We start from the raw sequence: 57,671 nt of genomic DNA on the forward strand, positions 1-57,671 counted from the left end.
GTGTTTACACAAAAAAGCTGTTGTACAATCAGTTATCTGATTGTGCAACAGCCCCTTCTGGTTACCTTTAATTGATTTTACTATTAATAAAATTTATTGCTGTAGGCTCGTCTTGTTCAATAGCAATTTCTACTGCTTGTTTTGCTACATCTAGTAATAATTCGGTTTTTTCTTTTACTTTTTGTGATTGTTCTATGTTATTAGCAATTTCCTGTTGTTTTATTTGGGTAATCTTTGGAATAGGTAAATTCAATATATCTTCATCTCGAATGACTGGATATTGAGTACCTACATTAAATTTTAAAAGCCATTCTTTATAAACCTTTGAACGTAATAAAACTTTCAAAGTTTTATTAGTAAAATTACCTTCTTCTTTTTTACGCAATACTGTAAAGGCACTTGAAACAATTAAATTCTCTACATCAAAATCTATTATTGTTACTGCACCCCGGTTAGGCCTGACCTTAGATATTAATATATCCCCCTTTTTAGCCTCAATCTTAGCATTTGCTGGTAATTTTTCCGTTGCAATTCTATTGTACGTAGCAAATCCATTACCAATATTAATATCACCGATTTCAATATAATTATAATACCCTTCTGTTTTTTTCGAGGTATTCTTTACTTGCTCAAATTCTTTACCAATATAGGTAAAACCATTTTTATAACTCTTAATGATCTCTTCAATACCTTCATATTTAGGTTGATAATATTCAGCATCTAATCTTCCAGAATCAAAAAATGATTTTTTGAAATTCTTTACATTAATGTTTCTATTACTCAGCTCATAATCTTTGAAGGAAATTTCTTTTAATAAATCACTTTCAGCTTTTTCGTATTCATCGCTTAACTTATTGAGTAAAATTTGGCATTCAAGAGTGATTTGTTCTATCTTCTCTTGAAAGTCCATACTAGGTATTGGTATCTTTATATCTTGAAATTCAATAAGTTTAATTTCAGGTCTAGAAACTTTAATACCTCTTCTTCTTAACTGAGAATAACCATATTTTGAATTAAGAAATGTTGACAAAAAATAAGGGTTTAATACATCATCTTTAACTACAATTTTCGCAACATGTGCACTAGTATTTGCCTCAATTATATTTTTAGGTATAACAGCACTTTTACCATAATAAGCTCCAGTTTTCGTAACAACAACATTACCAGTTCTTAAAACAGATCTTTTTAAACTATTATGCAATTCATTACTTATATATCTGATACCACCACCATTTAGGTCAATGTATCCCTCTTTAACTGATTCACTAAGTAAATAAAGCACACCAGAATCTTTATATTGAGTAGCACCATGATCACCATCTGTAATTAGGTAGGTACAATCTTTTAATTCTTTTATAGGATAAGTTGATTTATTTAATATATCTACAATTCTTACAAACTCTTGCTTATAGTACTCTGAACCTATAGTAAATTGATTTTCCAGCTTTGATCGATTAAGCTCACATGCTTCCAGCCCTTTCAACAAATTGTTATATTTGACTTCATCGAAAGGGCTATTTACTTTCCCAAGAAAGAAAATCCTTCCTTTTTGGCAAACTCAATAAATGCTTCTGCTATACCATCTTGTGTTAATCCATCATGATTAAACAAGTCATGTTTTACAATTAAATGACCATGACTGTCTAACAAATATTCATCTAAATCTTCTGGTACATCATTGTAAATATCTGTTGGATTAGCTCCTTGGTTGTATTGTTTCGCATTGGGGTAATCTTTTTTACGGACAAAAATCTTATCACCACTACTATCCTTACTAGGTTCTTTCATAGTTGCAAAGAAAATAGGATAGTCTTCTACTTTTGGACATAATTCATCATCCCATTTCTGTACAAACAACACACTCGTTTTTGTACCAGTATGCGGTTTAAACACATTTCCATCTAATCCAACTACAGCTAAAATGCGGCACTGCTCTGCAATATACTCTCTGATTCTTTTATCACTGCTATTATTAAATCTACCTTGTGGTAAAACAATTGCCATTCTTCCGCCCGGTTTCAAGAAATCCAAGTTACGTTCAATAAATAGGATATCCCGTACTACGCTATTTTGGTATTTGCCATTTGCTCTTTTACCTAACTCGTATTTTGAGATAATCCTACTTTCTTTTATATCACCGGCGAACGGCGGGTTGGCCATAAGTACATCAAATTTAAAATCTCGATTACTATTTCTTTTAGTTCTTAACCTTTTTAACTTTCTCCAGCCTTCAAAATATATATCTTGCCAATTTTCATCCTCTGTTCTTTCGTCCCAACGTTCATAATCTAATGTATTTAAATGAAGAACATTTGTTTGACCATCTCCTGCAATCAAATTTAATGTTCTTGCCACACGAACTGTTTTTTCATCAAAGTCGATTGCAAACACTTTATCTTTTACATAATCAACACAACGTGGAGGTTTAAGTTCTGATGTGAATAGATGACTCTTATTTAATCCTTCATCTTCCATTATTTGTTCCCAAACATGGAAAATTGTATGAACCGTAAATCCACTACTACCAGCTGCTGTATCAATCATAGTTTCATGTTCTTGCGGATTTAACATTTTCACACACATATCAATAACATATCTAGGTGTGAAATATTGACCCTTCTCTCCTTTACTACTTTTGGATATTAGGTATTCAAATGCTTCATCAACTACCTCAAGGTTTGAATTAAATAGTTTAACATCTTGTAAGGATGCAACACAGATGGATAAATGAGAAGGTGTTAGCATTATTTGTGCATCATTGGTGAACACACCTTCCCACTTATTTTTTGCTCTATCAAATAATCGTTGAACTTTTTCTTTTAATTCACTTTCTGTATCACCATAATTTCTAAATTCTAAATGACGATTACTGTTTCTACCACTCTCCATCTCATCATATAACTTCGTAAAGATTAATTTAAATACTTCTTCAAAAACATCCACACCTGCATTAGCCAAGACTTCATCTTCTAATTCTAAAATTAAATCTTTTAATGATTTACGTTCTGTTACAAGCTTATCTCTTTCCACTAAGTCATCGATGGTCCAGCGTTCTTCCAATATATCAGAAAGCTTTTGATCAGCCTTTGGCATTCCCGGTATATCCTCAAAATAATTCGGGTCTTTCCGGTGATAGTATGATATTGAATCACCGTTAGTCCAAATACCAATAGGTGCACCAGTAGCATTACAATATGATTTTAACTGTTCTTTCCCATCTTTTAATTTTGGTTTTTTTAATTCAACTATTATATAAGGAGAAGTAGTTTGGTGTTTATCAAAAATAACAATATCTGCTCGTTTCTTCTCCCTACCAAACGAAACAGCATATTCTACTTCCATTCTATCTAGGGAGTACCCCATATCTTCGGTTAGCACTATGATATATAATTGACGTATAACTTCTTCTGGTGTTAGCCTTATATCCCTTTTTCTAATATAGCAATTAAAATAAGGAACAACCTTACCGCGCATTTCTTTTGTAAAAAAATTGCTTTCAATAAAATCTATCTTCTCTTGACTAAATTGAGTCAATTTGTAATTTGAATCTTTTAAAATATCGGATAACTGCATTCTTTACCCTCTTCCCTCCATGAATTTTCTTATGTTAACATACAACAATTAATTTTACTAGTTAATCTGGTTTTTGTAAAAAACATTCTTTAATTTATAAAAAGCCCCTACACTATGCCTGTTATTTCATAAGAGCATAGAATAGAAGCTTCAAAGTCATTTAGGGTGATTATAGCCATCAGATAACCCAATTGTGCCATCTTTTTGGTCCATTTGTGTAAAAGTGACCCAATTCGCGGTGATATAGACTTCTTAACCTAGCTTCAGCTGCTTACCCTTGACCACCATGCCACTTCTAAGTTCACTAGAAGCTCCAGCGGAACTTAGAAGTGATTGTTGGTCTTACGCTTGATGCAAATGAATCCTTAAGGCTTTACTTTTGCCATTTTGCAGTCCAAAATCCATTACCACGGACACAAACAAGCTTAAGAGTAGTGGCGTTATTGCTAAACATGGCAGAGGTGGAGTTAATCTATGTCTTTCTTCATTTAGGCACCCTTTATTCTTTATATAATTCTCTATTTCACATAAAGACAATAGTATTTTTATGTGTATTTATATATATTATTAGACTAGCCGTAATTAATTTTTGGATTTAAGATACAGCTTACTTATATTTGTTTTTAGATGGGTAAAACTGTTATTAATCAGACTATAGAGCCAATTTTCCTCTCCTTCGTTTGCTGTCATGATCACAGCGATCGTCGGGGATATTTTTAGCTACTCTTTCATGTCTTCTATTGATTTGTTTTATTGCACCCTCATAAAGGTTTTACTTTTCTTGCTATCAAAATACGGACCTTTTCCTAGGAACACTCCATCTGGAATTCTTTTTTCTCATAAACAAGATATTTTATACCGGCAACTTGAAATTGTCTCTTCCTCTTCAACTTTTGCTATTTTTTCAAAATCACTTATCTGAAATAAGATCCACGTTATCTCAGAACCGATTTAATCCCTACTAAACACATCCCGCGTATAAACCTTCTCTTTTACTTCCTTCAGCTCCTCAGACAAGCGGTTAGCAACTATCACATCTGCCTCTGCCTTAAATGCCTCAAAGTCCTTAAACACACGTAAACCGTCAAACTCTTCAGCATCTAGTACAGGCTCGTAGATAACTACTTCTATACCTTGTTCCCTGATTCGATTAATAACATCTTGTATCGCTGACTGTCTGAAGTTGTCGGAACCAGTTTTCATTGTTAATCGATAGACGCCTACTACTTTTGGATTCCGTTTTGTAATCATATCTGCAATATGATTCTTACGAGTATCGTTCGAGTCAACAATCGCTCGAATGATATCATTCGGTACATCTTCAAAGTTAGCAAGCAACTGCTTTGTATCCTTTGGTAAGCAGTAACCGCCATATCCGAAAGATGGATTATTATAGTGGCCACCAATTCGCGGATCTAATCCGACACCTTCAATGATTTGCTCACTGTCCAAGCCTTTTACTTCGGCATAGGAATCTAATTCATTAAAGAATGATACTCGCATGGCGAGATATGTATTAGCGAATAATTTAATTGCTTCAGCCTCGGTGGAATCTGTGAATAATACAGGTATATCTTCCTTAATTGCACCTTCTACTAAAAGGTCTGCAAACTTTTTAGCACGCTCTGATCGCTCTCCAACAATAATTCGAGACGGATGTAAGTTATCATATAATGCTCTACCTTCTCTTAGGAACTCTGGAGAGAAAATAATATTATCACTATTAAACTTCTCACGTATTTCCTTTGTATATCCTACTGGTATCGTTGATTTAATAATCATAACTGCATCCGGATTTACTTCTATAACATTTTCAATAACCGATTCAACAGAACTTGTATCAAAGTAATTTTTCTCTGGATCATAGTTTGTAGGAGTAGAGATAATAACATATTCTGCATCTCTAAAAGCTTCAGTTGAATCTGTTGTAGCTTTTAAATTCAATTCCTTTGTTTCTAAAAATGTCTCGATTTCGGTATCCGCGATTGGAGACTTTTTATTATTGATCATGTCTACTTTTTCTTGGATGATATCTAATGCAGTTACTTCATTGTGCTGGGCTAAGAGGACTGCATTGGATAAGCCGACGTAGCCTGTTCCTGCGACTGTTATTTTCATGAAATATGCTCCTTACTACAATTAAATTGTTACCTTAAATCAATGTTTACAATCAACTATTTCTTGTTATAATACTCCACATACCAATCGGCGAACTTCTGCAAACCTTCCTCAATTGGTGTCTCTGGTTTAAAACCAATAGCTTCATGCAATAGTTTGGTTGATGCATAAGTTGCAGGAACATCACCTGGTTTGATTGGCTCATATACCTTATTGAATTCTACCTCTCTATCTAATGCATTACTTAAAGCCTTCTCAAGAGCTCCGATAAACACCATTAATTTCTCAGGATTATTATTTCCAATATTAAAGACTTTATGCTGAACGTCTTCATCCTGAGGTGGATTGTTAAGCAGTCGTACAATTCCCTCTACAATATCGTCAATGTACGTGAAATCACGGTATAGGTCATTTTCAAAGTCTCCATTATTGAAAATCTTAATTGGTTCTTCGTTAAAGTATTTATCTGTAAAACCGAAATATGCCATATCTGGACGTCCCATTGGACCGTAGACAGTGAAGAAACGCAATCCAGTCGCAGGAATCTTATACAAGTGACTATATGTATGAGCCATTAACTCATTTGATTTCTTGGTCGAAGCATATAAAGAAACAGGTGTATCTACAAAGTCTGTCTCTTCAAATGGTACCTTCTTATTTGCTCCATAAACTGAGCTTGAGGAAGCATATACTAGATGATCTACTGGATAATGGCGACATGCTTCTAAGACATTATAGAATCCTATAATATTACTTTGTATGTATACATCTGGATTTTCAATGGAATATCTTACTCCTGCTTGTGCGGCAAGGTTTACTACTATTTGTGGTTTGTACTTTTTAAATATATTGTCTACTGCTTCTTTATTAGCAATATCATCTTTTATGAAGATAAAATCCTTTTGACTTTCCAATTGTTCGAGACGCGATTGTTTTAAATTTACATCATAGTAATCATTAAGATTGTCTATGCCAATAACTCTGCAGCCTTCGTCAAGTAATCTCTTTGATAGGTAGCTTCCTATAAATCCTGATGCGCCAGTAATAAGGTATGTTTTATTTTTGCTTAATAAATGATTGGTCAATTAAAAAACTCCTTTTTATCTATACTGAATTTATAGCTCGTATATGTTTTTAAATTTTCTATTCATAGCCATCAAATAATTAGCATAATTTTATTACAATAGAAACACTTTTACCAATTACCACTTTTATTTCTTCCAAAATTATACTAACGATTTATTCTATATTATTTAAATACTTCGTTTTAGGCGAGAATTCTATTATAAACAACTATAATTTTAACTTCAGTACTTTGCTCCTAAAGATCTTTATTAATAATAAATAAATTATTGCTGCAAATAAGCCATGTATGATTAATCCTATTAATGAACTTTCAATAATAATTATATTTTTTAATAAACTTAATGTTATTATTGATAATCCAGTTATAGCTATGATTTTTCCGTTTTCATATGCAAATTCTTTTATATTGAAATATATCGGAAACTTCTTCTTGAACCTTATACTAATAAATAGCAAACTTGAAAAAGATGCTAAGGCTGTTCCAATTACTACACCAAATAAACCATAATATATAGAAAGTATTAGGCTGAAAACTATATTTAACATACTTATCAATATACTATTCACAAAAGGAGTGAATGTATCTTTATTAATATAAAAATAACGATAAAGCAATTCTCTTATGGCGTTTGTTGGCAATGATATTGCTAAAATTAGTCCTACCAAAAATATGATTAATGTGTTCTCACTTGTGAACTCTCCTCTTTCAAAGAGAATACTAATTGCTTCTCTTCCACTTGAGTAAAACAATAGAAGCATAAAACACATTAGTGCATTTACTAATAAAATATAATCAGCTAAGCTATTCTGTCTATCTTTGCTATTATTCTTTTTAACTAATTTCGGGTATACAAAGGAAGTTATATTCCCTAGTAGTAAAATATTCACCATACTAATTATAGTATTTGCATAGGTTAATGTAGAAATACTTCCTATTGGCAATCTTGCAGCAATTAATGTATCTATTAATAATGATATTTGATGGACTCCTGTACTTAACATTGTTGGAAAGAATAGCACCATCATTTCTTTAAAGCTTTGGTTTTTTAAATTATAACTAATTTTATATTCAAAACTTGATTTCTTAAGATAATAAATATGAAAGATAAAGTTCAGACCAGCAGTTACTAATATAATAAAAGCGTAGTAATAAATGTTGTTATTAACTAATAACAACATTACTACTAGTAATATATTTGAGAAGAGTACTATTAATCGTTGAACAGTAAACTTATCATTAAATTCAAGAACTCCTTTAGCTAGTCTTATTAACGACTCTATAAAACCAGTTATAGCAGTAAATACTAATATATTACTTGCAATTTCTATGAAGTAATTACTGCTGGAGCCGCCAGCCAAGATAATTATTTCTCCTCTAAAGGTTAACAAGATAACTAGCAACGTAAAACCAATCGTATAAATGACAGTTATAAATATGTTAATAGCCTTTTTATTAACTGTATCTCTTAGATATGGAATAATAACTGTTGAAACTCCTGCACCAATAAAACTATATATAAAAGTAGAAATCCTATTAGCAAGGTTAAATGCATCAAGTTCAGCGCTTATTCCAAAATAGGATGCAACAATAGCACTTTTAATCAAAACAAATACTTGCGTAATAATTGTCAATAAAATCATAGTATTTAATTGTTTAAATACATTTATATTATTATTCAAAAACTACACTCTCTCTGATTGTGTATTTAATAACACCTTATCTAACTCTTTGAAATGGTTTTCTGCAGCATTTACTTGCTTAGATATGTCCAAAATTTCATTATCCTTACAAGTGTATACATCCTTAGCTTGTAAATTATATAAATCATCAAAAGTAGAGTAAAAATCAGTATAACCAACGTCTTTCATAACATTTGTCATTTTCTCACTGTAAGCAATAGGGAATACTGGTTTACCGTATAGCCAACCTAGTATCATCGAATGGAATCTCGTAGCAACTACAAAATCTGAAGTAGCTATAATGCTCAAAGTCTCTTCGATATCTAGTTTATAAAAATGTTTTTTTATTTTCTTTCTGTATTTTTTTGGTGTTAATTTTGTGATAGAATTAATTGCCTCATCATCACCCTCATGCTCACAAAATGAAATCAATGTAACATTGTATCCGTTATTTATAAAGTACGTAGCAATATCTTTTATCTTTTCATAATAAATAGAGTCAGATTCCTTTAATTCTTCTCTAAATGAAGGTTTTATTACTGATATTACGATATTTTTATTCTGACTTTTAATAAGATCATTGTTAACATTGCTATCTAATTGAAATACAATATCATCAGCAATTCTAACATTTTTTAAATCCTTAAAAAGGTTAAATGAATACTGATCTCTAAAACAAATATCGGTATACTTCTCTATTACACTCTTATTTAATAAATAAAACTCTTCATCGTAATAAGGTCCAAAGTTTGCACCCAATACGAAAAAAGGTTGATTTTTTACTAACATCCTTTTTTTCCGTTCTGTATTCTCTCGCCATCCTTCTCTTTGCATAAAAATTGAACCACCTATTTGTACTCCAACATCACAGGTCTTTGCTACATAATTTCGAACAGTGTTCTTTCTTTTTAATAATTTTAAGAGAAAATTAAAACCTCTTATAATATATGAATCGGATGGTACTATATGTAAATTCCCTAAGCTACTAGTTAGTTCCTTATACTTTCTAGGTGCAAATAAAACAAACTTAGTATTTGGATATCTTTCACATAGTATTTTTATAAATAAATCATCACCTAAATTTATTCCGCTGTATGCATATAGCATTACTTTTTTCATTTTCTCATTCCTTTTATATAACAAATATAATAACTTTAAAACTACAATAGAAACTAATGTATATATTAACTAGAAGAATATATTTCCTTAATTTGATTTAGATAGCCTCTTAAGCTAAACTTATTTAATTTCTTCTTATTTAATTTTAATTTATGATTACCTTCTATTATATTTACTGCTTTCTCAGCCCACACTTCTTTTCCTTTTGACAATGGAAGAAATTCTGATAAACCAACATCAACTACTTTAGGAACAGAATCAGAAACTAAACAAGGTACTTCCATAGCTTGAGCTTCTAATAAAGCAATACCAAATCCTTCTCGTAAAGAAGGAAAAATAAATAAGTCAGCATCTTCCAATATACTAGGTATATCAGAGTCAGGTGGTAAAAAATCAACTTCAGAATTTAATCCAAGTGAATTTACCCTTTTTTGCAATAGCTGCTTATAATCATCCTTAAATCCTACTAGCTTTAACTTGATGTTTGGAATTTTTTTAATCATCAATGGCAACATCTCTATTAAAAACATTTGATTTTTATTTTCAGAAAACGAGCCAACATTAACTATATTGATTTTTTTTAGGTTATTTCCACAGTTATTTTTTTTAAATTTCTCAAGATCTATACTATTATAAATGACTTTAGATGTTTTTTTAGATAAATATTCATTACCAAAAATACTATTAAAAGATTCTTCAGTACAACCTATTTTTATATTTGAAGTTTTATTTGTTAAAAGTTGTAAAGTCTTATTATAAATATATTTTATATAGTTGTTTCTGATAAAATGATCTCTGTTTGTATGACTATGAGATATTCTAATTTTAACCCCTGCAAAATATGCGGCTAAAGTACAGATACCACTTTCCAATTCATTGTGGCAATGTATCGCATGATAGTCTCCACTTCTTTTTAGGATTTTATAAGTTCCTATTAAGATTCTAAATGGTTTAATAATCTGTAATATTTTTCTCATAATTTTATTTTTTTTATCTGATGTTGGAATCCTAAAAATTTCCCCATACTTAAGAAATTCGTCATCGTAATATCTAATATCATTAGTAAATAGTAATATATCAAATTCAAAATCTGAGGATAGGTTTCTAACGATTCCCATGATTATATTTTGCGTACCACCATTACCTAAACCACCCACGGATACTTGAAGTATTTTTTTCTTTTTCATTTATTACTCCTTTATTTCATTGTGAGTTGAAGCAATTAGCTCAATTATTGATTATTTATTACAATTCTAAGCGTTTTAAGGTTTTATACTAGATGATCGCTAATCCTTTATAAGTTAATTTGCTTAACATTTATCTTTCTACTGTTTTTAAACCTTCTAAAATTAGCTCCCGATGAGATTCACATTCAATGATATTTTCGATAACTAGTAATTTATCATTTTTATATTTTCTTTTTAATAATAGATTGTTTAATAACCTTCTATCTATCCCTGATAACCATCTATTCTCTCCAGATAATCGTCTCAAGTAATTAGGGAGATTTTCTTTCGCATAGCTTTTATAATTTTTTTGAACGAATCCTTCCTCTAGTATTTCAGAAGAGCGTTTTAAAAAACCAGATATTATTATCTCAGCTTCTTTTTTTTCTGCTAGTTGAATTCCTTGATCCGTTTTAAAAACTGGAATATAATTCACCTCAAATTTATCTGTAAAAGACGCTTTAATCAAAATGCTGTTATTCCAAAACTCATTATTATACTTATTAAATATAAAGTTTCCTTGACCATAAATTATTGTGGATCCTTCAAATTTCTCAAAAGCCCCTACACAATGGCTATGTTGACAAACAACTAAATCAGCCCCTTTTTGGGCTATTTTTCTACATACTTTTTGCAAATAAGGAGAAGGATAACGGTAATGCTCTTTCCCACCATGGTATAAAACAATAACATAGTCACAACGATCCTTTAATTTCCTTATATGATCCAAGCTTTCTAAAGGGTCAAAAGGATTTGCTCCTGGGTCCATTTCCGTAGCAATTGTAAATTCATTTTCGGCACATGCGTATATTCCAACTGAAATGCCATGATGAGTTAATATATAAGTTTCAGAAGCTTGATTAATATTTTCCCCGGCTCCTATTGATGGTATATCATGTTCCTTCAATAATCGTTGCGTTGAGTATAATCCTTCCAGTCCTTGGTCCAATATATGATTATTTGCTAGTGTGACTAAATCAGGATTTAAGGCACTAATACCTTTTATTGCTTGTGTTGGAGCTATAAGATTTGGCCCATTTTTATCAATTGGGTTCTTTTGATCGGTTAACGGAACTTCTAAATTAAATATACGAAAATCTGCAGTACGCCATATATTATATAAATTAGAACCTAGTAATTCTTTAACTTGACCAGATTTAAACAAATTAAAATTTGACTCAGTAGGTACTACATCTGCACCAATTATAATTTCCATGAAATTCAACCTTTCAATGCCCTTTATTTGTCTTTTCTTGCAGATTTAATAGACTGCCAATTTTTCTATTCCAGACGGAAGGTTCAAATTTTCCAAATCCACTCATTGGAAAAAAAGTAAGCTCGCCAAAGTATATTTTCCCTTTAACATAATAAAAGTCAACACGCACAAAGGGAAACTTTTCTGATAGCTTTTCTGATAGCCACAGCATTTCTTCATATCGGTCAGGTCTATTGATTTCTTCTGTAGAATTAGGAGATTTTTGCAAGCCAGTAAACTCCATGTGACGCCATTCAGTGTCAAAAAAGTCAATTGTAGTTCCACCATCAGAAGACCTATCTTTAATCACTTGACAGTACTTAGGTTTTCCATTAAAACAATATATTTTATAGTCTGTTAAAGATTGTGTTTTTTCATTTTCGCTTAAATACTTTTCACAAATGATACGGGGTTTAATATCCTTATAAACCCATTCACGATTTCTCCAATAATAGTTAATTTTAAGCCACTTTCTTAATTCTTTAAACTTTACGTTCCAATCTATCAAGTTTTTATCTTTACAAACAAAATTATAACCAGAACTGTGTGTTGCTTTTAAAACGAATGAGTTTGGCAATTTTTCAAGATTTATTTCATCAACTGATTCATACACACCATACAATTCATTTAAAAAATCACTGCCTATTTTTTCACTTATAATTTCACGTACTTCATATTTATCAGCACATTTTACCGCAAAAGGGTCATACCAATAGAGCTTTAACCATTGTAATTTATCAGCAAATTCTATTGGATTTTCTAACTCCGGTTCCCTACCGACATATTTTTTGAAACGTTTATTAATTAGTTCCTTGTCTGTAAAACAATGCTTATAATAGAAATTAAGTACATCTTGATAAAATGAAATTATTAATTCATTTTTTTTCATCTTTTCTTTTATTAATGCAATCATTTATAGACTACCTTTCTTATTGGGTATTGATACTTTTTTCTGAATACTAATAATTGAAAACGAAATACAAATTAAAAATTGAATATAAAATGCATTATAGCTCACTAACCCTGTATCTATAATTACTATAGTTAATACAGATACAAAAGCGAAAGCATACAAATTCCCTTTGACATTATAAGTTTTCTTTATAATGTATGTGTATCCTAAATAATAGACAATTGTTCCAAATAAGCCGATTCCAACTAATAATTCAATATAGTTATTATGTGAATATCCAAAAGTAGATGCAAAAAGTTGCTGGAAATTATTTATCCCATATCCCAATACAGGCTGTTCATAAAAATATAAGAGACCTTGCTCTATCATTGTCATTCTAAGAGCCGTGCTTCCGTCTACTACTCCAGTATCTGTGAAATTTGCTAAAAATCCTTCAAGACGGACTCCCAACACATCATAAAAAAATGGAATGTTCATTACCAAATAAAAAGTCAAAGTAGTAAGTAACAATACAATTGTTGCCTTACCGACTTTATGTTTCTTTGAGCTGAAGATTATAAAAAGTCCTATACTAAAGATAAGTATAAACAAAGCTTTTCTTGATCCGGATAACAATGTTAAGAAAGTAAATAGACTAATTAATAGAATGTATAGCAATTTAATCTTTTTTATTTTTGTTGTTTTTATTAATAAAACAAGAATAAAAGATGAAATAGCCATATTCATACCTATGTAATTAGCATTCCATCCTTCACCTAAAACGTCTACACCTATCCTTATGCCTTCTAATGTAGTAACGTCTACATTAATAATAATGTAAAGCGCCATTATAACCTTTGAATATATAAACAACTTTAATAACTCATAAATGTCTTCTTTTTCCTTTATTAACATTGACATGTACGTATACGGTATAAAAACTGCTAAAGATCCAGCTACTCCACTTCGAGCCAAATCAATATTATTTGCCCATAAAACAGAAAGTAATATACAAAAATTCACTACAAATCCCCAAATTATATATCCATTAACTCTTACTTTAGATAAAAGTATCATATAACATAAAATTACTGCAGTTAAAACAATGGAAGACCAGTAGATGGTTTGATTATAACGTAACGGCGGGAGTGTAGTAATTACAAAAAAACAAAAAAGGGCCCATTTATGAACCTTAAATTGTACTAATTTTTCATTTTGAATTAAATTTGATTTAATCATAATAAACTCCATATATCAAATTTTCGACAACAGATAAAGTAAATCTAAATTTCCAATTCACCTTATAAAAAAATATAAAGTTTACATATTTATATTTTTCATCTGGGTACTTAATTGTTAAGAATATTAGTGTAAAGACCTTCTAATTTTTTTATCTCTTCTTCTACAGAAAATCCATTTCGTTCAACTTGCTCAGCACCTTTTTTCCGGTCATCAAAGTTTTCTAGAAGTAATAATTTTTCCGCCCAATCTTTAGATGATTTGTTAAGAGAATATGTTTGACAATTATAATTAACAATTACCTCTCTTGTAATAGTATCAGAATATAGTGCTGGCAGACCAGATGTTTGAGCTTCTAATAGAGCATTAGGAAACCCTTCGTAAAAAGAAGGAAATAAAAATGCATCAGATGCAGAAAGTAAACTAGATATGTCATTTCGGTTGCCCAACATTAGTATTTTTTCATTAATTCCTAAATCTATTGCTTTATCTCGAATCTCTTGTTCTAAATGTCCTGTACCTACCAATAATAATTTAGATTTCGGTTTGAACTTTAATAAGTCTTTAAATACTTCCAATATAAAGAGATGGTTCTTTTGATATCTAAGTGCTCCAACATTTATAATAGAAAAATGATCCTCAATATTTAAATTCTGCCTCATATTAATTCTAGACTGATGATTATATTTAAAATCTTCTACATCTATTCCGTTATTGATTACTGTATAATTTGATTTATTACCGAACATCCATTTTCCTGCTTTATCCGAAACAGCAAACATTACGATTTTTCTCTTTGGCAGCCTTAAAATATTTATAGAATGTAGTAATTTGTTTTTATGTAATCTTGGAGTATTTGCATTCCTACTATGAACTATTACTCTGTTATTATATTTCAACGCCATCAAGACTGGAGATATGTTACTTAAAGAATTTAAGTGGCAATGAACTATATCGAACTTCTCTTTCTCAAACAATTTTTTCAACTCTTTATTGCTTTTTAATGGGTTTTTGCTTCTTTTTGTAATTTTATAAAATCTACTCCCCATGTGTAAAAACTCATCATGCCAACACGGTTTTTCATTTCCCATAACAAGGAAATCAAATTGAAATTTATCTTTATTAATATGGGTAGTGATTTTTTTTAGATATGTTTCAATTCCTCCTAAGGAAGAACTAAGACCGAAATGCAGTATCCTTACCATTGATTATTATCCCCTTAACATAATGTCCGTTTAATTTCATAAAAAAGTACAACTAATTTAAAGTCAAATAAAAATCTTTTATATTCTTAACTTGTTCTTTAATATCATACCCTGATGCTCTAACATCTTCATAGGTCCTAATACGATCAGCAAGATGATTATTTTTAGCCTGAAGAATTCTTTCTACCCACTTTTCTATTGGGCAGCTAAGTGATAAATCAGTTATTACATTTGTTATATGGACGTCATTTGGAACTCCATCTGATACAATTGTCGTTAGTCCTGATGCCTGCGCTTCTATTGCTGCCATGCCAAATGCTTCATATCGAGACGGGAATAAAAAAATATCCATAGAAGATAGCAATTCAGCTATATCCGATCTATTTCCAAGAAACATCACGGAGTTTTCCAACCCCATTAGTTTTACTTCTTTTTCAATTCTTTCCATATCTTCACCAGTTCCAATTAGCATCAGCAAGGAATTACTATCGTTTTTGTAAAGTTGCCTGAACAATCTTATAATAAAATCTTGATTTTTCGGATAATAAAACCTTCCTATATGACCTATAACAAATCTATCTTCAATATTATAATTTTTCCTATACTCATCACGGACTTTTAAATTGAATTTAAGTTTATCTACGTCAATCCCATTTTTTATAATTTTGGCTTTCCCATTTTTTACTACGCGGCTATTTTTACCATATAACCATTCTATAGCAGATTGAGAGCAACCAAAGTAATAATTTGACATAGATTTCATTGATTTTGCTAAATTATTTACTAGTATTCCTCTTAATCCAGGTTTTGACCTATTACTATGCGCATGAGCAATTCTATACTTAATTCCATTTTTTTTTGCATAGTACATATAAAATAAGCCAAATGTAGTCCAATGTCCGTGGACAATTTTGTATTCATTGTGAGCTTTAAAAAAATCATCTAATTGCTTGAAATATAATAATATATTTTTATCTTCCATAACTGAAAATCTATAAATTTTTCCACCTAAGGATTCTATCTCTTGGTCATAGTCTCCCTCTTTTGTATAATGTGTTAAAAAATCAAATTGAATTTTCTCTCTATCAATATTTCTATATATATTCATTAAAAATGTTTCAAGCCCTGCACGATGCATTCGACCAACGACTTGTAGAACTCTTATTGGCTCCATTTGTAGACCACCTCAACACCTATCAATTAAAAATAAATATTTATACAAATTGCTCTCTTGCATTCCATGAAATTATAATATAATTTAAATAGGCTTAATCTCAAAGCATTAATGTCATAATGATAAAGCTAACAAATAGACATTTTTAATTACTAGAATTTTTTCTCAAAAAGTTATTTGATAACCATTTTAGAAACCACATAGGTGAAATATACATTATCATTTGACCTATAACAACATACATGTAATCTAAGAATGAGCAATGACCTCTCCGCCAAATAGCATATTGAACATCAATATAACTTTTGCAATATGACCAGCTTTTTCTGCGTTTAAAATTATCTTCATTCGATCTAAATAATACTAATGATTCATCAATATTAGCTGCCTTACAGCCGTTATTAATCATTCTTGAGAATAAATCTAAATCTTGTTTACGCCTAAAAGCCCCATAACCACCACATCGTATTACTTCGTTTTTTTTAAACATGACAGCTGGATGGTTAAAAGGGCTTCTTCTTCTCATAAATTTAACTATTTCTTCATGTTTTATAGGTACTTTTCTTGAAGAAACTATATTATTAGGACTGTCATAAAACTCATCAATCATAGCACCAACTATACTTAAATCAGGGTTGGTTGTAAATTCCTCAATTTGTTTTTTACACCTATTAGGTAATGATATATCATCGGTATCCATTCTAGCTACTAGCTCATTTTTACAATGTTTTAATCCTTCGTCCAAAGCCCGACCTAAACCTACATTTTTCTTCAGGGGAACAATTGTAAATAAATCGGGAAACTCCAATAAATAATCTTCAATTATTTTTTCTAGTTCTTCCGTAAGTACCCCATCCTTAACGATAACAATTTGATCCGGGAACAGACTTTGAGATAGCATACTATCTATACTCATTCTGAAGTATTCCGGATTTTCTTTGTAATAAACAGACATAAGGACGGAATATTTTAATGCTTGTTGATGTTGTATATTAACTTGACTAATAGACATGATACTTACCTCTCTGTTATTATTATCGATTCCTTAAGATTTCTTATTTGATAGTCACATTTATATTTACTTAGAGACTTTTCATAAACTAAATTCCCAAACACTTTATCTATAATCCCAATTTTACCACTCATTAACTTCAATATCGGATTAAATACAGTAACAAGTTGAATAGATTGTCCATGGACTTCTGAAATCAAACGTACCATTTCACTCGTCTTTACAAATTCCTTATTCTGCGGGAAAAACAAGCCATCTTCCTTGTTATCTATTATTAATCGAAGAAATTCTGACAAATTATCAATATGTAACATACTGCGCTCATTCTCTATATCAGGAAATACAGATAGTTTTCGTGCCGCTTTTGCAAGCTTAGGATAATTTCCTTTTGAATTCTTACCGTAAATCATTGGAGGACGGATAATTGCAACTTTAAAATTCTCACTTTCTAGTGGTTTAATTCCATTTTCGGCCTGGAGCTTGCTATTTCCATAGAAATTACTTGGTTCTGGAATAGTATTTTCATCAATTACTTTTCTATCACTACTTCCTTCACCGTATACAATAATACTACTCATAAAAACGAATTGCTGGACACCCTCAGCTTTAGATTTTTCAGCAACTTCTATCGTCAAATCTCTGTTTACTCTATAATAAAGTTCTTCCATTTTAGGATCTTTGGAAACATGCGCAATTCCCGCCACATGCAATACAACATCATATCTAGAAAAGTCACGTTCTCTCCACGTTTCATCCCTCAAGCTAATCTTTTCTACTTCATATTCTCCAGGATAATTCTCCAGCCACGTTTCAAAAGAATTGCCGACATAACTATTTTTTCCAGTAATCAAAATTCGCTTCATTTTGTCGTCTCCTCGTTACTGGCTGCCTCTTCCCGTTTAGCTACACCGGTTCCGCCTTCTACAACACCATCACTTTTTACGACACTAATAAAGCTGCCAATAAAACATTTCAGGTCGAAACTGAAGCTTCTCCGTTTCACATACTCTCCATCAAGTTTTGCCTTGACAGCTATCGGCAGTTCATCTCTTCCGTTAATCTGCGCCCAACCTGTGAGTCCGGGTTTTACATCATTTGCACCATACTTATCTCTTTCTTCTATTAAATCATATTGATTCCACAATGCTGGGCGGGGACCTATCACACTCATCTGTCCTGCTAAAATATTTATGATTTGCGGAAGTTCATCGAGTGAAGTTTTTCTTAAGAACTTCCCTACTTTCGTAATATATTGATCCGGATTTCCTAAAAGGTGTGTAGGAGTATCCTGCGGCGTATCAATCCTCATCGTTCGGAACTTCAAAATATTAAAATGCGTTTTATGTATAGCAACTCGCTTCTGCTTGAAAAGGACAGGCCCTTTCGATTCTATCTTAATAGCTAAAATCAAAAGGATAAATACTGGTGATAGAATAACTAATCCTGTAAGGGAAAGGATAATGTCTATTAATCTTTTCATTTTCGAGTAGAACATATCAAAGTGACCTCCATCACCAACTGTTAATTTAGATTATTTTAGCATATTAACTTCTTTAACTTTTTCTACTAGATATTCATACAATTCATCTTTCATTTCTGGATCCTCTAAAGCAAAATCAATCGTCGTCTTAACAAACCCCATCTTCTCCCCAACATCAAATCGTTTCCCAGCAAAATCATAAGCATACACATTTTGAATCTCATTTAACTTTTCAATCGCATCCGTTAATTGAATTTCTCCACCAGCACCAATCTCATGCTTACCTAAAAGATCAAATATTTCAGGAGTAAAAACATAGCGACCCATAATTGCTAAGTTTGAAGGTGCCGTTCCTTTTGCTGGTTTTTCCACAAATTTTTTAACTTTGTATCTTCTTCCTTCTTTTTCTCCTGGATCAACAATACCGTACCGATCTGTTTCATTTTCTGAAACCTGCTGAACACCTACAACAGAGCTACCTGTTTCATCGTACTGTTCAATCAATTGTTTCAATCCTGGTGTCTCAGCCTGTACAATATCATCTCCAAGAAGCACCGCAAAAGGTTCATCCCCAATAAATTTCCGAGCACACCAAACTGCATGTCCCAATCCCTTTGGATCTTTTTGGCGTATGTAATGCAAATCAATATTAGAGGCGTGATTAACTTTTTCTAACACATCATATTTCTCTTTATTTAATAGATTTTGTTCTAATTCATAATTATGATCAAAATGATCTTCAATTGCCCGTTTTCCTTTTCCTGTTACAATAATAATATCTTCTATGCCAGATTCAATTGCTTCTTCCACTATATATTGAATAGTAGGCTTATCTAAAATTGGCAGCATTTCTTTCGGCATCGCCTTTGTTACTGGCAAGAATCTTGTTCCAAGTCCAGCCGCCGGAATAATCGCTTTTCTTACTTTTTTCATATCAAGTCCTCCGCTTTGTATTATAATTTTATTTATTAACAACTAAATTAAGCCTGAACAGCGAGCTGCTCCCGCTCCAAATAAACAATCTTCATCAATTCTTCTTTTAACTCCACACGATCAAACTCCATGAAATGCTCAAGTAATTCTTCAATTAAACTTGGATGGACCTCAACCGTTCTCCCAACATAAATCTTCTCATAAACCTCACCAGGAAGAACCTCGTCCTCACCTAATAACTCTTCAAACATCTTCTCACCAGGTCTCAGACCAGAATACTCCATTCTGATTTCGTCTTCGGTATACCCTGACAACTTGATTAAATTCTTAGCCAAGTCAACTATCTTCACCGGCTCACCCATATCCAAGACAAAGATTTCTCCACCCTTTGCAAGAGTCCCGGCTTGAACCACCAGCCTCGATGCTTCCGGTATTGTCATAAAATACCTCGTAATATCAGGATGAGTTATTGTTATTGGCCCGCCATTTTCAATTTGTTTACGGAAAAGCGGGATAACACTCCCCCTACTTCCAAGCACATTACCAAAACGGACGGCCACAAACTTCGTATCACTCTGCTTAGCTAAATTCTGTACAACCATTTCTGCAACACGTTTAGAAGCGCCCATCACATTCGTTGGGTTCACTGCTTTATCCGTCGATACGAGAACAAACGTCCTAACGTAGAACTTGTCCGCAGCTTCTGCGACATTTTTCGTGCCAATAATATTATTTTTCACAGCCTCATGCGGATTATACTCCATCAATGGAACATGCTTATGTGCTGCTGCATGATAAATAATTGCCGGCAAATGTTCCCCGACAATTTCAAAAATACGTTTTCGGTCTTTCACATCCCCAATAATCGGAACAATTTCGATCTGTTCTTCCCCATATGCTTTTCGCAGTTCCATATCGATTTTGTAAATGCTGTATTCTCCGTGTCCAACTAGGAGAATCTTCTTCGGCGAAAAGCGCATCAATTGACGACAGATCTCGGAACCAATTGAGCCGCCAGCGCCCGTAACCATCACCGTATTTCCCGTTACATATTGCGAAATGGCATTAATATCAAGTTTAACAGGTTCACGCCCAAGTAAATCTTCTACCTCGATATTTTTCAGACTACTTACCGTAATTCTTCCTGTCATGAGATCCTCGATTTTCGGCATCATTTGCACTTGGGCTGGCGTACTCGCGCAAGCCTCGACAATATTTTTCAGTTCCCCACTTCTTAATGAGGGAATCGCAATTACAATATGTTCAACATCATATTCATCAACAATTCTCGGGATATCATTGACTGTTCCGACAACGGGGAGGTTATACATCTCCATTTTTTGCTTACTTAAGTCATCATCAACAAACGCAACTGGCTCGAGTTCTATATTATGTTCATTCTGTAATTGACGAACAATCATTGCCCCGGCAGCTCCGGCCCCGACGATAAGTGTCCGTTTTTGCGATTTGTTGTTGTTGCTGATATAACGATCTCGATACATTCGCCAGATAAAACGAGATCCTCCAATTAATACAATATGTAATAGCCACGTAACGACTAAAGCCCGGCGAAGAATTGAAAAGTCATTTAACAGAAACTGTACTACTCCAGCAGAGATGACAGTTAGTGTCACAGCTTTAACAATGGCAATTAATTCCCCAACACTAGCATAGGACCATACTTTTTTATAAAGTTTAAAAACAGCTGCATATAAATGATGAAAGATAACGAGTGCGATAGCAGATGAAATAATTGCAGTAGAAGTTAGTATGTCAGTATACGCAGGATATACAATCCATGCTGCAACAAATATTGCTGTTGCAACGATTATCGTATCTAGTAAGAAGAGCAATGATAAACGTTTTGAATAGGACATGGATTCTCCTTTCTCATGAGGGTTAAGCCTTCATGTCAGTGATTATTTTTCTTATGTATAGCGATACAATACTTTTTCACCATATAATGGTAAAGAAATCGCACTGCTAGTTCAACATTCGATACTTATCTACTATATTTACAAGGGGAGTTCCCTGGTCTGCACTAAAAGAGACCAAGGAACTTTTTTCGTTTTATATTGGAGGGTTCCATCCGATTCACGTTCTGGTTATCGATTAACAATTCACTATTCTCAAGGAATATACCCACATAATCATCCCCATAATCGTTCTGGATCAATTGAAACGCTTCATTCATTGCAAACCCTCGTGATGACGTATTATGGGCATCGGATGCGATAAAATGAGTCAAGTTAGCTTCAATGATTTGTCCGCTGAATTTCTGAATGTTCTTCCCGAACTTTCCTACGACACTCGCTGCTGTGACTTGCGTAAGAGCACCCTTTTTTACAAATTCGTAGAGCCTCGTTGGATGTTCAATCAATTCTTGGTTTCGTTCTGGATGCACAATGATCGGGATATATCCAGCAACTTGAATGTCAAATAACATCTGGCTTGCATAACGCGGAACATGGTCAGAAGGGAATTCTACAAACACATACTTGGTATGGTTGATTGGTAAAATGACTTCATCTTCCAGTTCAGCAATCATCTCACCATTTATCCTTGTTTCCTGACCTGGTAGAACAGTAAGCGGGATACCTTCTTTCAAGATCAATTCATTTAGTGTATCGACCCAATGGACGATACTATCCCGTTCATTATCATATTTACCATTCCGGTGGTGCGGAGTCGCAACAAGCTTCGTGATTCCTTCTTTCACTGCAGCTCTTGCCATCTGTAAACTATCGATTTCAGTTTGGGCTCCATCATCAATGCCGGGAAGGATATGAGAATGAATATCAATCATTTTAAAAGCACTCCCCTTCCATATTTCTCTTCCATTTGACAGCTAACGAAATAAACGCTTATTACCATTTTTAGAAAAAAACAAATTATTTGATATACTATTATATCAAAGTTTGTAGAGTTTTGATAGGTATTTTTACATTCTTTATACTAATTTAAAGAACGATTTGAGATAGCTATTGCTACAAAACCCACGCAAAAAGAGCCCCTCTCTGCCGCTGATTCCGCGAAAGGAAGGAGCTTAATTGCTAGTTTGTACCGTAATAGTAATAATAATTGGATGCTTTTTTCTCCCGGTCGTTTAGAACTACACCGAGTAGTTTCGCTTTTGCAGGCGCAAGGGCTTCTTTCGCCTTTTGAGCTGGCTCGATTTCTGTCTTGCCGCTACGAACAACGAGTACCGAACCATCGACTAAGTTAGCCAAGATTTGTGCGTCTGTTACCGCAAGGACTGGTGGGGTATCGAATACGACGAGATCATAGCTTAGTTTTGCTTCTCGCAAAAGTGTCTCCATCTTCCTCGAACCAAGCAATTCGGAAGGGTTTGGTGGAATTGGTCCACAAGTCATCACGTCCAGCGTATCGATATCTGTACTATTCACCGCTTCTTCCAGCGTAACTTCTCCGACAAGCAAATTGCTTAACCCCCGCAAATTATCAAGCCGGAACGTATAATGCATTGTCGGCTTTCTTAAGTCAGCATCAATTAGTAATACCCGTTTCCCTTGCTGGGCATAAACAATAGCTAAATTTGCAGTCGTTGATGATTTCCCTTCTGCAGGACCAGAGGAGGTTACAAGAAACGACTTCAAAACATTGTCAACCGAAGAAAACTGCATATTTGTTCTTACTGTACGAAATTGCTCTGAAATTGGCGATTTGGGATTTATTTTTGTAATTAGATGGCGGATATTACTACTTAGTTTAGACTGATTCTTTTTGCGCACCACTAAATCCACCTCTCTTCTGTCTGTCCAATTGGAAATTCATTTGATTCGGCCGGATATCTTCTGAATTCATATGTGAGATAACACCAAGTACCGGTAGTTCAAGATGTTTTTCTACGTCATCTTCTGTCGTAATGGAGTTGTCAAGATAGGCGAGTAGGAAAGCTAGACCTACGCCGATCATTACACCTAGAACGATCGCAATTGCAATGTTTAAAATTGGGTTAGGTGCGACTGGTGATGGGTTTGCGCTTAGCTGAGCCTCTGTTAACACACCTACGTTATCCACGTTCATAAACTCCTGAATTTTATCTTGGAACACAGCAACAGTAGTATTAGCAATATCTACTGCAAGTTCTGGATTTTCATCGGTTGCAGTAACCGTTACTACTTGTGAATCTTGTTCATTGGCAACCGCAATGTTCTCACTCAGTTCCCCTACTGTGTAGGGTAGGTCCAGTTGACTGATGACTTCTTCTAAAATAGCTGGACTTTTGATAATTACGTTATATGTATTTATTATTTCGACGTTTGCCCGAATATCGTTAACGTTGTACGGGACTTCTTGCTCCTGAGTACTTTGGTTCACAATGAACTGCGAACTGGATTGATAAGTCGGAGTAAGAACAAAGTAGCTTACAACTGCCGCTACAACAGCCGCGCCAAGTGTGATGGCTAGAATAAGCAGTATGCGCTGCTTGATTACCTCAAATATCTCCTTTAAGGAAATTGTTTCTTCCATGGTGTTACCTCCATATTCCTTATGTAATTTTTATTTGTTTCAGTCTAAATATACTATATTTATATTCTTTATCATTGCACTTTACAATATGTGATTATAACACAAACCCATGGAAATAGTAGGGGGTTTTTTAGAAATGTTCAAGAGTTTACGAGATTTTTAGAAGATAAAACTGGAAATATGTAGAAATAGAATCCTTTTGCTCTAGTTCGTTCGGATTATGTTTAGAACTGGAAAAACTCACCAGATAAACATTTCAGCACATCGCCAAACCAATTTTACCCAATCTTTTGTCGAAGTTTCTCACTTATATTACAAAGAGATTACAAATCCATTAATATTCTAGTAAACTAGTCTTTTTGCGCTATAATAGATGGTAGTTATTTCTAATTCTAATAACTAGGTAACATTTCACAAATAAATATGACAAACTTTTCAACTACGAATCTTGTATTAATTCAACATAAGAGAGGGAGGATTTTTTAGTTGGCAAATAAAAAAATCTTTATGTCAGTAACAGCTGGAGCAGCGATTGCAGCAGCACTATTCGGAGCGGATGAAGCGTCGGCAGCATCGTACAAGGTACAATCAGGTGATTCTCTATGGACCATTGCCCAGAAGCACGGTACAAATGTAACAACATTGAAGAAACTGAACAGCCTAACTTCCGATATTATTTATCCTAACCAGGTACTTAAAACATCTGGGTCATCATCAACCCCAGCGAAGTCAAATAAACCAAGTTCAAACAATAAAAGTAGTTCCGCAAGTACATATACGGTAAAAGCAGGAGACACATTAAGCGGAATTGCATCTCGTCACGGTATTTCTTTACAGAACCTAATGAAGTGGAACAATCTGAATACGACGCTAATTTATCCAGGCAATGTATTCCATGTAACCAATCCTGGTAATTCTAGCAGCTCAACACCACCGAAAAATTCAAATGCTGGAAAAAGTAAGCCGAATAAACCGGCGACCGGAAGTGCTACTGTTTATGTCATTAAATCAGGTGATACACTATCACATATCGCGAAACAGCATGGCGTCACTGTTTCCAACTTGAAGTCATGGAACAACTTATCTTCTGACATGATTTATGTCGGACAGAAATTGAATATTAACGGAAGTAGTGCAAGTTCACCTTCTAAAGGTGGTTCATCTTCTGGCAAAGCGAGCAGCAATGTTAGCTATAACGTGGACAAGCTGATTAGTACCGCTCGTAGTCATATGGGCGTACCGTATGTGTGGGGTGGCTCCTCACCTAGCGGATTCGACTGTAGTGGATTCATTTATTATGCCTACAAAAATGCTGGAATGAGTATTAGCCGGACATCGACTCAAGGTTACTTTGACCGTTCATTTTATGTAAACACACCACAAGTTGGCGACCTTGTCTTCTTCTCCGGTACGTATAAAGCAGGAATTTCCCATATGGGAATCTATATCGGTAACAACCAGTTCATCCACGCAGGATCATCAACTGGTGTCACCATTACAAACTTGAATGACTCTTATTGGAGCAAGCACTTCGATAGCTACAAGCGATTTTATTAAAAGCCAGACCTTCCAAATGGGAGGTCTTTTTTTGTGGAATATTCTACACCTGTTATCAATACAATGATGACAGGGGGCATGTCAAATGGATAATAAACTAAATGTAGACAAGCTGGCGCGGTTTTATAATCTGCAGGAAATGAAACGAGAAATCGAGCAGGAATTAGGTGAACTGAAAAAGGAGTTCAATAAAGCTTTTGACGAATTGGTTGGCGAGAATCAAACTGGTGAGTTTATTCGAGATGGATATCAATTGAAGCGACAGATACGGAAAACGGAGAAGTTTGATGAAGAGCGAACGGTTCGTCGGTTGGAGGAGCTGCGAATGGAAGATTTGATTGAGACAGTCCGGCGGCCGGATAAAGCGAAAATTAAAGCAGCGATTGAGCTCGGTTTACTCCGGGCAGATCAATTGGAGGATTTGGTCGTGCGGCAGTATTCAAAGGTGTTGATCGCTAAGCGTGTTTAACTTTTTCAGGGTAAGAGGCTGGGACATAACTATTCTAATATGAATTAAATCCGAACAAAACTGCTAACTAGCTCCGGGAATATACGGAGACTCCAGCAGGAGGATAGGCATCGGTGAGACCCCGCAGGGCGGCAGCCCGAGGAGGCTCACCAGCCGCCTGCGGAAAGCGTAGTATATTCCCGGAGCGGTTGTTGATACTCTTTCTTATCATTTGTTCGGATTTATAACCATACTAAGAAGTTATGTCCCAGCCTTTTTTCATCGTAACATTTATTATTCATTATCTCCCCAAGCCGCTTCATCTATAATAACCGTTGCATTCGGATGGTTATGTAAAGCGGATGCTGGGATGTCTTCTGAGATTGTACCTTTAAGAAGGCTGGTCACAGCGTCTCTTTTGTTTTCACCAGAGATAATCATGAGGATTTCTTTACTATCAAGAATCGTGCCAATTCCCATTGTAATTGCTTTTGTCGGAACTTCATCAATGGAATCAAAGAAGCGGGCATTCGCTTGAATCGTTTCCTCTTTAAGTCCAATAATATGAGTTCTGCTGTCAACAGGTGTACCAGGTTCGTTGAAGCCGATATGTCCGTTATTGCCAATGCCAAGTAATTGAAGATCGATGTTACCTGCAGCTTTAATAGCTTCTTCATATTCACGGCATTCTCTGTCTAAGTCATCCGCCATACCACTTGGAACATGAGTTTTTTCTTTTGGAATATTGACATGCTCGAACAGATGCTTATCCATGAAGTAATGGTAGCTGTTCGGATCATCGTCCGTAATACCAACATATTCATCCAAATTGAATGTCGTTGTATTTGCAAAATCAATTTCACCTTTGTTATATTTGTCAATCAGAATCTCATACATACCCTCTGGAGTCGAGCCAGTCGCAAGGCCAATGACCGGATTTTCAATAGCGTTCATACGCTCGGCTACGATTTCAGCAGCTTTTCTGCTCATTTCCTCATAATCTTTCACTTTCACAATTTTCATTTCTTCATTCCTCCTAAAGGATGAGTCTAAACATCTAAACATTGGATTTCAACCATTACTATTATATCTAATTCATCATGTATATAAAATCTTTTTTGTTATACATATGAAAAAATACTTTTTAAGTGTACACGAAATTTTAATATTTGCCTAGATATTTTGTGGGGTTTTTTTGTAAAAAATGTTACTTCCCTATCCGGAGAAGGCGCTGGGCTGGGTTTCGTTCTTTTACTGGCAGTTCCAGTTATTTTAGCGAAGCATTCTTTATTGTAGATACCCTTCTTTTGTATATCCCGCCTTTTCCATATACATAAATGTAATCCCCGCGCATAAACACTGGTCCAATAATACGCTTCCCTTTTTCGTCCACGACTCGCAGTTCTTCCTTTGGAGTAAACTTTCGGAATGTTTTTCGGAAGCGCATCAGCTTTTGCCCATCTATTTGACCAATTAATCCCTTCTCGTCTAACACAAATTGCTGCAACGTATGATGGCGGCTATTGACACGATTACGAATCGATTCCTTCCGCTCATTCAGTTGCACAAGAAAAAAGTCATCATAATAATAGAAGTATATTTCCTTTGAGCTCGCAACATTTAGCGCATAACAGTCCATAATTCCATAATCACTTGCATCCCACAACCGTTCACCGTTTATTGTATAAGCAACAACACCAGCACTCCCCATCGGCTCTTCCCAGCCAAAGTTTCCAAATATCCCCTCATCAAAATAGCTTACCCAAATCGTGTCTGTTTCATCAACTTGTACACTCTCTATGCCGTCACCCAACGTAAAAGCATCAATTAATTGCCCGCTCGGATTATATCTTCTCGCATTTCGTTCAATAGATGTACCTTCCTTTAGACAACGGCTTTGGACAAGAAGCAACGTACCATCTGAAAAGATGTCTACTTCCGTCGGGATAAGCGGAACATTTTTTAATTCGACTGTTTCTATCCTGCCATCTTTTATCAGCTTGATGAACCAATTATTTTTTACAACCGGTCGTCTGAAGAAATCGAGTTCTTCTATATCACTTTCGATTAAGATTAATGTGCCGTCTCTTGCTACATGGCCGGATATGAAATTTAGACGTGAGGAATAGTCTATATGTTTTTCCAATATTAACTTCTCTATTTTCATCACCCTGACTAAAAATACATTTATTGAATCGAAATATTATTATTTCAACTTTCGCAGCTGAAACAGTAAACTACTCTCTCGTATAATTAGTGAAACCAGCAATTCATTATAGTTATGGATACAATCCCAATACCTCAATAGGGTTCTAATGACTCGTTTGAAGGTGATTCCAGACATTCGAGTGAATTGCGGGGCTCTAATCAATCGAATGAAGTAGATTCCAGTTCGTTCGAGTGAATAGCAGAGTTCAAATCGATCGAATGAAGCAGATTCCAGTTCATTCGAGTGAATAGGGGGGCTCTAATCAATCGAATGAAGTAGATTCCAGTTCGTTCGAATGAATAGAAAGGTTCTAATCGATCGAATGAAGCAGATTCCAGTTCGTTCGAGTGAATAGAGGAGTCCCATTTTTAAAGTCTTCTCGGTACAGTCATGTAGAGCAATTTTATGAAGCTTATCAGTGCGAAAGTTGAATTATGATAAAGTGATCTCCCAAAACTCAAGGTCATCTATGACTAAATCATAAGGGTCTTTTATATCCGACCAGCGGATGTAGCGCTTTTTAGCAATGGATGAGTCCTCTTTTCCATTCAAACTAGTGAAATACTCTACAACTCCGCTTGCTTGGAGGGCTTCTTCTATATAAGCATGCAGGATGCTTAAACATTTCGCTTCCTCTGCAGTCCCTTGTAGTTGAAGTTTCAATGGGATGTCACGAGCATCTGCCGCTACTTGATGCTTGAATGAAAAATGCGGACTGTATGAGAATCGCTGTTTTAATTCACTATCATAATTGTTTTCAAAATATAAATGGGCGAAATCTAACTCACTGGTAAAGACATTCGGTTGTTCAGGAGACAAAGGTGACTGTCCAAACGAACCTTTTGGTAATCTGATAGGTGAAGCAAGGTATATATATTGGGTCATAGCTGGTTTCCTCTCTTACCTTTTAAAATTAGAAGCATATCATAAGTTGCCGTCACTTTATACCAACAGTCGAGAATATAATTCCAATAATAAATGCCGTTATAATAAAATTTGGGATAGAAAGTATGATTTTATTTTTTATTGCTATATTATCGAAACGTTTAAATAACGTAAAGAGCAAAAATAATAAATAGCCAAGAATAGGCAAGCATATGATGCTCGCTATTATGTCTGTCTTTGTGAAAGGTGGGCCAAAGTTAATATCGTAAAAGTAATTCACTATTATAATCAACCCAAATAATATAGACTCTTGAATTAGAAATTTAAAATACTGCAAGTTACGTTGCTCCTCAACATAATATATTCTTCATTTCCCTACTTCGCTGTTTTATCACGGAATACGAACAGCGTAATTGCATTTAATAGAATGGTAACAACAAGCAGAACCGTGGCAGCAAAAACTACCGCCCCTGCTGTATCCATCAGCGCAGTCCAGTCCTCGATTCTCACCAGATGATAGGTGTAAAACATCTGGAGACATAGCGAAATAGCACAAGCACTCAAACTAAGCATGGAAAGCGTGATCCAATTCTTATTGCCATTACTTCTATACCTCATTAGATTCATTGCAGGAAGGATCCAAGCAGTGAGTCCAAAAACAAAACTCGCAACATTAAGCAAACCCATCATATGTAATTCCCCTTTGTGTTTTTAATTTAATCCTCGGTATTTTTAATTGTTTCTTCCTCATCTTCTTCATCTTTATCTTCCAATACAATTTCGAACAAGGCAATAAAGATTGCAATTATAATCTCTGTTTTAAGAGATAGCGTGATACTGCTCATAAACTCATCCACAGTGAAGAGGACGAGCCAATTCGATGTGCTCTCGATCAAAAATCGGATAACAAGCACTTTTGCTTTTCCTGTCATATTTCGGACGGACAATTTGAATATTACGTTGGTAAACAATTCGAAAATAAGGCCGATCGCAAACAAATTGAAAACAAAAATAACTAATGACCAGTTTGAATCATACTGAACACCAAGCACTTTAAAAACGCCTGCAAGACCGAAGAAATAAATCCCAAACACAAAACCCACCGCCACGATAATAAGAAGCGCGATTCCTACGACTGTAACTATTTTTTCTTTTTTATTCATATTACGAAATGAATCATCATTAGATTCTGGCATAACTTTGGTTCCCCTTCTTTTTTCAATAACTTTATGTTCTATTTAAAATGGTAATCTTATCTTACGTGAACGAGGGCTTCCTATTCAATCTTCACGTAAAGTGTTGATTGATCTCTTCCCGATAACTTTCATCCATCTAGTCTGCATATTTTTCGTAGATAGGGCGAATCGCTTCACTATTCTTCGCAATCACCTCACACCCTCTATCATCATAAATGTAAAATATAATATTTCTCGTCGTATTAATAAAAAATATATCCGGAGCATCCAAGTTAAATGGATGATGTATTCTTGGCTTCACTGGCGGGAAATCCTGGTTGCAAATTGCTTTTATTAAAGTTGAATACTGAATATCTTGCTTACGACATCGTAAGGAGAATTGAGATGTGCACTTCTCTTCCTTCTCTTCGTCATCCTCAAACATATAAGGTAAGGTTGCTTGCGTTAAACGCAAACGGATGGCTTTACTTTTAATATAGTGAAGATATACTCCGAGCTTCCTTCTGTTCTTTTTTCTATCATTTTTATACCGGTAGCTGTTCGTTACCAATATAATTTCCTCATCGGCTGAGAATAGATCATGAAATAGGGAGATAGCTTGATGATAGACGGTATGAAAATAATCAGGATTCAGCTCATCACTCTCCTCTTTAAATGGACAGAATCCTTTGGCTAGTTCGAGATGAATACTTGAATTCCATTGGGAGGTGAGATTTGGTTTTAGAGTTAGGCTTGGGAAGTTCGTTTGGATGTATTTATTTAAATGCATTTCTCCGTCCTCCCTTATCTCTCAAGATTATTTTTCATGATGACTATAAATTCCTGCACTCGCGGATGGTATGAATGTTATTTTATAGTTTCTACTGAATTCTTGTTTCACTTTTCCTGTTAAAAAATATCCTCTTTGATTAAACTCTTTTTCCAGTTGGTTGCCGTGGGGAAGCAATTTATCTTGTTCCCAATCTATCCATGTCCCATAGCTCTTTGCCCAATCCGACAATTCCTCTGCTAATTCATTGGAAACGGGAACGTCTTCTATATCAAGATTGCAACCGCACCGATTACACCAAATCGGGTCTGCCCCAACATCTCCTTCGATTTTTAAATCATTTGTTATTCCACTATCACAACAACAGTTCAAGGTAGTTGACCTCCGTTTTAAATAAAAGTTGGTTCTTTCTTTATCGTAAGTAAATGCCCCGCTGGCAGTAATAGAATCCTTTCATCCGTCTCCGTTGAATATCGTATTCCATTCCCTAGTCTCATTTTCTGACAGGGTGCTAAATAATAGTAATATGTCATTTTATAACCTAGCTTGTGTTGCTGGTAGTATTCGAGACAATTTTTATTCAAAGGGTGGTTTTTTTCACAGTTACAGAATTCCATTTTACTATTCTTTGTCATTTCATACTAATCCTTAATACGATATTATCCAAGTGAAAGTTTCGGCTTGGGAATATTTTTTATCACGTATTAACGGTCTGTAATACCCCCGCTTCTAAGCATGAGGGAAGCCAACTTCCGCGATAAACGAATGCCACGCATCCATGACTAATCTCTCCTTCTTGAAAGCGAATGATTCACCTTTTTTGATATAGCACGAGGCCCCAATCGTCCTATTTAACAATTGGGGCCTCTGGTTTAAGATTTTAGTAAATCTCGATATCTTCTGTTATCTGTTCAACGATGCAGGCGCTTCGTTTCGCAACTAAGTCACCGCCACTGGAGTTGAAGGCGTTCTGGGCAATGATCGTATCCATTGCTTCGTTTACTGCCTCGTGATTAATCGGCTCGACCGGGTCATCGAGTGTATACGTGACGACTTTCCCTTCTTGGTTTTCAAATTGCAATTGTAACCTTTTTATGGTCCCCTCCTCCTGTTAAATGCTTCGTGAGTACTATGCTACGTGCTGCTTAGTCTTCACGAATTTCGGAGCTGTCACGACGGTTGATCAGCGTGAGCGAGTGCTGCTACAAGCCTTCGAATACGACGGCGATCTCGTATAACTGATCTGCGGGGGTGTGCGGGTGAGATTATTTTGGGATGGGACATAGGTTATACGGTGAAGGGGGCAATGCCCGGGTGGCGTGCAAGTTTTACGGTTACGTGCGCTAATCCCCACTAACGTGCGAATCCTGCGTTCATCTCAGCAAAAAGAACAGCGTATTTAATGATGTATAAAACTTAAATTCAACATATATAGAAGCTTCATCATAAAAGTTCGTCATTAATCGAATGAAATTGCTGCATGATATGGATAATCCGTCTAGTCCTAGCAAACAGCATCGGCTGCGCTGTTCGCGCCTTATTCGTTCGCTCCTTTCCCAGTTACTTCATTGCGAACATATTTTCATAGGTTATCGTAGCTTGCTGTTGTTTCATTTCATCTACTTGCTCATTGAATCGGTTAACGACCTGCCCAATTTTAAAGTGAGTGTCCGACAGCAGGTTTCTATTTCGAACTTCTAATCTTTTTGTTTTTTGAACCATCTCATCGACGATTTCTCCCTTTTGTCCTTCATCAATGAAAATCTTATGAACGAGCGTGAAGAATTCTGTGTCACTTTTTTCCATCTGATCGAGATGCTTTCGTAGCGCATCTTTTTTATAAGAAAAGTCTTCCCTTGGAAGTAATTCTTCCGTAACAGTGATTGAATGCGTTGCTTCCATTTTATACACCCCTTATGAGATCAAACTGTTTACTAATACGTTCATCCTCTTCAAACAAAGATTCAATTGCTTTGCGATAGCCTTCGATTTGTAAACGGGCTTCTTCTACCGATTCTCTTAATATGTGTATTTCTTGACCGAGATCCGCTTGCTCGAGTGGATAAAACACCTCGTGGACTCGGATGCTCGTGACTTTTTTCGTAAAAGTCGGGTATTGCCCATGCTTGGCGAGTAGATAATGGTACGATTGCGGACTTCCTTCCATCTCATTTATCTTCTGGAGAACCTTTCTTCTTTCATCCTTGTAACCAGCTATGATTTCCATTTCAATCGCCTTGGAAAATCGCGCTATTTCAGCTTCCTTTTCTTCCAATATGCCTGTTCCTTGTTGGTACAGCTGAAGGGCGGCGGATAGATTCACTCTAATTTCCTTATTACCTATGCTTGCTGTAAGCACCATATCTGGTCCAAGATATGATTTTTTTCCTCCTGATAGGGATTCTAACATTTCTTGAATACTATGACTTTCTCCAATTTCATTCAAAATTTCAAGAAGATCTTCTTGATTTAAAGTCCCTAAACTTTCTTGAATTACATCTAAATGCCCTTTGATTTTTAAAAATGCTCCAATATCTCCACCTATTTGCGCAAAAAAATCACCTCTATCTCGAACGCTTACGTTACTTGCAATCGCTTGTTGGATCCCGATCAGTTCGTTCTCGATCTTCGTTATTTCCGTAACAAGCAATTCTCTTTGCTTCCCAGTGATATATCCTGCTTCCTCGAATCGACCGAAAATAACATCTGCATTGCTTGTAATCGTTTGGATGTTCGCGAGTAATGCTGGGACGTTATCGTTCAAATTCCGAATCATCGTATCCAGTTCATCTTGCTTGGTGACATACAACTTAGCGACACTTCCAGCCCCGTCGATATCCTCAAGGAGGCTCATATCCACGCCAAGAATATCGTAAATTGCCCCGTTCAGCCCTCCCTCTCTGGAGGCCAACGTGTATTGAATCGCTAACTCTTGAAAATCCTGAACAATGTGGTCTGGAATATCATCCATGATCGAACGCAGACCGGGGTAATCTGGATTGGTATCCAAATATTCCACCTCACCTAGCATAAAAAATCCACGCGCTCCGCTCACGGCATAGAGGGGATCGTCGAGTGAGATAATCTGATGGATGTTGTCTGCTTTGTCTTTGTAATAGTCTTTTGCGAACGCTTCGAGTTGGGATGGGTCTAGGTTGTAGATGGCATCGGGGTTGGTTTTAGATAGCGAAAAATGTTCATTTACATTAATCATGAAATCATTATCGGCTCGATACAGCTGATAATAATTAGTTTGTGCGCCATTTACACTGTAAATTTTATCAAATGTTTCATATGATAAATAGGCGGTAGTATTATTATTGTGGGCCAATGAATGCGATAATCCAATAATAGGGATAGGTTTGTTTTCTTGATCTATCCCAAATTCATTAATAACTTCTTCCGTAAACTTATGTGTGTCTAATGCCTGTGAATAATCTATTCCAGCAAACATAGATTTGAAATTGTAATCCCAATCCTTTAATCCTTGCGTTCCTTGTGAAATGACATAAATCTCATTCACATCATTTTCATCTGAATGAAAATAAATTGCTGTCCCATCGTACCCTGACTCTCCATCTAGAGATTTAGCCTCCGACGAATTATATATTTGTACTTCAGCCTTTAGATCCTCTCCATATTCCTCAATGTAAAATTGGCGAATTCGATCAGTCATTTCCTCATCTGATAAGTTTTTATACCCTAAGTCTATAAGTCTAAGACGAAATTCTTCACTTATAACAATTTTTTCTGCCATATCTCTCATTCGCTTTCATTTATGAATTCAATTGTTTTTAGCCAATCGATGATATTTGAGTTCTCCTCTTCCCTAAGACGAGAGCACTTGGCTTCTTCTGCGATACAATCCGATTGATAAAAAATATGAATACCACCTGTATCCGTAGCATTTTGAATATAAGCTACATAGCCAAAGTCATCATTTTCTAATTTAAACGGAGCGAAATATAAAGTCCTACCTTCTAATTCCAGGTTTTCAAAATCCAGCTTTTTATCAATACTTGTGCTTAGTGTTTCTAAAATTAGCTGCTCATTTCCTTTTTCGTCTGGCATGTATTTAAAATCAATAGAGGACTCGAAATCAGAATGATCAACACCTATTATAAAACTTTCAAATCTTTCATTTTCTTTTGAATAACCAATTTCACCAATAATCCCTCCAATCGGAAAGTCCATCTCATACTTCCCCGTCCCGGATAAAAATGGATAATACCCAGGTCTCGTTTCTTCCGTTGATTGCAGGAATCCGCGCGTAAATTCATCCTCAAAAGCTGCGCCATCCGGCAGTTCATCCGAATTCATTTCGGATGGTTTTTTCGTTTGTTCCTCATTAGTCATTTGGCAGCCTCCTAACAGTATGATGAAGAGGAATAAAAGCAAATATCTATAATACTTCACAATCTAGCCTCCAATATCGCCTATAGTTGATATCTTTCATATCTTGAGTCCTTTGAGTAATCCCATACTCTTCCATATATTTACTTTACTTTCACATTCTTGTTCCGTAAGATCCTTATATTCCAAATCAATCAGTCGTAATCTCATTTCATTAGTAGATATCATATTTCCACTCATCAATTACTCATTCGCTTTCCTTTGATTGTTCAGTGAAATGAATCGACTCTATTTGCTGTTTCATCACATCTTTACCTTTAGCTATTATTTCCGTACATTCTTCTTTACTAACAATACATTCTGACTCATATAGAATGCTTATCCCTCCATCATCTGATTCATTTTGTAAAAAACCAGCATAACCAAAATATGTTTCATCTTCTTCAAAATAAGAAAGATATAAGGTGCTATCGCCAGAAGTAAACTCATCAAATAAAAGTTCGTCATTAAATTGTTGATTAATCATACCTAGGGTCGTGTCTTCCCGCCCCTTTTCATGCAGGGAGCTAAAGTTTAATCTAATGGAACTCTTCATCTTACCAGCGTCCACTCCAATAAACAAACCTTCCTCCTCTTTATCCTTAAGCGCATAACCATGAGGATCAATCGTTGCGTTTATCGGAAAGTCCATCTCATACTTTCCCGTCCCGGATAAAAATGGATAATAACCAGGTCTCGTTTCTTCCGTCGATTGCAGGAATCCGCGCGTAAATTCATCCTCAAAAGCTGCGCCATCCGGCAGTTCATCCGAATTCATTTCGGATGGTTTTTTCGTTTGTTCCTCATTAGTCATTTGGCAGCCTCCTAACAGTATGATGAAGAGGAATAAAAACAAATATCTATAATACTTCACAATCCAGCCTCCAATATCCCCTGTTCAGCGATCAAAGTATTCAGCCCTTGCAACAAGTATAATGAGAATAAACGAAAATCGAAAGGGGAAATTTGAACTTTTAATAAATTCAGACCTTAAGACTCAGACTATCATACTCATATTTCATTACATAAGAACTTTACTAATCCAGAACACTTATGTTGCTTGCTCCTAGTCGTTCGCTTTTTTCGTTATTTTGTAAATCGAATTGACCGAATACCGCAAACAACCCCTCTCATCTTAGACGAGAAGGGTTGCTATTATATTACATTCTTTTCCTCTTCATTCTCACGCTTTCATTTCATCTTATCCGGCAGCTGATGAATGGAATCGATGAGCAGGTTGAGCTTGCCTTCAATCCGGTAGAGCAAATAAAAAGTCACCGCTATCGGAAAGCCAACCTCCGCGATAAACGAATACCAAGCATCCATGTCTAATCCCTCCTTCTTGAAAGCGAATGATTCACCTTTTTTGATATAGCACGAGGCCCCAATCGTCCTATTTAACAATTGGGGCCTCTGGTTTAAGATTTTAGTAAATCTCGATATCTTCTGTTATCTGTTCAACGATGCAGGCGCTTCGTTTCGCAACTAAGTCACCGCCACTGGAGTTGAAGGCGTTCTGTTCAATAATGGTGTCCATTGCTTCGTTTACTGCCTCGTGATCGATCGGCTCGACCGGGTCATCGAGTGTATACGTGACGACTTTCCCTTCTTGGTTTTCAAACTGCAATTGTAACTTTTTCATGGTCCCCCTCCTTTCTTCTGTTCATTGCTTCGTTAGTACTACGCGACTTACCGCTGCTTAGTCTTCACGAATTTCGGAGCTGTCACGACGGTTGATCAGCGTGAGCGAGTGCTGCTGCAAGCCTTCGAATGCGATAGCGATCTCGTATAACTGATCTGCGGTGGCGTCCGGCTTCACATTGTTGAAGTTCTTATTCTTGTAGGTGGAATTCCCCGATTCCGGATCAACCCCTGTCAGAAAAACAAGCTGCAGCGTGGACTGTGTTAAATCTTGTACTGCCATGTGCCTCACCTCCCTTTCAACTCTATAATCGATTGGCGGTAGAAATTGGGGGTGTACGAGTCGAATTTTTTGTGGAGGGATATTGGGGTTGGTGGGACATTGGGGTCAGAGCAACTGTCCCAGTTTAGTTGTGAATTTCGGCATTTTAATTGTGAACTTCGGCGAATCTACTTTGAACTTCGGGATTTCTTTTGTTAACTCCAGCGGTTTCTCTATGAACTTAGACATTTTCCCGGATTTGAAGTAGGCTTAGTAACTGCATTCAACGATGTAATTTTAGATAAATAAAAAGAGATAGTAAGTAGACTACTATCCCTTCATTTCTTCACGCTGTACCTAGTTCATTTCCTTCTCAACCTTACTCAGTACTCGCCAAATATTAAACGTCGAATAGCAGATCATCAAAAATCCGGGAACAATTAAAAATAGAATAATTCCATTTGGTGATTGTAGGAATTGGATCAAATAACCAATCATTGGAAGGGTAAAACCGGTATATTCTCCAACTACATTCTCTGCAAGTACAGGGTTGCTGTCTTCTGCATTATTATTATCACCTTTCGTTGTATAGAGAACACCACTTTTTGTTTCGTTGACGTCCGTAATTCTATGTGTAACAAGCATGTTATTATTCTCCATAAACGTGATAATATCTCCTATAGCAAAGTCATGATTCTCATCTTCTACAGATCGCACTGCAATAATAGACCCTGTTTTTATCTCTGGCTCCATTGATCCGGAAAGAACTGTCTTCAACTGATAACCAAAGACTTCAGGATCCCCACTAGAAAGTTTTGTTGAAAGTACAATAAATCCCACGCCAATCAGAAGAACAATAAGTACCCCTGAAAAGATCCGATACATCCATTTAAATAGTGATTTAACCATAATTTCATTCGCTCCTATTCTCTTCTATGTCTTCTCCTTCTGTTTCATTTTCTGAGGTATCTGTTTCATTTTCTGAGGTATCTATTTCATTTTTGGAGGTATCTTTTTCATTTTCATCTAATACGGCATCTTTTTCCTCCCAAACCCCTACCTTTAATGAACCTTTCATTTCCGTATATTCAGATAGATAAGCAACAGTGTTGGAAGTAAAGGCTCCTATAGCAAGAATGAACAAATAACAGATAAACGATGTTTTTATTAGAAACCAAGATAAGGTTCGTTTTTTCATTTTGTTAATACGATATTTCATCAATTAGTTGTTCCCCCTTCAACCTTAGATGATGAAGCACGAATAAATAGGCTATCCCCCCTTTACTGATTACTTGACTTACCATCTCGTTGGACGGCTTCAAATCCCCATTTCAGGTTTAATATATCTTCTTGGAAGTGATTTTGATTTTCACCGTTATCGATAAAATGAAAGCGAACTATAAACTTTTCCGCTTTACTACCTGCAGTGAATTCATTTAATATTTTTATAGTATTGCCATTCAATTCGGAAAGTGTCTTTTCAAATAAAACACTTTCATGATGGAGAAATTCTACATTTATGTGATTTCCAAGGTCATCGCCATTGTTGTTTTGCCCTTTATCTATAAGTTCATAAGAAGAATGTAGAACGACTTCTTGCATATCTACAGAACCATCATTCGTAAGTTCAAAATCACCTTGGACCGTATCTCCAGGAATAAAATCATCCAATTGAATAATAGATTCTTTATTTATCCCAAGATTCATTAATCCAAGTTCAAAGGTGTTCGCAGTTTCTTTTGTATCGCTAAAATAGGCATTGGTACCCCCTACAATCAAACCTAATCCTAAAAACGCAAGAATCAGACTACTTACTATTTCCTTTTTGATATGCACCACATTACCCCCTGCCACTTTAAAGTTGGTCATTCTATAAGTAAATCGCATTATATTTTTCCTAATATGTATTGATATAGTTATGATGAAAGGAGAGATAAAAAATATGTTTGTTGAAAAGAAGAGGTACAGCGGGCGGAAATAAAAAACCCTCTACTCGTTTCCATTTTTTGTTCTACATGACACCGAACTTACTAGCCCGCTGCCCCACCGTATTTTCTTTCTATAAATTAGAATGGGAGATTTTCAAGTTTATCACGTATTAACGGTCTGTAATACCCCACCTCCAAACAAGAGGGAAAACCAAAATGTTAAAGGGGGGGGATATACAGCCCGTAAATCTCTGTTCAACTAACATTCAGTGGGGAGGTATGAAAACCCCCACTTAATGAGTTTCACTTTATATTTTAGTACACACCAACTGCATTATATGCTTGTTCAACTGCGTCCACGGCTGCAGAGTTACTTCCATATAAGTCTGTTGCAGATTGAATTGCTGCTTCTCTCATCATCGAAAAGTCAGAGCTACGTGTTAAATAAAGTGTTAATGCACGGTACAAAATTTGTTCTGTTGCTTCCCGTCCAACACCTTCAACCGCTACACCGTAATGCTCTCCACCCTCAGATACAAGGTATGCAGCTTTATTATTGATACTACTGTTGATATGAACGCCACCATTATCTAATGGTCCCTCATATCTCTTACTCCAATGATCTGGATAAGGAGCTTGCGTTCTATTTTCAATCAGAACAGCTGGGTCTTCCAACGAACGTAATCCTAATGTGCCATCGGCCATTATATCCTCACCAATGATCCAGTCATCCCGATCAACCATGGCACCAAATATATCAGAAATTGATTCATTTAATGCTCCGGATTCATCTCTATATATTAAGTTTGCAGAGTGTTGGATTACGCCATGGGTCATTTCATGTGCTGCAACATCTAATCCACCAGCCAGATTGTTGAAACGGATGCCATCTCCATCACCATAAGACATGTAGGTGCCATTCCATGATGCATTATTCCAATTTGTTCCGTAGTGGACTCTGGAAAGTAATTGTTGTCCCTTATCATCTACCGAATCTCTACCAAACGTATCTAAATAGTAATCATAGGTCTTCTGTGCGTTTGCATGAGCATCAACAGCTGCTCCATCACTAAACATCTTACTAACACTTGTTACTAGTGCATCGTTATCATTATTGTCAAAAGTTAATACCCCATTGCCTCTTGTTTGGTCATGAAGACCATATAAACCATCCAGTAACGATGCTTTAAACATCTGTCTTTCGCCGAATACTCCGACTCCAAAAGCCGTTACATTATGGGCTGCATTATAACTATCTATGACCTCACCATTCGTAGCATCGATAAAATAATGCCAAAACCCAATTTCAGGTTCTGAGGTAGAGGCTGTCACAAGGTAAGTGTTATAGAATTCTCCGTTATGTTCATAGATATATTGTTCAACACCCGGTTCACTGTCATATTTAGTTACTGTTCCTATTTCCTCATCAATCGCATTTTTCGCCAGCTCTATTGCATCTTCCTCTGAGATAGTAGAATCTGTATTTATATTTTCTCCGTCTAAACCAGGAACTACTTTACCAAAATAGGAAGTAACATTATTATTTTCATCTAACGCTATTGTCTGGCCACCTAAGAATACGGGTATCCCCTCATAAACCTGTTCAAGTTTAAAATGGTGGGTGCCTGTGTTTTCATCAGCTGTTTCCTCTACGATCTCAAAGCTTTCCGTTGCATCGCTTTGGGATAATTTGAATTTGGCACTATTCTGCTTCATGTAAGCGTGAACAATTTCTTCCTTACTCAACTCTTGGGGAGCCTCCCAGTTCTCGATAATATAGGATGGTGTTCCATAGTCCTCATCATAATTTATTTTGTATTCGTCAGCGAAAACAGATGAACCACCTGCCATCCATGCCCCCATACCGATAGTAAAAGCTAAAACAGACGAAAGGACTCGTTTATTTTTTTCCATTTTCTCATCCTCCAAATAAAATTGATGGTTCCATTCGTGATTAAGCATATGTGATATTAAATGTTAGAGGTCCTCCCCTTCGCCTTGCGTTGCATTAAACTTCCACGTGAGATTAAGACTATCCCCTTGGAATATGTTTTGATCTTTCCCATTATCTATAAACTCAAACTCTACCCAAAAGTCATTTGTAGCTCCAGGTTCAAGCCCACCTTTTTGTTGCCATAATGGATCCCAGATATCTCTCTTTACAACGTCTGGATCCATATTTTTCAAATCATAAAGTGTGGTTTCAAAAATAGGTTCGCTTTCTTTATCCCAATTCCACAAGAAATTTACTTGAATATGCTTTCCGAAGTCATCATTATTATTAAGGTCGGCATCAATTACTGAATAAGTTGTTTCAAGGTCGACATTTTCTATCTTCAAAGTCCCGTCATTTGTAAGTACAAATTCTCTTACCATGGAATCGCCAGGTTTTATATTTTCTATATTAATGACTGCCTCTGGACTAATAGATAAATCCAGTGTACCTGCTGCAAATGTATTATTCGTTACCTCCTGGTCACTAAAATATGCAAACGTACCCCCCGCAAATAGAGTGACCCCAATTATTGCTGTTGCTATATTTAGACCTATCTTTTTCTTTATATTCATCTTTTCTTCATCTCCTCTTTCAAATCATGTCCGTATCATATTATTGTAATTCTAGAATTTACGTTAGAATCTCTAAAGAGTCACGCTCCTTTCTTTCATCCATAGTAAAAACAAGATGGATTCACCTCCCTTACTATCTGCTATCAATAGGTTTTCATGATGGAGGGCATAAGTAGATACCTATGTTTAAAGAATTAAAGCTTGAGTGTATGAAGCACGAGATGATTGTGTAAAAGCAAAGATCGAATTTAAATTTATTGTCATGGAGTTTAACTAGAAAAGTATATTTTTAATAACATAAGGAGAGGATCTGGGAGTAGTATTTCTTGATTCGTTTAAGATGATTAATATTTAGGGTTATATTTTGCTCAAAGGAATTGTCTATGGTGACAAGTTATTTTTCAATATGAATTTCTATTCCTAGTTTAGTTGGTGATAATCTTGCCTTTCTTGTTCAGTTGCCAAAGCATTGATGTCTAGCACTCTAAATTGATAGTATAAAAAATAATTTAAAATGTCAACTATAATTCCTAATATTATTTCTATTTTATATTTTCTGATATAATTCGATGCAAGTTTCTATAATTATACAGTAAATGACATATTATTTGCTATTATAGTTCTCTTATTTCATTGGTAATAGGTTGAGTTACGCAACAAATAAGGTCCATCCAGAACCTTTTGTAGTATCCTTAAAGGTGTAGTGTGCAATTTACGGCTGGTGGTGCTGTTTTGATTAGTGGGTGTGCAATCTCTAGATGGCCGTGCGGTTTGGATTAATGAACATGCTATCAAATAGACAGACCCTAAAACGCACAACACCTAGAGCATCCCCCCCTGCATTTAAAACAAAAAGACCCCTCAGCACCCTTCACAGCTATTGCTGTTACTAGGCACGGACAGGCCTTTTACATTTATTAAATTATCAATTTGCTAAAATAATCAACCCGAGAAAGTTGTTTACAAACCTATCTCATCTACCGCATAAGTAGCGTCTTCATTGCTAAAACCTTCAAATATTAACTGTTCTATTAAGCCACTTCTTGAGAAACTTGAAAAGTCTAAGTAATCCTGCGCCATTTTTACCGCTTGTTCTCGCCAATCAACATTAACCTGGTTGACTGCATAAGTAGCATCCTCATCACTGAAACCTTCAAATTTCAATTGCTCTATTAAACCACTCTTGGAAAAGGATGTAAAATCTAAATAGCTTTTAGCAGAATCGACTGCATTTTGCTGTGATAGAGTAGCTCCAGAATTAGATTTAGAAGCTTCTTCGGATGTCTCTGCCGTTTTTTCTACCTCTACTTCCTCCGCTTCATCTTCTTCTGTCTTTACAATAAGTTCTTCTTCGAGTTCACTGATTTCAGCATGAAGCGATTCCAATTCACTTTCTGCTTCTTCAACCTCCTTTGTTATGTTCTCTCGGTTGGCAGCAAGCTCCTCTAACCCTTCATATTTATCATTGTTTTCATCAATTGCATTTTTAACTTTTGATAATTCAGTATTTGCTTCCTTTAATTCCTCATTTACTGAATCAATTTCTTCTTGAATTGTTTTTAATTCTTGTTCAAATTCGGAAATCTTAGTCTGTAATTCCTCATAATTAATTGCCTCATCATCAATATCTACTGTTTCTTCTGAGCAAGCAACTAAGAAGATGAAAGACAACAATAGTATTAGATATTTTCTCATACATCCATCCCCCTGATCATATACGATGATTCTATTATCCTAGAAGTGGATGGATTATGCAATAACTTTTGATGGAATTGTATAATAATTCGAAATACTTCATGACTGGACTATTGATCAGTTGCTACGCGTGAGCCAATGTGCGCTTAATTGGGCGGATTTGGGACAAATGCTCTGACCCCATGTCCCAATTTTACAAGCTGAATTTACATGAATAATGGCATATATAGGAAAACTCCTAGCACGATCATGGTAAATAGCAGCACAATACTTTTCCAACGTTTTCTTTTCCAGAACAAGAGGGAGACGATGATACTCTGCACAAATATGAGCGTTGCCCCGATAATAACCATCCATAAAGAGCCAATTGCGTTTCCTAACATATTGATGACAATTCCAACAGGCATTAGAGCAACAGCGATTATGGCTGCAGGACTACCTTTAATTCGGTCTACAATTTCTTTCCATTCTGATTCAGGATATTGATCGTATTCCACGAGCGCAAACCACCCGGTAAGTATAACGATCGCACCTAGTACCGTAATTGATCCGATGTGAAAAACCTCCCTTAGTTCCATTTTAACCAACTCCTAGTTAAATGAAACGTGAAGGTGGGACATTGGGGTCAGAGCAAGTGTCCCAGTTTGAGGGACATTGGGGTCAGAGTAACTGTCCCAGTTAACTCATTTGTTAACCTCAGTATACTCACAGTGATCTTCAGTATTTACTAGAGTTTGATGTAGTTTTGGAAACTGCACGGCATATCTAATTGTGAATTTGAGCATTTTCACAAAAGACGTTCTTTTCTTTTATAAAGTTTCTGGGCAAGCGTAAGGCTAAGGACTTCAAGGGCAATTTCTTTCCTGAAAAGCTTTGGGCGACTCAAGGAATACCTTTACGAGATCACTGTAGCAATTCTAGCGTAGCTCCGCGGCCTGTTTTTCACCAGGGTATGTTTGTTAAAGGATACGAACAGGCCTTTTCAGAATAGGTACGCAAAAGATCAGTCCTAGAAAGTGGGACAGTTACTCTGACCCCATTGTCCCTCTCCAAACTGGGACAGTTGCTCTGACCCCGTTGTCCCTGTCCTCGATTTCGATATTGTTGTAATCAACTGTTGAAAGTCATATAATATAACTACTCGAAGTAATTGAATTCACTATAGAAAGGTAGCAGTACCATGAATTTATATGAAAAGTTGCTAGCAAAGGAAGAAAAGATTGCAGTAGTTGGATTAGGTTATGTAGGATTGCCGTTAGCGGTTGAATTTGCTAAAAAGTTTGATGTTGTTGGTTATGACTTGAATAAGGATAAGTTAGCTAAATATAGAAGTGGGATTGATGTGACAGATGAAGTGGGCGATCAAGCAGTTCAGGAGACAACGTTGCAATTTACAAGCGAAGAACACGATCTGCAAGATTGTAAATTTCATGTTGTAGCAGTCCCAACACCCATTAATACCGACAAAACACCGAACTTAAAACCGATAATTGGTGCAAGTGAAGCAATCGGCAGAAATTTAACGCAAGGCTCCATTGTTGTCTACGAATCCACCGTCTATCCTGGTACGACAGAAGAGATTTGTATTCCTATATTAGAAGAGGTCTCCGGATTGAAGTATGGAACAGACTTTAAAGTTGGGTATTCACCTGAACGGATCAATCCAGGTGATAAAGTTAATACATTAACTAAAATCACAAAAGTTGTATCTGGCTCAGATGAAGTTGCACTTAGAGAAATCTCAGCGATTTATGGCGCCATTATTGAAGCTGGGGTGTTCGAAGCGGAATCCATCAAAGTTGCTGAAGCTGCTAAAGTAATTGAAAACTCCCAGAGAGATATCAATATTGCTTTTATGAATGAACTTGCCATGGTATTTGATAAAATGGACATTGATTCAAAAGCTGTGCTTGAAGCAGCAGGAACGAAGTGGAATTTCCTTAACTTTACCCCTGGCTTAGTTGGTGGTCACTGTATCGGTGTTGATCCATACTATTTCACTTATAGAGCGGAACAGCTTGGCTACCATTCCCAGATTATTCTTTCCGGGAGAAAAGTGAATGATGATATGGGCCAGTTTATCGGTAATAGTGTCATTAAACAAATGATCAAAGCGAAGCAGGATATTGATGGTGCACAAGTAGCCATTCTAGGGCTGGCATTCAAAGAAAATGTTGCTGATGTCCGGAATTCGAAGGTTATCGATGTGATTGAGGAATTGAGGGAATATGGCATAGACCCAATTGTCTACGATCCTCATGCAGATCCAGAAGAAGTTTACAACGTATTTAATGTCCGTCTATCTGATAAAGAAGGTATTAAGAATGTAGATTGTATTGTTTTAGCTGTTCCACATAAAGAAATTCTTGAGGATTTCACGCTTGAAGAGCTCGATAAGTTATATCGAAACGATAAGAAAGTATTCATCGATATTAAGAGCGTCTTAGATAGAAAAGAATGTGAAGCCAAAGGATTCCAATATTGGAGTTTATAAGTCGAGATACAGGAAGCGATCGCTTCCTGTATTTTAAATTACAGCATGTTCCTCTTCCTTTATATCTGTAATAAACATATGCCCAGGTGCATGTGTAATTACGAACTCTGGCTTACTTGCCATTACCGTTGCCTGCGGTGTGACGCCGCAGCCCCAGAACACAGGAACTTCTCCGTCTTCGATCGTGACCGGATCACCAAAGTCAGGTTTGTTCATATCTCTAATTCCAATTTGTGCAGGATCACCAATATGGATAGGCGCACCGTGAACAGATGGGAATCTGGAAGTGATTTGCACCGCTCGTATTGCGTCTTTAGACTTCATTGGGCGCATGCTGACAACCACTGGTCCTTGAAATACACCAGCAGATTCACAAGAGATATTGGTTTTGTACATCGAAACATTACGGCCTTCCTCGATATAGCGAATCGGGATTCCATTTTCGAGCAAAGGTTTTTCAAATGTAAAACTGCAACCAATTAAAAAGGATACCAAATCATCCTGCCAATACGCTGTGACGTCCGTTACTTCTTCCGCTAGTTCACCATTTTTGTAAATTCGATATTTAGGAAGATCGGTACGTAGTCTGCAGTCGGGGCCGACTTCTTCGGTACCGGGGAACCAGTATCTGTTACTTCGATTAATGGACAAGTTTTGGGATTGCGTATACAGAACAGCAAGAAATCATATGCATAATTTTTAGGTAATATAACAAGGTTTGCCTGTGTATACCCTGATGCCTGACCTGTCGTCGGTTGAGTCCAGTCTCCTGTCCTGATTTTTCCTCTCAATTGTTCCACTGCTTCCATCCTGTAATCTCCCCCTTATAAAAATATCATTATAAGATGTCACCCAATCTTATTTAACATCCTCAATAGCCGTTCTCTTCTTTTATAAAGTTTCTGGGCAAAGGTAAGACTAACAGCTTCAAAGCTAATTTCTTTTCCTGGGAAACTCTGGGCGATTCGAGGAATATCTTCAGAGATTACCGTTGCAATCCTTGTATATCCCCCAGTTGGCTGCCTGTCAGCCAGAAGAATGATTGGCAGTCCGCTAGCAGGTACCTGCACGGTTCCTGGTAGGATTGCATCTGAAATAATATCTGCTCCGGCCGCATGCTCGATTGCCTTTCCTTCGAGCCTCGTTCCCATTCTGTCCGTTTTTGTTGTTATTCTATATGTTTCTGATAAGAATGTATGCAGTCCCGCTTTTGTAAACGCATGTTGATCCGGACCAAGGATAACACGCATTCTTTTTGACTTTGTATAATTCGGAATTAAATGAGGGAGTAACGAGCGTCCTGCTTTATCAAACTTGGGCTCTCCAGCTGGCAATCGATCACCTTCAGCTAAGTAATCACCAGTAAGTCCGCCAATTTTCGCCTTCACATATGTCGATCGGCTCCCCATCAATTTATCCGTAGTAATTCCACCGCCGACCGCAATATAAGCATACGAACCATCAATCGGTTTTCCGAAAGAAAGCTCTTGTCCCTTTTCAACTATCTCGGAGTGCCACATTGAAATAGCTCTTCCATCTAGTTTGGGAGAAAGATTCGCGCCACAGATTGCGATAACCGTGTCCTGTAAAAATTTAAGCTTCGGTCCCATAATAACCACTTCTATACCAGCTGCTTCTCGTGGGTTGCCAACTAGAATATTTCCAATCTGTAAAGCAAAAGGGTCCATCGCTCCTGCTACAACCATGCCAAATTGCTGATAGCCAACACGTCCCAAATCTTGAATTGATGTGGAAAGACCGGGCTTCACTACTTTAATTACTGCATTTTCCAATTAACTCCCCACTCTTTTTATCAGAATTCCGTTTGCTTCAAGACCTTCTTTCAGGTGATGTACAAAATCGAGTGCTTGCGGTGTATCTCCATGAACACAAATTGTATCAGCTTGCATCTCGATTTCTGAACCATCCACCGCTACAACTTTCCTATCTTTCACCATGCGGATTACACGGGAAACTGCCTCTTCCGTTTCCGTGATCAATGCATTTGATTCGGTTCTTGGCGTTAGTGTTCCGTCAGGCTGATACGTGCGATCCGCAAAAACTTCCTGCGCAACTTTTAAACCAATCTTTTCCCCAGCTTTAACGAGTTCACTGCCAGCGAGACCGAAAAGAATCAGGTCTTCATTAACATCATAAATCGCTTTCGCTATCGCATGAGCTCGGTCTTTGTCACGTGCTGCTATATTATAAAGAGCGCCATGTGGTTTGACGTGATTGAGTTTCTTATCAAATAGCTTAGCAAAAGCCTGAACCGCGCCAATCTGATAAACGACGATGTTATAAATTTCTTCCGGATCAAGAAGGAGAGAGCGTCTTCCGAATCCTTGCAAATCCTGGAATCCTGGATGTGCTCCGATCCCCACGTTATTCAGAGCAGCACGCTCGACAGACTCACGAAGCACATTATGATCACCTGCATGGTAACCTGCAGCAATATTTGCAGAGGTAATATATTGCATCACCAATTCATCCTGTCCAATCCGATAAGTACCGAAACTCTCCCCTAAATCACTGTTTAAGTCAACAACATGCTTTGTCATCTCCCCACCTCCTGATAGAGTTCCTTCATTACCTGATACGTATTCCTAGAAACTTCTTGGGCAATATTATCGTACTCTTTTTCCGTTATTGGTTTGAAGCGGACATAATTACCCGTCCGGAGTAGAATAGGTGTCTCGCTCTCCGGGTCATATAAATTCAAGGGCGTTCTTCCGATAATTTGCCAGCCACCTGGAGATTCTAATGGGTAAACACCTGTTTGCGAACCAGCAATACCGACAGAGCCGGCAGGAATCTTGGTTCGCGGAGATGCAATTCGTGGTGTTGCAATTTTTTCCGACATGCCTCCTAAATAAGGGAATCCAGGCGCAAAGCCCATCATATAAATAAGATAGTCCCGTTCAGAATGAGTCTTGATTACTTCCTCTTCTGTAAGCTGATTTTCAGCCGCTACATGTTCTATATCTGGTCCATATATCCCGCCGTAACATACCGGAATTGTGATTATTTCTGCAGGTGGGATTGGAATATCAGATAGACCCTTATATAAAAAAATCATGCGTGCTTTTAAATCCTCATATGTCGTCTGAACAGGATCATAATAAATAGTAATGGCCGTATAAGTCGGAATCCATTCGATGATCCCGCAATTATTCTCCTTTTCCAACAATGCAGAGAGGCTGCGAATTCTCTCGTTCGTTTCCTTTGATATGGAATCGCCCAATTGAATTCTTAAGCCTCTGTCGCCATAAGCTTCTATTACAAACATTTATTTCCCCACTTCTATCCTGCTTTTTATAATACTTCTATCATATCATATTAGAAGATCTGAGGAACCATCTGGAATAGCGTTCTAATTCCTAGTATTGTCGTCAGTATGACAACAATCGCTCCAAACACCGTTAACCAGATTGGATGTTTGTAATCACCCATTATTTTCTTATTATGGGCAGCAAATAACATGGAACCAAGCGTCAGCGGCAGAATTAAACCATTCACTGCACCAGCAAGCACAAGCAATGTCGCTGCTTGACCAACAACAAGATATACTATCGTAGAGAATAAAATAAACCCAATAATCCAGTACTTATGATATTTATCAAAAATGCTATGGAAGGAGCGTAAGAATGAGACTGATGTATAAGCCGCTCCAATTACTGATGAAATCCCTGCAATCCAGAGTACGATACCAAACATACGGTAACCAATATCTCCTGCAGCGTATTGAAACACGGTTGCCGCCGGGTTATCCGGGTCAAGAGCCACACCCTGCATAACAACGCCTAACACAGCTAAAAACAACAAAATCCGTACAAGGGAAGCAACACCAATTCCCAAATAAGCAGTTTTATTTACTTCTGATATGGAATCTTTTCCGCTAATCCCAGCATCAAGCAAACGATGCCCACCAGAAAAAGTGATATACCCTCCAACTGTACCACCGACAATCGTGATGATGGCATATACATCAATCTCTAGCGGAACAAAAGTACGATAAATTGCATCCCCTACAGGTGGCTGGCTAACGAACATGACGTAAGCAATTAATAAAACCAGCATTGCTCCTAGAATATTCACGACTCGGTCCATCGCCGCTCCGGCCTCTTTCGATAAGAAAATAAATATCGCCAATGCAGCGGAAATGATCGCTCCAACTTTCGGATCGAGTCCAATAGCTACATTCATCCCAAGACCAGTACCACCAATATTCCCGATATTAAATGCAAGGCCACCGATGACTATAAATATCGCAACGACATATCCCAATCCAGGTAGTACTTTATTCGCAATCTCTTGACCCCGCAAACCCGAGACACTGATGATTCGCCACACATTAAGCTGTGCTCCTATATCAAGAATAATGGATAGTAAAATTACAAATCCAAAACTCGCCAACAGTGTTTCCGTAAACACCGCCGTTTGTGTTAAAAATCCAGGACCAACCGCAGATGTAGCCATTAAAAAGGCAGCACCTAGAAGTGATCTTCTGCGTGACTTTTGGTCCTTTATAGAAAGTAATTCATTATTTTTATTTGACTTTGACATAATTTCCTCCTAAGCCCTGTCATTTGACAGTTATTTCATTTTTTATTATTAAATTGCACGGAACTTATTATAATACCATGAAATGCATATAAAAATCTTGGTTAATGTATATAATTAGTTTGTCTGTTTTTGGAAAAAATTATCATTATATATCCCGAAAAAATGATAGTAATTCTTGTAATCTATGATATGATAGAGAGAGTGGATTGGGATTCAGCATATCCGCTTATTTGTAACGCGAATTTAATATACGAGATGTCGTTTTTATAGTAAAATAAAGAGAATCATGTCTAATGCCACATTTATAATAAGGAGTTAACTGAACATGTCTCATAATAATAAGAATGTCCGGATTGTCAGGGTAAAGAAAAAGAAATTACGGAAAAAAGTTCTATTTGTTTTAATCCCTCTTCTCATTGCTTTCCTAAGTATAGTTGGCTACGGTGCTTATTTATATACAAAAGCAGACACCGTTTTATCTGATTCCTATGTAGAAGTTGAAAGGGAAAAATCCCCATTAAGAGACGCTGAAATTGATCCGAATATTGATAATGTCTCCGTACTCATCATGGGTGTGGATTCTAATGATCACCGTGACAATGCAGAAAGTGCGCGCACAGACGCTTTAATGGTTGCAACATTTAATAAAGATGATAAAAGTATTAATATTGTAAGTATTCCTAGGGACTCATTAGTTTATATTCCTGAAGTTGGTTACGAAGATAAAATTAATCATGCACATTATTTCGGCGGTACAGAAGCAGCTATTGAAACAGTCGAGAATCTGTTGGATATCCCAATTGACTATTATGTAAAATTAAATTTCCATGCATTTGTTGATGTAGTTGATGCATTAGACGGAATTACCGTAGATGTACCTTACGAATTCAAGGAATCCAATTCCATGGACAAACGAGATTCAATCCACCTCTATCCAGGTGTCCAAAATGTAGACGGGGAAGAAGCACTCGCACTTGCAAGAACAAGAAAGCTTGATAACGATATTCAACGTGGTATAAGACAGCAAGAGATTATAAAATCTGTCATTGATAAAGCAACATCTGTCAACTCAATCTTAAATTATGATGACTTACTCGAAGCTGTTGGAGATAACCTTGTAACGAATATGACCTTTAGCGATATAAAAACATTTATTACTTACGGAACAAGTGGAGGTAAGCTAAAAGTCGATACCTATACACTAGAAGGGACCGACTATCAACCAGGCGGTGTTTATTACTGGGCACTGGATTACCCAGCATTGGAAGAAACAAAAATGCTGTTAAAAGATCATCTAGAGCTCCCAAATGCCATTGTAGATAATGACGATAATGACGATGGCTGGGTACAGGAAGATGCAGCTACGAATGAAAGTTATTAAGACAAATGCAGCCAATCACTTGGATGATTGGCTGCATTTTTTATATTTCCTTTGTTAATTCCCTTATAATCATTTGTTGATAGTTCCGGATTGCTTCGGACTGGCCATGATATGGGTCCTTAAGAACCGGAATCTCAAGCAAACCTTCATAATCGGGATAATTATAAATAATGGTGTTTTTTATACCTGGTATGTTTTCGTTTGCAGCGAGTTTTATATTTATCTTTACTAGCCTCGCAACGTGTTCTAGATCAATGAACTCTTCTTGCAAATAACTATGCTGTTCACTCGTTGGATCATTAATGATAATATTTAGCTTAGCCCTTGCCGTTATCGCTTCATCCATAACTACTTCCCGCTGACCAGCATGCTTACCACCCAAAAAGAGTTCATAAAAATACAACGTTCTCGCTTGATTATATTTGATAAATCCTTCCCACATCATATCAGACTCACTAGATTCTATTGCTTGGCGAAAGGATTTCAACGCTTCATCTAGATAGATGGAAAGCAACTCTATATTTCTTTCGTCCAGGCTTTCTTTTGGATATTTATGTAATGTACGTAAAGATTGAATAGATAATAGATCATATTCTGCAATATCTAACATCTCACGGATGAGTTTCATCGCCTTTTTATTGTAAAATAAACCTAAATAATTGTAGTAAACTGTTTTCGTTACGGCATTCTTCAACATGGAACCACGTACGGAGAGCAAGGGAATTGTATTATCTGTCTTTTCGATGGCGATCAACTGCTGATATTTCATAACAGCAGTGATTAATTTAACTGTCTCTATTTATTGTTATTGTTCAATGTAATTGTAGCTAACCTTCAGTCTTGACGGCAACGGTATTTAGACTTCAGTTTTAAAAAAAGAATTCGATTATCCATATTAGTCCTTGTACACTAAAGAATCTAGCCTTAGTAGATGGCTAGATTCTTAGATTTACTTATTTACTTATATTGTACAAAATTAAACTTAAGTACAGGGTTAACTAATATGTCTCGATGTAATTTCTTTAAATTGCTAATTTGCTTTTCAGCCCATCGAATATCTGTAGCGTATTGGTGCGTTGCAGATCCGTGACGGGCCATACCTTCTGGATTCCAGCGCATCTTATACAAGGTATTTTGATTATAGGCGTTATGAATATATCTATCACCTATAAATTTAGCGCCGCCCACAATTGCTTTGTAAGGTGTATCCCATCCTTCTTGATACGCTCTCTCTGAACCACATTTTTCTGGACAAGAGTCTACCGCGCCAATACCGAACATATTGTAAACCTTCTTACCATTTACGGTAATTCCATTGGAGAGCCTTGATGTTCCATTGCCAGTTTCCAATAATGCATGGGACAGCAAATATAGCTCATTGATATTGTGCTTTTTTGCTGCATCAATGAATGCTTGCCCTGTACCTGCGAGAATTCCTTTTCCTTGGAGATATTTATTCAGTTCTGGAGCTGTAGCACCAACTGTTGACGATAAGTCTAAGTGCTGGAACTCATCAACATCTTTATTCATGGGATCAAGATACTCTAACGTATCCGATTCAGTAGCGTTCCTCCAAGCATCATAAGGAACTTGTAACCATGTGCCCTTTTTCCCAATTACCTCAAGTACTTTTCCTTTACTCAATGAACCATATTTATGAGAGTTTGCAGTGGCTTCTGCTCTTACATTCAAATTGCTTGCAGTAACAATCGCCATTTGAAGTTTCTGTTCATTTACAAGAGAACGATGAACATAGCTATTTTTACCGTTATACCAAACTTTATACCATTCTGTACTTCCATTAAAACTAGAACCTGTTACTGTTCCTAGAATGACCAATGTGGTATTCGGTCCTACTGTATGGTTAACAGTTGACGTTGTATTTGCCTTAGCTCTTAAATTAACATTTGAGCTTGAAATCGTTGTTCCTTTTTGGCCAAGATTGACATAGCTGCTTGAAATATATGCAGGGTCGTTTCGATATTTATCTGTTTGAGGGTTGGCTGCCATTTGCATCTTAAGAGCATCATTCAAACTAATATTAAAGCTCTCAATAGTGTTTCTGTTGTTATAAATTTCTTTCAACTTAGAAATAGTAATTTCATCCGCAATCCCATGGGCTTTTAAATCGTTATCTCTCTGGAATTGAATTAACCGTTTCTCTGTCAGACTTCCGAACACTGGACCATCTGCTAATCCACTGTAACCTAAAGCCTTCAGCATCTTTTTAATTTCTGCTGTGTACTGATTACTCTTTCCTCTTTGATAAGGGCTGTTGTATACCTCATCCAGCTTTTCTTGAGTCTTTTGATCTGCAATTCCAGTCACAGTAAGTCCGTAATATGCTTGGAACTCCTTAACACGTTTTGCTGTATGACTACCATATTTACCTGTTTCCGCTATTCCATCAAAACCTAGTGCATTTAGCTTTTGTTTGATTGGAATAACTCCTGGGTGGTCATCTCCTTGCCGGAATTCCGTCTTATTGTAGTCTTGATAGATTTTCTCTAAGGTTGTTAATGTTGGGCCATCTACAATACCATGAGCCTTTAGACCATTGTCGTTTTGAAATTGTTTTACACGCTTTTCCGTGAGACTTCCAAAGACAGGGCCTGCGGCAAGCCCACTATAACCAAGGGCATTTAGCATCTCTTTAATTTCAGCTGTACGGTTATTGCTATTTCCTTTTTGATAGGGACTGTTATATACCTCATCTAGCTTTTCTTGAGTCTTTTGATCCGCAATACCATTCACAGTAAGTCCATAGTATGCCTGGAATTCGCTAACACGTTTTGCTGTATGACTACCATATTTACCTGTTTCCGCTATTCCATCAAAGCCTAGGGCATTTAGCTTTTGTTTGATTGGAATAACTCCTGGGTGGTCATCTCCTTGCCGGAATTCCGTCTTATTGTAGTCTTGATAGATTTTCTCTAAGGTTGTTAATGTTGGGCCATCTACAATACCATGAGCCTTTAGACCATTGTCGTTTTGAAATTGTTTTACACGCTTTTCCGTGAGATTTCCAAAGACAGGGCCTGCGGCAAGACCACTATAACCAAGGGCATTTAGCATCTCTTTAATTTCAGCTGTACGGTTATTGCTATTTCCTTTTTGATAGGGACTGTTATATACCTCATCCAGCTTTTCTTGAGTCTTTTGATCTGCAATACCAGTCACAGTAAGTCCATAGTATGCCTGGAATTCGCTAACACGTTTTGCTGTATGACTACCATATTTACCCGTCTCTGCTATTCCATCAAAACCTAGTGCATTTAGCTTTTGTTTGATTGGGATAACTCCTGGGTGGTCATCTCCTTGCTGAAATTCCGTTTTATCATAAGCAGCTTTCAGCTTAGAGTATGTAGGTTCATCCACTATACCGTGAGTTTTTAAGCCATTATCATTTTGGAATTGTTTTACTCTCACTTCAGTAAGACTGCCGAAAACAGGACCTTCCGCAAGTCCACCATAACCAAGAGCATTTAATATCTTTTTAACCTCTGCTGTACGACTATTACTATTTCCAATTTGATAGGGACTATTATAAATTGCGTTCAGTGTATCAAGTGTTTTTTGATCGACTTCCCCTGTTACATTTAGTCCATAGTATGCTTGAAATTCTTTCACACGCTTCGCCGTGTGGCTGCCATAATTCCCAGTCTCCGCTATTCCATCAAATCCGAGTGCATTTAGTTTTACTTTAACCGGAATAACATCCTTATGGTTATCACCTAGTTTATATGGTAACTCTAACGATCCTTTAGAAAATGCACTAATTTCGTTAGTTTGATTTTCCTCTTCAGATTCCTTTTCACTTTCTCTTGAACTATCATTTGAGGCTTTATTCTCCACTTCTGAATCTTTTTCTTTAGTGGTATCTGTTTCATTGCTGGCATCATTTGAAGGGGACTTAGTCATTTCTTCCTCTGTAGTTTCTTCTTCAGAAGGCTCTTCATTCAATTTTGCCTCATCTTCCGTACTAGAGTTTTCATCCTCCGAGTCGTCTAAAGAAGAGTCTTCTATTTCTAGATTTTCCTCCTCGGATTCATCAGTCTCTTCCTCCACACTGAGAATCACCTCATTGTTTATTACTGACGCATTTACTCCTGAAATACTAAAGTAGAAAATCATAAAGAAAATTACTGTATAAGTTATTAATTTCCTTATCACTTTAGTTTTCACCTCCTTTTCTACTACTCTTCTATTATCGGCAAAATTTATTTTTTTTCAAGGCCTTCATTTAAATTCTCACGCATAATGTAAATAGTTTTAAACTTATTTGTGTAAAAAAACAGAGATACCTGTAATAGATATCTCTGTAGAATAAAATTTACTTTTTCATTAGATTGAAAGACTTAGCAATTGCTTGTGCAGTTACTATACCAAGTTTATCACGATAGCTTTTACTTCTTAATAAATTGTTCTCTTTCTGGTTGTCTATAAACATATATTCAAGAAGTAATGCTGGCATTGTGCTTTCCCTCAGTACATGGTAATTAGCCCTTTTTGCTCCACGGTCGTTAATTCCGTTATTCGTATTCAACCAACTTGCGATATGATCATGAATATCATTTTGTCTGTCTATTGTTTCCCGTGAAACTGGCCCATTATAGATATATGACTCAAAACCGTTCGCACTGCCGTTATGTGCATTCATATGTAGGCTGAGAAAGAAATTCACTCCCAAACTATTTGCTGCATTTGTACGTTCATATAAACTAACAGTTTCGTCCGCAGCTCTTGAAAGAATAACTCTGACACCGGAGTAGCCAGCTAATTCCTCTGCAATCTTCTTACCAATATCAAGAACGGCGTCTTTTTCTTTGAGTCCATATCCTGAACTTCCGGGATCATTACCACCGTGCCCAGGGTCAATATAAATCGTAATAATACTGGAGTTGTTCTTTATCTCTTTAAGCGTCCTTTCATCTGCAATCCCGCTTACTGGTAAATTATTATCCTGTTGGAATTGCTTTACGCGGGTCTCTGTTAGACTACCAAAATGACTTGTTAGGGCTAGACCATCATAACCTAGAGAATTAAGTTGTCTCTTCAAATCAATAACTTCCGGCTTTCTATCTCCTTTTTTCAAAGCATTAGCCAAAATACTATCCAACTTATCCAAAGTTTGATTATCTGCAAAACCATAGTCTCTTAACCCATAGTCTCTTTGAAATTCTTTTAGGCGCTT

At 36.2% G+C, this 57,671-nt stretch carries 53 protein-coding genes and 1 pseudogene (1 of these 54 running past the window's edge); 4 read left to right on the forward strand and 50 right to left on the reverse strand.

Annotated features, from left to right (window positions below):
• Positions 1 to 67: 67 nt before the first annotated feature.
• The 20 genes from SPD53_RS10170 to SPD53_RS10265 form a co-directional block, all read right to left on the reverse strand.
• Positions 68 to 1,483 carry a restriction endonuclease subunit S gene (locus SPD53_RS10170; RefSeq protein ID WP_336252477.1) on the reverse strand — a complete coding sequence of 472 codons (1,416 nt, stop codon included), beginning with the start codon at positions 1,481 to 1,483 and terminating at the stop codon, positions 68 to 70.
• A gap of 35 nt (positions 1,484 to 1,518) precedes the next feature.
• Positions 1,519 to 3,573 (reverse strand): N-6 DNA methylase, encoded by a 2,055-nt coding sequence (locus SPD53_RS10175; protein WP_336252478.1) that lies wholly within the window; start codon positions 3,571 to 3,573, stop codon positions 1,519 to 1,521.
• A gap of 951 nt (positions 3,574 to 4,524) precedes the next feature.
• Positions 4,525 to 5,691, reverse strand: coding sequence for a nucleotide sugar dehydrogenase (locus SPD53_RS10180; protein ID WP_336252479.1), 1,167 nt, complete (start codon positions 5,689 to 5,691; stop codon positions 4,525 to 4,527).
• Between the two features lie 56 nt (positions 5,692 to 5,747).
• Positions 5,748 to 6,776 carry an SDR family NAD(P)-dependent oxidoreductase gene (locus SPD53_RS10185; RefSeq protein WP_336252480.1) on the reverse strand — a complete coding sequence of 343 codons (1,029 nt, stop codon included), beginning with the start codon at positions 6,774 to 6,776 and terminating at the stop codon, positions 5,748 to 5,750.
• Positions 6,777 to 6,984: 208 nt separating this feature from the next.
• Positions 6,985 to 8,457, reverse strand: coding sequence for a murein biosynthesis integral membrane protein MurJ (gene murJ / locus SPD53_RS10190; RefSeq protein ID WP_336252481.1), 1,473 nt, complete (start codon positions 8,455 to 8,457; stop codon positions 6,985 to 6,987).
• Between the two features lie 3 nt (positions 8,458 to 8,460).
• Positions 8,461 to 9,576, reverse strand: a complete 1,116-nt coding sequence (locus SPD53_RS10195) for a polysaccharide pyruvyl transferase family protein (RefSeq protein ID WP_336252482.1) — start codon at positions 9,574 to 9,576, stop codon at positions 8,461 to 8,463.
• 65 nt (positions 9,577 to 9,641) lie between these two features.
• On the reverse strand, positions 9,642 to 10,763 hold the full coding sequence (locus SPD53_RS10200; RefSeq protein ID WP_336252483.1) for a glycosyltransferase: 1,122 nt from the start codon (positions 10,761 to 10,763) through the stop codon (positions 9,642 to 9,644).
• A 130-nt stretch (positions 10,764 to 10,893) separates the two neighbouring features.
• Positions 10,894 to 12,018 (reverse strand): CapA family protein, encoded by a 1,125-nt coding sequence (locus SPD53_RS10205; protein ID WP_336252484.1) that lies wholly within the window; start codon positions 12,016 to 12,018, stop codon positions 10,894 to 10,896.
• Between the two features lie 13 nt (positions 12,019 to 12,031).
• A complete protein-coding gene (locus SPD53_RS10210) occupies positions 12,032 to 12,970 on the reverse strand; it encodes an ATP-grasp fold amidoligase family protein (protein WP_336252485.1) in 939 nt (312 codons plus the stop codon).
• Complete coding sequence (locus tag SPD53_RS10215) at positions 12,971 to 14,188, reverse strand: O-antigen ligase family protein (RefSeq protein WP_336252486.1); 1,218 nt, start codon at positions 14,186 to 14,188, stop codon at positions 12,971 to 12,973.
• 110 nt (positions 14,189 to 14,298) lie between these two features.
• The gene (locus tag SPD53_RS10220) at positions 14,299 to 15,393 is read right to left on the reverse strand and encodes a glycosyltransferase (RefSeq protein ID WP_336252487.1); all 1,095 of its coding nucleotides are present in this window, start codon (positions 15,391 to 15,393) and stop codon (positions 14,299 to 14,301) included.
• Positions 15,394 to 15,445: 52 nt separating this feature from the next.
• Positions 15,446 to 16,567, reverse strand: coding sequence for a glycosyltransferase family 1 protein (locus SPD53_RS10225; protein ID WP_336252488.1), 1,122 nt, complete (start codon positions 16,565 to 16,567; stop codon positions 15,446 to 15,448).
• Between the two features lie 145 nt (positions 16,568 to 16,712).
• On the reverse strand, positions 16,713 to 17,579 hold the full coding sequence (locus SPD53_RS10230; RefSeq protein WP_336252489.1) for a glycosyltransferase: 867 nt from the start codon (positions 17,577 to 17,579) through the stop codon (positions 16,713 to 16,715).
• Positions 17,580 to 17,584: 5 nt separating this feature from the next.
• Entirely contained in the window at positions 17,585 to 18,442 is an 858-nt protein-coding gene (locus SPD53_RS10235) for an NAD-dependent epimerase/dehydratase family protein (protein WP_336252490.1), read from the reverse strand.
• Positions 18,439 to 19,074, reverse strand: a complete 636-nt coding sequence (locus SPD53_RS10240) for a sugar transferase (protein WP_336252491.1) — start codon at positions 19,072 to 19,074, stop codon at positions 18,439 to 18,441. The genes SPD53_RS10235 and SPD53_RS10240 overlap by 4 nt, the downstream gene beginning before the upstream one ends.
• Before the next feature lie 36 nt (positions 19,075 to 19,110).
• A complete protein-coding gene (gene galU / locus SPD53_RS10245; protein WP_336252492.1) occupies positions 19,111 to 19,992 on the reverse strand; it encodes a UTP--glucose-1-phosphate uridylyltransferase GalU in 882 nt (293 codons plus the stop codon).
• Between the two features lie 47 nt (positions 19,993 to 20,039).
• On the reverse strand, positions 20,040 to 21,869 hold the full coding sequence (locus tag SPD53_RS10250; RefSeq protein WP_336252493.1) for a polysaccharide biosynthesis protein: 1,830 nt from the start codon (positions 21,867 to 21,869) through the stop codon (positions 20,040 to 20,042).
• A 164-nt stretch (positions 21,870 to 22,033) separates the two neighbouring features.
• Entirely contained in the window at positions 22,034 to 22,798 is a 765-nt protein-coding gene (locus SPD53_RS10255; protein ID WP_336252494.1) for a tyrosine-protein phosphatase, read from the reverse strand.
• Between the two features lie 247 nt (positions 22,799 to 23,045).
• Positions 23,046 to 23,747, reverse strand: coding sequence for a CpsD/CapB family tyrosine-protein kinase (locus SPD53_RS10260; RefSeq protein ID WP_336252495.1), 702 nt, complete (start codon positions 23,745 to 23,747; stop codon positions 23,046 to 23,048).
• Positions 23,722 to 24,486, reverse strand: a complete 765-nt coding sequence (locus SPD53_RS10265; protein ID WP_336252496.1) for a YveK family protein — start codon at positions 24,484 to 24,486, stop codon at positions 23,722 to 23,724. Before SPD53_RS10265 ends, SPD53_RS10260 begins: the two co-directional genes overlap by 26 nt.
• A gap of 486 nt (positions 24,487 to 24,972) precedes the next feature.
• On the opposite strand from SPD53_RS10265, the gene SPD53_RS10270 reads away from it, so the two are divergent.
• Both SPD53_RS10270 and SPD53_RS10275 read left to right on the forward strand, forming a co-directional pair.
• Positions 24,973 to 26,043 carry a C40 family peptidase gene (locus SPD53_RS10270; protein WP_336252497.1) on the forward strand — a complete coding sequence of 357 codons (1,071 nt, stop codon included), beginning with the start codon at positions 24,973 to 24,975 and terminating at the stop codon, positions 26,041 to 26,043.
• Between the two features lie 85 nt (positions 26,044 to 26,128).
• Positions 26,129 to 26,512 carry a hypothetical protein gene (locus tag SPD53_RS10275; protein WP_336252498.1) on the forward strand — a complete coding sequence of 128 codons (384 nt, stop codon included), beginning with the start codon at positions 26,129 to 26,131 and terminating at the stop codon, positions 26,510 to 26,512.
• 273 nt (positions 26,513 to 26,785) lie between these two features.
• Here SPD53_RS10275 and nagB read toward each other — a convergent pair whose 3' ends face one another.
• The 22 genes from nagB to SPD53_RS10385 form a co-directional block, all read right to left on the reverse strand.
• Entirely contained in the window at positions 26,786 to 27,514 is a 729-nt protein-coding gene (gene nagB / locus SPD53_RS10280; protein WP_336252499.1) for a glucosamine-6-phosphate deaminase, read from the reverse strand.
• A 244-nt stretch (positions 27,515 to 27,758) separates the two neighbouring features.
• Positions 27,759 to 28,637, reverse strand: coding sequence for a hypothetical protein (locus SPD53_RS10285; protein WP_336252500.1), 879 nt, complete (start codon positions 28,635 to 28,637; stop codon positions 27,759 to 27,761).
• 495 nt (positions 28,638 to 29,132) lie between these two features.
• On the reverse strand, positions 29,133 to 29,585 hold the full coding sequence (locus SPD53_RS10290; RefSeq protein WP_336252501.1) for a hypothetical protein: 453 nt from the start codon (positions 29,583 to 29,585) through the stop codon (positions 29,133 to 29,135).
• A 375-nt stretch (positions 29,586 to 29,960) separates the two neighbouring features.
• Positions 29,961 to 30,275 carry a hypothetical protein gene (locus tag SPD53_RS10295; protein ID WP_336252502.1) on the reverse strand — a complete coding sequence of 105 codons (315 nt, stop codon included), beginning with the start codon at positions 30,273 to 30,275 and terminating at the stop codon, positions 29,961 to 29,963.
• Between the two features lie 26 nt (positions 30,276 to 30,301).
• Positions 30,302 to 30,781, reverse strand: coding sequence for a YrvL family regulatory protein (locus SPD53_RS10300; protein WP_188859477.1), 480 nt, complete (start codon positions 30,779 to 30,781; stop codon positions 30,302 to 30,304).
• A 136-nt stretch (positions 30,782 to 30,917) separates the two neighbouring features.
• Positions 30,918 to 31,550, reverse strand: a complete 633-nt coding sequence (locus SPD53_RS10305) for a DUF3885 domain-containing protein (RefSeq protein WP_336252503.1) — start codon at positions 31,548 to 31,550, stop codon at positions 30,918 to 30,920.
• Positions 31,551 to 31,577: 27 nt separating this feature from the next.
• On the reverse strand, positions 31,578 to 31,922 hold the full coding sequence (locus tag SPD53_RS10310; RefSeq protein ID WP_336252504.1) for a hypothetical protein: 345 nt from the start codon (positions 31,920 to 31,922) through the stop codon (positions 31,578 to 31,580).
• Positions 31,923 to 32,430: 508 nt separating this feature from the next.
• Entirely contained in the window at positions 32,431 to 32,646 is a 216-nt protein-coding gene (locus SPD53_RS10315) for a DUF2922 domain-containing protein (RefSeq protein ID WP_336252526.1), read from the reverse strand.
• A gap of 464 nt (positions 32,647 to 33,110) precedes the next feature.
• The gene (locus SPD53_RS10320) at positions 33,111 to 33,452 is read right to left on the reverse strand and encodes a hypothetical protein (RefSeq protein ID WP_336252505.1); all 342 of its coding nucleotides are present in this window, start codon (positions 33,450 to 33,452) and stop codon (positions 33,111 to 33,113) included.
• A gap of 1 nt (position 33,453) precedes the next feature.
• On the reverse strand, positions 33,454 to 35,307 hold the full coding sequence (locus SPD53_RS10325) for a DUF6792 domain-containing protein (RefSeq protein WP_336252506.1): 1,854 nt from the start codon (positions 35,305 to 35,307) through the stop codon (positions 33,454 to 33,456).
• Between the two features lie 5 nt (positions 35,308 to 35,312).
• Positions 35,313 to 35,906: a hypothetical protein gene (locus SPD53_RS10330; protein ID WP_336252507.1), complete on the reverse strand. Its 594-nt coding sequence runs from the start codon at positions 35,904 to 35,906 to the stop codon at positions 35,313 to 35,315.
• Positions 35,907 to 36,150: 244 nt separating this feature from the next.
• Positions 36,151 to 36,756, reverse strand: a complete 606-nt coding sequence (locus tag SPD53_RS10335; protein ID WP_336252508.1) for a hypothetical protein — start codon at positions 36,754 to 36,756, stop codon at positions 36,151 to 36,153.
• Between the two features lie 377 nt (positions 36,757 to 37,133).
• A complete protein-coding gene (locus SPD53_RS10340) occupies positions 37,134 to 37,268 on the reverse strand; it encodes a YvrJ family protein (RefSeq protein ID WP_336252509.1) in 135 nt (44 codons plus the stop codon).
• A 100-nt stretch (positions 37,269 to 37,368) separates the two neighbouring features.
• Positions 37,369 to 37,584, reverse strand: coding sequence for a DUF2922 domain-containing protein (locus SPD53_RS10345; protein WP_336252510.1), 216 nt, complete (start codon positions 37,582 to 37,584; stop codon positions 37,369 to 37,371).
• 57 nt (positions 37,585 to 37,641) lie between these two features.
• Entirely contained in the window at positions 37,642 to 37,866 is a 225-nt protein-coding gene (locus SPD53_RS10350) for a DUF1659 domain-containing protein (RefSeq protein ID WP_336252511.1), read from the reverse strand.
• A 336-nt stretch (positions 37,867 to 38,202) separates the two neighbouring features.
• Positions 38,203 to 38,754, reverse strand: a complete 552-nt coding sequence (sipW, locus tag SPD53_RS10355) for a signal peptidase I SipW (RefSeq protein ID WP_336252512.1) — start codon at positions 38,752 to 38,754, stop codon at positions 38,203 to 38,205.
• A 4-nt stretch (positions 38,755 to 38,758) separates the two neighbouring features.
• Positions 38,759 to 39,067: a hypothetical protein gene (locus SPD53_RS10360; RefSeq protein WP_336252513.1), complete on the reverse strand. Its 309-nt coding sequence runs from the start codon at positions 39,065 to 39,067 to the stop codon at positions 38,759 to 38,761.
• Positions 39,068 to 39,126: 59 nt separating this feature from the next.
• A complete protein-coding gene (locus tag SPD53_RS10365; RefSeq protein WP_336252514.1) occupies positions 39,127 to 39,681 on the reverse strand; it encodes a TasA family protein in 555 nt (184 codons plus the stop codon).
• A 407-nt stretch (positions 39,682 to 40,088) separates the two neighbouring features.
• Entirely contained in the window at positions 40,089 to 41,687 is a 1,599-nt protein-coding gene (locus SPD53_RS10370) for a M4 family metallopeptidase (RefSeq protein WP_336252515.1), read from the reverse strand.
• 63 nt (positions 41,688 to 41,750) lie between these two features.
• Entirely contained in the window at positions 41,751 to 42,341 is a 591-nt protein-coding gene (locus tag SPD53_RS10375; RefSeq protein WP_336252516.1) for a CalY family protein, read from the reverse strand.
• A 960-nt stretch (positions 42,342 to 43,301) separates the two neighbouring features.
• Positions 43,302 to 44,036 carry an Ltp family lipoprotein gene (locus SPD53_RS10380; RefSeq protein ID WP_336252517.1) on the reverse strand — a complete coding sequence of 245 codons (735 nt, stop codon included), beginning with the start codon at positions 44,034 to 44,036 and terminating at the stop codon, positions 43,302 to 43,304.
• 206 nt (positions 44,037 to 44,242) lie between these two features.
• Entirely contained in the window at positions 44,243 to 44,614 is a 372-nt protein-coding gene (locus SPD53_RS10385; protein ID WP_156854379.1) for a hypothetical protein, read from the reverse strand.
• Between the two features lie 602 nt (positions 44,615 to 45,216).
• Here SPD53_RS10385 and SPD53_RS10390 point away from each other — a divergent pair.
• Entirely contained in the window at positions 45,217 to 46,530 is a 1,314-nt protein-coding gene (locus SPD53_RS10390; protein WP_156854377.1) for a nucleotide sugar dehydrogenase, read from the forward strand.
• Positions 46,531 to 46,563: 33 nt separating this feature from the next.
• On the opposite strand, the pseudogene SPD53_RS10395 reads toward SPD53_RS10390, so the two are convergent.
• The 5 genes and pseudogenes from SPD53_RS10395 to SPD53_RS10415 all read right to left on the reverse strand — a co-directional run bounded on the left by SPD53_RS10395 (position 46,564) and on the right by SPD53_RS10415 (position 51,096).
• A pseudogene (locus SPD53_RS10395) lies at positions 46,564 to 47,339 on the reverse strand (putative hydro-lyase).
• Positions 47,340 to 47,378: 39 nt separating this feature from the next.
• Entirely contained in the window at positions 47,379 to 48,323 is a 945-nt protein-coding gene (locus tag SPD53_RS10400; protein ID WP_336252518.1) for a biotin-dependent carboxyltransferase family protein, read from the reverse strand.
• The gene (locus SPD53_RS10405) at positions 48,324 to 49,091 is read right to left on the reverse strand and encodes a LamB/YcsF family protein (protein ID WP_336252519.1); all 768 of its coding nucleotides are present in this window, start codon (positions 49,089 to 49,091) and stop codon (positions 48,324 to 48,326) included.
• On the reverse strand, positions 49,088 to 49,819 hold the full coding sequence (pxpB, locus tag SPD53_RS10410; RefSeq protein ID WP_336252520.1) for a 5-oxoprolinase subunit PxpB: 732 nt from the start codon (positions 49,817 to 49,819) through the stop codon (positions 49,088 to 49,090). Before pxpB ends, SPD53_RS10405 begins: the two co-directional genes overlap by 4 nt.
• A 50-nt stretch (positions 49,820 to 49,869) precedes the next feature.
• The gene (locus SPD53_RS10415) at positions 49,870 to 51,096 is read right to left on the reverse strand and encodes an NRAMP family divalent metal transporter (RefSeq protein WP_336252521.1); all 1,227 of its coding nucleotides are present in this window, start codon (positions 51,094 to 51,096) and stop codon (positions 49,870 to 49,872) included.
• A 325-nt stretch (positions 51,097 to 51,421) separates the two neighbouring features.
• On the opposite strand from SPD53_RS10415, the gene SPD53_RS10420 reads away from it, so the two are divergent.
• Positions 51,422 to 52,477, forward strand: coding sequence for an LCP family protein (locus SPD53_RS10420; protein WP_336252522.1), 1,056 nt, complete (start codon positions 51,422 to 51,424; stop codon positions 52,475 to 52,477).
• Positions 52,478 to 52,517: 40 nt separating this feature from the next.
• Here the strand turns inward: SPD53_RS10420 and SPD53_RS10425 are convergent, their stop codons facing one another.
• From SPD53_RS10425 to SPD53_RS10435, 3 genes are all read right to left on the reverse strand, one after another.
• The gene (locus tag SPD53_RS10425; RefSeq protein ID WP_336252523.1) at positions 52,518 to 53,246 is read right to left on the reverse strand and encodes a hypothetical protein; all 729 of its coding nucleotides are present in this window, start codon (positions 53,244 to 53,246) and stop codon (positions 52,518 to 52,520) included.
• A gap of 188 nt (positions 53,247 to 53,434) precedes the next feature.
• Entirely contained in the window at positions 53,435 to 56,650 is a 3,216-nt protein-coding gene (locus SPD53_RS10430; protein WP_336252524.1) for a peptidoglycan-binding protein, read from the reverse strand.
• 160 nt (positions 56,651 to 56,810) lie between these two features.
• Positions 56,811 to 57,671: the final stretch of an N-acetylmuramoyl-L-alanine amidase gene (locus SPD53_RS10435; protein WP_336252525.1), read on the reverse strand. It continues 1,785 nt past the right edge of the window; only the last 861 of its 2,646 coding nucleotides appear in the window; the start codon falls outside the window, past its right edge; its stop codon occupies positions 56,811 to 56,813.

This window comes from Oceanobacillus sp. MO10714A (assembly GCF_037072045.1).
GTDB classification, from domain to species: domain Bacteria; phylum Bacillota; class Bacilli; order Bacillales; family Amphibacillaceae; genus Oceanobacillus; species Oceanobacillus indicireducens.

Excerpts from the sequence above, each read along its gene's own strand:
- SPD53_RS10175 (WP_336252478.1), bottom strand. The coding sequence starts at position 3,573 with ATGCAGTTATCCGATATTTTAAAAGATTCAAATTACAAATTGACTCAA.
- SPD53_RS10180 (WP_336252479.1), bottom strand. The coding sequence starts at position 5,691 with ATGAAAATAACAGTCGCAGGAACAGGCTACGTCGGCTTATCCAATGCA.
- SPD53_RS10195 (WP_336252482.1), bottom strand. The coding sequence starts at position 9,576 with ATGAAAAAAGTAATGCTATATGCATACAGCGGAATAAATTTAGGTGAT.
- SPD53_RS10200 (WP_336252483.1), bottom strand. The coding sequence starts at position 10,763 with ATGAAAAAGAAAAAAATACTTCAAGTATCCGTGGGTGGTTTAGGTAAT.
- SPD53_RS10205 (WP_336252484.1), bottom strand. The coding sequence starts at position 12,018 with ATGGAAATTATAATTGGTGCAGATGTAGTACCTACTGAGTCAAATTTT.
- SPD53_RS10210 (WP_336252485.1), bottom strand. The coding sequence starts at position 12,970 with ATGATTGCATTAATAAAAGAAAAGATGAAAAAAAATGAATTAATAATT.
- SPD53_RS10215 (WP_336252486.1), bottom strand. The coding sequence starts at position 14,188 with ATGATTAAATCAAATTTAATTCAAAATGAAAAATTAGTACAATTTAAG.
- SPD53_RS10220 (WP_336252487.1), bottom strand. The coding sequence starts at position 15,393 with ATGGTAAGGATACTGCATTTCGGTCTTAGTTCTTCCTTAGGAGGAATT.
- SPD53_RS10225 (WP_336252488.1), bottom strand. The coding sequence starts at position 16,567 with ATGGAGCCAATAAGAGTTCTACAAGTCGTTGGTCGAATGCATCGTGCA.
- SPD53_RS10230 (WP_336252489.1), bottom strand. The coding sequence starts at position 17,579 with ATGTCTATTAGTCAAGTTAATATACAACATCAACAAGCATTAAAATAT.
- SPD53_RS10235 (WP_336252490.1), bottom strand. The coding sequence starts at position 18,442 with ATGAAGCGAATTTTGATTACTGGAAAAAATAGTTATGTCGGCAATTCT.
- SPD53_RS10240 (WP_336252491.1), bottom strand. The coding sequence starts at position 19,074 with ATGTTCTACTCGAAAATGAAAAGATTAATAGACATTATCCTTTCCCTT.
- galU (WP_336252492.1), bottom strand. The coding sequence starts at position 19,992 with ATGAAAAAAGTAAGAAAAGCGATTATTCCGGCGGCTGGACTTGGAACA.
- SPD53_RS10250 (WP_336252493.1), bottom strand. The coding sequence starts at position 21,869 with ATGTCCTATTCAAAACGTTTATCATTGCTCTTCTTACTAGATACGATA.
- SPD53_RS10255 (WP_336252494.1), bottom strand. The coding sequence starts at position 22,798 with ATGATTGATATTCATTCTCATATCCTTCCCGGCATTGATGATGGAGCC.
- SPD53_RS10265 (WP_336252496.1), bottom strand. The coding sequence starts at position 24,486 with ATGGAAGAAACAATTTCCTTAAAGGAGATATTTGAGGTAATCAAGCAG.
- SPD53_RS10275 (WP_336252498.1), top strand. The coding sequence starts at position 26,129 with ATGGATAATAAACTAAATGTAGACAAGCTGGCGCGGTTTTATAATCTG.
- nagB (WP_336252499.1), bottom strand. The coding sequence starts at position 27,514 with ATGAAAATTGTGAAAGTGAAAGATTATGAGGAAATGAGCAGAAAAGCT.
- SPD53_RS10290 (WP_336252501.1), bottom strand. The coding sequence starts at position 29,585 with ATGACCCAATATATATACCTTGCTTCACCTATCAGATTACCAAAAGGT.
- SPD53_RS10295 (WP_336252502.1), bottom strand. The coding sequence starts at position 30,275 with ATGATGGGTTTGCTTAATGTTGCGAGTTTTGTTTTTGGACTCACTGCT.
- SPD53_RS10300 (WP_188859477.1), bottom strand. The coding sequence starts at position 30,781 with ATGCCAGAATCTAATGATGATTCATTTCGTAATATGAATAAAAAAGAA.
- SPD53_RS10305 (WP_336252503.1), bottom strand. The coding sequence starts at position 31,550 with ATGCATTTAAATAAATACATCCAAACGAACTTCCCAAGCCTAACTCTA.
- SPD53_RS10320 (WP_336252505.1), bottom strand. The coding sequence starts at position 33,452 with ATGGAAGCAACGCATTCAATCACTGTTACGGAAGAATTACTTCCAAGG.
- SPD53_RS10325 (WP_336252506.1), bottom strand. The coding sequence starts at position 35,307 with ATGGCAGAAAAAATTGTTATAAGTGAAGAATTTCGTCTTAGACTTATA.
- SPD53_RS10330 (WP_336252507.1), bottom strand. The coding sequence starts at position 35,906 with ATGACTAATGAGGAACAAACGAAAAAACCATCCGAAATGAATTCGGAT.
- SPD53_RS10335 (WP_336252508.1), bottom strand. The coding sequence starts at position 36,756 with ATGACTAATGAGGAACAAACGAAAAAACCATCCGAAATGAATTCGGAT.
- SPD53_RS10340 (WP_336252509.1), bottom strand. The coding sequence starts at position 37,268 with ATGGATGCTTGGTATTCGTTTATCGCGGAGGTTGGCTTTCCGATAGCG.
- SPD53_RS10345 (WP_336252510.1), bottom strand. The coding sequence starts at position 37,584 with ATGAAAAAGTTACAATTGCAGTTTGAAAACCAAGAAGGGAAAGTCGTC.
- SPD53_RS10350 (WP_336252511.1), bottom strand. The coding sequence starts at position 37,866 with ATGGCAGTACAAGATTTAACACAGTCCACGCTGCAGCTTGTTTTTCTG.
- sipW (WP_336252512.1), bottom strand. The coding sequence starts at position 38,754 with ATGGTTAAATCACTATTTAAATGGATGTATCGGATCTTTTCAGGGGTA.
- SPD53_RS10370 (WP_336252515.1), bottom strand. The coding sequence starts at position 41,687 with ATGGAAAAAAATAAACGAGTCCTTTCGTCTGTTTTAGCTTTTACTATC.
- SPD53_RS10375 (WP_336252516.1), bottom strand. The coding sequence starts at position 42,341 with ATGAATATAAAGAAAAAGATAGGTCTAAATATAGCAACAGCAATAATT.
- SPD53_RS10380 (WP_336252517.1), bottom strand. The coding sequence starts at position 44,036 with ATGAGAAAATATCTAATACTATTGTTGTCTTTCATCTTCTTAGTTGCT.
- SPD53_RS10385 (WP_156854379.1), bottom strand. The coding sequence starts at position 44,614 with ATGGAACTAAGGGAGGTTTTTCACATCGGATCAATTACGGTACTAGGT.
- SPD53_RS10390 (WP_156854377.1), top strand. The coding sequence starts at position 45,217 with ATGAATTTATATGAAAAGTTGCTAGCAAAGGAAGAAAAGATTGCAGTA.
- SPD53_RS10405 (WP_336252519.1), bottom strand. The coding sequence starts at position 49,091 with ATGACAAAGCATGTTGTTGACTTAAACAGTGATTTAGGGGAGAGTTTC.
- pxpB (WP_336252520.1), bottom strand. The coding sequence starts at position 49,819 with ATGTTTGTAATAGAAGCTTATGGCGACAGAGGCTTAAGAATTCAATTG.
- SPD53_RS10415 (WP_336252521.1), bottom strand. The coding sequence starts at position 51,096 with ATGTCAAAGTCAAATAAAAATAATGAATTACTTTCTATAAAGGACCAA.
- SPD53_RS10420 (WP_336252522.1), top strand. The coding sequence starts at position 51,422 with ATGTCTCATAATAATAAGAATGTCCGGATTGTCAGGGTAAAGAAAAAG.
- SPD53_RS10425 (WP_336252523.1), bottom strand. The coding sequence starts at position 53,246 with ATGAAATATCAGCAGTTGATCGCCATCGAAAAGACAGATAATACAATT.